Below are 57,671 nucleotides of genomic sequence, written 5' to 3'. Positions count from 1 at the left end.
TGGTAGCCGTACCACGGCGGTTATGCCGCCGGACGTCGATTCCCGTAGCTGGACCCGAATGCCATGTCGGGTGGCCAGCCGACCTACCGCGAACAGACCCATCGTCCGGGATACGGACACGTCGACGACCGGTGGATTGGCCAAGCGGTCGTTGATGCGTTCGAGATCCTTGGCCGGCATGCCGATGCCGCGGTCCTCGATTTCGATCATTGCTCCCGCGCCGGGGCCGAGCGAGTGGCTGGTGACCAGCACCTCTGTTGCCGGTGGCGAGAACGAGGTCGCGTTTTCCAGCAGCTCGGCGATGAGGTGCACGACGTCGCTCACCGCGTGTCCGGCGATCGAGACTGGAGCCGCAGCCGACTGCTTCACCCTCGTGTACTGCTCGACCTCGGAGATGGCGGCGAGGACGACCTCGTTGAGCGGGACGGGGTGGGTCCATCGGCGGGCGGTGTCGGTGCCGGCGAGGACCAGCAGGCTTTCGTTGTTCCGGCGCATACGGGTGGCGAGGTGGTCGAGCTTGAACAGGTTGGACAACTGGTCGGGGTCCTGCTCCCGGTTCTCCAGATCGTCGATCAGCCGCAGCTGCCGTTCGACCAGGCCCTGGCTTCGTCGGGACAGGTTGACGAACATCGCGTTGACGTTGTTCCGCAGAACCGCCTGTTCGGAGGCGAGACGAATGGCTTCCCGGTGTACCTCGTCGAACGCACGGGCGACTTCACCGATTTCCTCCTCGGTGTCGATACCGACCGGCTGGATGTCGGGGTCGATGTCCTGTTCGGTGGAGTCGCGCAGGCGGCGGACGGCCTCGGGTAGGCGGTGTCCCGCGATGTCGAGGGCAGCCGCACGCAATCCGAGCAGCGGACGCACCAGGGAGCGGGCCACGACCATTGCCGCGAGGAGTGCGGTGGCCAAGATGAGAACGATGAGCAGGCCGGACACCAGCGCCTTGCGCTGAATAGTCGAACGAAGTGTTTGGCCTCGGTTGTCGGTGTCGTTGAGGAGCGAGGTGGTGACTTTGCGGTTGAGGTCCATCGTCTGCTGGGTTGACCGCAGCCATTTTTGGGCGTCCATATCGGGGGTTTGCCCGATTCGTCCCGTAAGGACGGTCTGCGCGTCATCGCTGGCCTGGGACACGTCCTGACCGGCGACGGTTGTGCGGTACAGCTCGCTTTGCGGGCGGGTGGCCGTGCCCTCGAAGCGAGAAATCTGGCTCTCTCGCTCGGTGCCGAACCCGACGAACGTGCGATAGTCGCTGCTGTCGAACTGCTGTTTCTGTAGAACGCCGTAGATCAGCGCCTGTTGGGCAGCCAGGAGCTCTCCGGAGCGCACAATCGCGTCGGTGGCTACCACGTCCGCGAGCAGCGCCCCGTCGTCCTGACCCTGTGGAATGAGTGCGACCAGGTTGACAAGACTGTTGATCATGGCCGTATAGGCCACCTCGACGGAGTTTGGCGAGACGATGGTCAGCGCTGTCGCGCGCACATTCTCTCGTCGGGAAAGCCGGTTGGCTGCTGATGCGATTGCCGCCCGGGTCTGGTCGCTGAAGGCGTTCTGGCGTCCCCTGGTGGCGTCATCGTAGTCTCTGGCCGCCTGGTCGACCCGTGTCTGTGCCGCTTTGACCGCATCGAGGGAACGCTGTTGTCCCGAGCTCGCGACATATCCGACCGTGTAGGTACGTTCCCGCTCCAACTCGAACACGAGGGTGGTGGCGCCGCGAGCGATCTGGATCATGTCCCGGACCCGGTTGATCTCCCGCGTGCTGCTAAGGACGGTATTGGCACCCAGGGAGGCGTTGACCAGGATGGCGATCATTGGGACGGCGAGAATCGCGATCAGTTTGGTCCGGACCCGCCAGTTCGACGGAGTGGCAAGGTTCGCCGCTATCCGCCGTAGGCCGCCGGGTCCCGGCAGCGCAATGGCGGCCGCGTCGACGCGATGCCCGCCACCGTCGGCGGGTTCCTCCGGCGTCACCTGGGATGCCGTGGGCGCGTCGACGCCCTTGCTGGCTATCGGTTGTCTGCGCACGTACCTTCGCAACCTCTCCGCCAGCCTCCCGGAACACGTCGTACCAGGATGGCTCGGTATCGGGTCCGGATGTCCCTCGACTGGCACCTTAGCGGTACGGACAGGCGGCCCGAAAGACGCCTACCCTAGGTTAGCCGCCCAAAGAAGATCCGATCATGGTTCTTTCGGCGCCGCCGGAGACCGGGGAACTGTTGTCCAGTTCCGACTCGATGCGGCCGACGCCCTTCTCGCCGAACCTATGGGTGGCCGGGCGGACACGGCTTGATGGCACTGATGAATGCCGGGATCGTGACGATCGCTCAGGCTACTCGGACGATGGTTCCCCGTCGTCGCGGTACCACAGTCGTGTCACAGTCCGTGGCACGCCTGTGACACCTGCGGCTGCCCTGGGCGGTGTCCCGTGCCGCCGGCCGTGGGAAAAGAGCCATGATCGCCCGGCTTTCGGTCTGCCGGCTTCGTAGGCTGGCGCCGTGAACACCGCAGCCCCGCAGCCCGCCGGACGTTCGACCGGTACCGATTCGGGATCCCATTCCGTCCACGACCGGGTTCTGGTCGTGGACTTCGGTGCCCAGTATGCTCAGCTCATCGCCAGGCGGGTCCGCGAGTGCCACGTGTATTCGGAGATCGTGCGGTGGGACCTTCCGGTCGAAGAGATCGTTGCCCGGCGTCCCGCCGCGGTCATTCTGTCGGGCGGGCCGAAGTCGGTGTACTCTCCGGGTGCCCTGGAGGTTGATCCGGCCCTGTTTCGTGCCGGCATCCCCGTGCTGGGCATCTGCTACGGCCATCAGGTGATGGCGCATGCGTTGGCTGGGACCGTCGCGCGCACGGGTACGGCGGAGTACGGCGCGACCCGGCTCGCGGTCGCGGCACCGGGCGTCCTGTTCGCGGATCTGCCGGCCGCCCAGCAGGTGTGGATGTCCCACGGTGACTCGGTGACGGCTGCGCCGCCGGGTTTCGTGGTGACCGCGGCCACCCGGTCGACCCCGGTCGCGGCTTTCGAGAACACCGAGCGGCGGCTGTTCGGCGTCCAGTTTCACCCGGAGGTCGTGCATACCGACTGGGGCCTGGACATCCTGCGGCACTTCCTGTTCGCCGGTGCCGGGTGCCGACCGAACTGGACCATGCTCAACATCGCGGACGAGGCGGTGGCGGCGGTGCGCGCCCAGGTCGGTGCTGCCCGGGTGATCTGCGGACTGTCCGGCGGGGTGGATTCGGCGGTGGCGGCGGCCGTCGTGCACCGGGCGGTAGGCGATCAGTTGACCTGCGTGTTCGTCGATCACGGGTTGTTGCGGGCGGGCGAGGCTGAACAGGTGGAGACCGACTTCGTCGCCTCGACCGGGGTCGAGCTGGTCCATGTGAAGGCAGCCGACCGGTTTGCCGCCGCGCTTGCCGGTGTCACCGACCCCGAACGCAAGCGCAAGATCATTGGTCGGGAGTTCATCCGGGTCTTCGAGGGCGCGGCCCGCGAGCTTGAGGCGCGGGCCGAGATCGAGGGAGCTCAGATCGAGTTTCTCGTACAGGGGACCTTGTACCCGGATGTCATCGAGTCCGGCTCACCGACCGCAGCGAAGATCAAGTCGCACCACAATGTGGGTGGGCTTCCCGACGATCTGCGCTTCAACCTCGTGGAGCCGTTGCGCATGCTGTTCAAGGATGAGGTCCGTCGGCTCGGCGAGGAGCTCGGGCTGCCCGAAGAAATCGTCTGGCGACAGCCCTTCCCCGGGCCGGGCCTTGCTGTCCGGATCATCGGTGAGGTCACCCTGGAGCGCTTGGAGGCGCTGCGGGCCGCGGATGCGATCGTGCGCGCGGAGATCCATCGTGCCGGGCTGGACCGTGAGATCTGGCAGGTGTTCGCGGTGCTGCTGGCTGATGTCCGTTCGGTGGGGGTGCAGGGGGACGAGCGCACCTACGGGCACCCGGTGGTCCTGCGTGCGGTCACCAGCGAGGACGCGATGACCGCCGACTGGGCTCGGTTGCCCTACGAACTGCTCGAACGCATCTCCAACCGGGTGGTCAACGAGGTCGCCCAGGTGAACCGGGTGGTGTACGACATCACCTCGAAGCCTCCCGGCACCATCGAGTGGGAGTAGCGCTCCGAGCGCGGTGTGTCCGGGTTCAGCCGGTGCGGCCGGTTCAGCTCGTTCAGGCTGCGGGCGTCTGCAGGGACTCGGCTGCCAGAGTCCGCACGCGGGTGGCGGTCACCTGGTCGATGTTTCCACCGGAGAGGACCACCGCGGTCGGGCCCTGCGCGAGGCCCGGATGACGTAGCAGCGCCGCAACCCCGGCGGCGCCGGCGGGCTCGACCAGTTGGCCATCGGCACGGGCAAGCAGCACCATCGCCTCCCAGAACGCCTCCTCGTCCACCGTGACCATGTCATCCACCAGATTCGAGGCGAGAGCCAGGGTCAGCGTGCCCGGACTCTTCACAGCCATGCCGTCCGCGACTGTCGTCGCCGGTACCCGCAGCCGCTGCCCGCAGCGCCAGGAGCGGGCGAATGCCGGAGCGCCCGCCGCCTGGACACCGATCACCCGCACATCGGCCCGGCGCCGGCGCAGTGCCGTGGCGATGCCCGCGATCAGCCCGCCGCCGCCGACGCTGACCAGAACCGTACGCAGCCCGGGTAGCTGCTCGATCAGCTCGAGCCCGATCGTGCCCTGACCGGCGATTACCAACGGGTCGTCGAAGGGGTGTACGAGCAGGCCACCGAGGTCGTGCGCAGCCGCCTCCGCGGCAAGCAGAGCGGCGTCGACGCCACCGGAAACGAGCTCGACGTGAGCGCCGAATCGCCGGGTTCGCGCAATCTTGGTCGTATTCGCCTCCGCCGGAACGAAGATTGTCGCGGGGACATCGAAGCGGGCCGCCGCGTAGGCCACGCCCTGGGCGTGGTTCCCAGCGCTGGCCGCGACCACGCCACGGGCGCGCACGTCAGGGTCGGCAAGGGCGATCCGGGTGAAGGCGCCACGCACCTTGAACGAGGCGGTGCGCTGTTCGTTCTCGCACTTGAACCAGACCGGCATGCCGGTCAGCCGGGACAGGTGCGTACCGCGCACTACCCGGGTGCGTCGGGCGACCCCGGCCAGGACCGCCGCGGCCCGGTCGACATCGATGTCGGCGGGATCGACGCGGGCCCGGTCGACGGCCGACCAGCCGGCGTGCTGGTCGGCTACGGGCGGGCCGGGTCTTGACGGGGCGTCGGTATCGGCATCGTCGGTGGTGGTCGGGGCCTGGGTGACGGCTGGTCGGCTCATCGCTGCTCTCCCGATGGCTCGGCGGCCACCTTCCGCAGTGGCCGCGGCAACAAAAAAGCCCCCCGCCGGAACGGCAGGAGGGCAAGGCGCGCGGACCCGAAGTGCTGGATTCGTCAGACGGGCTCGCACGCCTCAAAAATGATCATAAGATGCTGCGCCACCTTCCTAGAATGCTCGCGCATGCCGATGGTCGTCAAACCGACCAGCCGTGATCGTCCTGATCCCGGCGGCCGGCCACCTGCTCGCGCGGTTGATCGATTCCGGTATCGTCCGGGCGTCGGATCGGACCGGACGCCGATCCGCACTACGCCCTGTCGTGAGGCCGGCCGGCGCCTCGTAGGGTGTCGAGTGTGCATCGTTGCCAGAACTGTCGGACGTCGAACGTATGATCGATTCACTATGAGTACCCTATTCGGTGGTCCGTACGCCGACTTCGACCATGCTGGTTCCGCTGCTGGTTCCGATGCTGGTTCGGATGCCGGCGCCGATGCCGGCTTTGACCCGGGTGGGCCGGGGGGTCGCCCGGCCGCGCACCTCGATCCCGATCTTCTGCTGGAGGGCCTGAACCCGCAGCAGCGGGCCGCGGTCGTCCATGCCGGTTCGCCGTTGCTCGTGGTGGCGGGCGCGGGGTCGGGCAAGACGCGGGTGCTCACGAACCGGATCGCCTACCTGCTGGCCGCACGCGGGGTCCGCGCCGGTGAGATTCTTGCGATCACGTTCACCAACAAGGCCGCGAACGAGATGAAGGAGCGGGTCACCGCCCTGGTCGGCGCTCGGACGCGGGCGATGTGGGTCAGTACCTTTCATTCGGCCTGCGTGCGCATTCTGCGGTCGGAAGCAACGCGTCTCGGGTTCACCAGCAGCTTCTCGATCTATGATGCGGCGGATGCGCAGCGGTTGATGGCGTTGGTCGCCCGCGACCTGGACCTCGATCCCAAGAGGTATCCGCCCCGCGCGCTCGCCGCCGGGATCAGCAATCTCAAGAACGAGCTGGTCGACTGGGAGACCGCCCGGGACAGGGCGGCCAATCATCTTGAGCGGGCCACTGCCGAGGCCTACGGCAGCTACCAGCGCCGGCTTGCCGAGGCGAACGCGTTCGACTTCGACGATCTGATCATGACCGTCGTGAACCTGCTGCAGGCTTTCCCGGACGTCGCCGAGCACTACCGGCGCCGGTTCCGGCACGTCCTCATAGACGAGTACCAGGACACCAACCATGCTCAGTACGTGCTCGTGCGGGAGCTGGTCGGGCGTGCGTCCCCCCGGACCGTGGACGGCGAGCTGGTCCGTCCGGACGCCGACGATCATGGTGTGGAGCCGGCCGAGTTGTGCGTGGTGGGTGACGCCGATCAGTCGATCTACGCTTTCCGGGGCGCGAACATCCGCAACATCGTCGAGTTCGAGCAGGACTACCCCGAGGCGACCGTGGTCCTGCTGGAGCAGAATTACCGCTCCACACAGACGATCCTGTCGGCGGCCAACGCGGTGATCGCCCGTAACGGGCAGCGGAAGCCCAAACGGCTGTGGTCGGACGCCGGCGACGGCGAGAAGATCGTCGGTTACGTCTCGGACAGTGAGCATGACGAGGCCGCGTTCGTAGCCGCCGAGGTTGATCGGCTCACCGACGCGGCAACAGCCAGGCCGGGTGACGTCGCCGTCTTCTACCGCACCAACGCCCAGAGCCGTGTCTTTGAAGAACTGTTCATGCGGGTCGGGCTGCCCTACCGGGTGGTCGGTGGGGTGCGTTTCTACGAACGGCGGGAGGTCCGGGATCTCCTCGCCTATCTGCGGGTGGTGGCCAATCCGGCGGACACGGTGAACCTGCGACGCATCATCAACGTACCCAAGCGGGGCATCGGTGACCGCGCCGAGACAACGCTGGCCACCTTTGCCGAACAGCAGCGGATTCCGTTCGCCGACGCCCTGAGCCGGGCGGCGGAGGTCCCAGGCCTGACCACCCGCTCCGCAACCGCGGTCGGTGGTTTCGTGGATCTTCTTTCCGAACTTCGGGCGGTCGTGGCTGCCGGTCCGGTCGCGGTGCTGGAGGCGGCCCTGGAACGAACCGGGTACCTCGCCGAACTGACTACTCAGGACACCATCGAGGCTGAGGGCCGGGTGGAGAACCTCCAGGAACTCCTCAGCGTGGCCCGGGAGTTCACCGAACGCTTCCCGCAGGGTTCGCTCGCCGACTTTCTTGCGCAGGTCTCCCTGGTGGCCGATGTCGACCAGATACCCGATCCGGCGGAAGGCGGAACCGGGGCCGTCACGTTGATGACCCTGCACAGCGCCAAGGGACTGGAGTTCCCGGTGGTGTTCCTGACCGGGTTGGAGGACGGGATGTTCCCGCACATCCGCACGCTGGGCAACCCGACCGAGCTGGAGGAGGAACGTCGCCTCGCCTATGTCGGCATCACCCGAGCCCGGGCGATGCTGTATCTGACGCGGGCGCACGTTCGCAGCGCCTGGGGCCAGCCGGCGTACAACCCGCCGTCGCGTTTTCTCGACGAGGTGCCGACGGAGCTGGTCAACTGGCAGGGCAGCACCCGGCCGCCGTCGACGGTGGCCGCGCCGCGGGCGTCGGTGTGGGGCTCGGCATCCGCCGGGTCGTCGACGGCGAAGGCCGGTGGCCTGCCCGGACGCCGTCCGGCGCCGGTTCCACGCCCGATGCCCGATCTTGCCACGGGTGACCGGGTCAACCACGACACGTTTGGCATGGGTCAGGTCGTCGCGATGGCGGGGTCCGGTGACAATCTCGAGGCAAGCATCGACTTCGGAGACGGAACGGGGACCAAGCGGCTGCTCCTGCGCTACGCCCCTGTTGAAAAGCTCTGAGGGTCGGCGGTGGCCATCATGGGCGTCGCTGGAATCTGTCGCTCAATAGGTCACGCCGTGTTCGGCGAGCCAGGCCAGCGGATCGATCTTGATGCCGTCCTGTCCATTGAGCCGGACCTCGAAGTGCAGGTGTGGGCCGGTGGAGTGGCCGGTTGAACCTTCCAGGCCGATCTGCTGGCCGGTGGTGACGACCTGGCCGACCCGAACGTCGATGCGTGACAGGTGGCCGTAGCAGGTTACGATCTTGTTCTCGTGCAGGATCTGTACGAAGTTGCCGTAGCCGGACTCCCATCCCGCATAGATGACCGTGCCACCATGGGCGGCGACAATCCGGGTGCCAAGGGCGGCGCCGAGATCAATTCCTGGGTGGCCGTTGGCGCCGCCGAACCGCTGGGTGAGGTAGGCCTCGATAGGGCGCACCCAACCCAGCGTCTCGTCCTGCTTGCGCGTGGTCTGCTCGGCGGCATTTCGCCGTTGCACGAGCAGGATGGACAACTGGGCCAGCGCCTCGTCGCGGTCGACTCGGTCCGTCTCCGCCCGGCGTTGCATGGCTGCGCCGTCGCTGTCAACCTGGCCTACGAGGGCCGGGTCGCTTAGGTCGTCGGTCCCGGTCGGGCCGGCGGCCGACCCCGCAGAAACCGTCCCGGCGATCCCGAGCTGGGCGACGGCTGGCGGTTCGGAGTGCGCGATGCCGGTTGTGTTGACCATGGCGATGCCCAGGGTGGACACGACGGCCGAGGCAACGCCGGTGCGGCGTAGCTGCGCCAGTGACGCCGCCCGCCGGCCGAGGCCCAACGGGATCCCACGCCTTGCAGGCGTGCCGTGGCCGCGGTGCCGTGCGGAGCCGTGGGCAGGGGGTTGCGACAACCCGGACTCACGCTCCTGTTGGTCGACAAGGCTCCTGCCGCGGCACCACGCGGCAGAAGGGGGGATCCCGCAAACCGATTACGACGCTACACCGGCCAAACCGGACTTTGCCGCCACCCCCGACCAGGCAGGCGTTGCAGTGGTAGGTGTAATGTGGGTCTTTTTCATCGCAGTCGTGGGCGTCGCAATTTGATCATGTCGGATGGGTTCCGGCCCCGATCCCTGATCCACGCCCTGGTTGCCGGGCGCTTTTACAGCGCTTCGGTCCGTGCCGCCGCCTCAGGAAGATTCCTTTTTTGGCCGTCCTGGCCGGCGGCGGGATGTTCCGCGGCATCGTCGAGATGGGCCAGCATGGTCGCAATCTGATGGACGACGTCGAGGTTGAACGGGAGCGAATGATGGCCGACGCCGGGAAGGCGAACATTGCGGACGCTGAGGTCCGGATGGTGAAGAAGGGCTGACTCGGTTGGGCGGATCACCGTGTCCAGATCGCCGGAAAACGCCAGGAAACGCGTTTGGCAACCCGGAGCTGGTTCGGCCAGTTCCCGGATCACATCCGAATCGGGGCGTAGCTGACGCAGCAGGGTGTACGGCACCATCGGGGGGACCACCCGAGCAAGACGGGTGCCTTCGTGCGGAGTTCCCAGCGTCACGAGCGTGTGGACGTGTATGTCGCCGCCCAGTTTCTGGACGTAGTAGCGTGCAACGAGGCCGCCGAGTGAGTGGGCGACGATGTGTATGCGCCCACACCCGGTCTGTTCGCACATTGTTTCGACTATCGTGGCAAGCCGGCTGGCCGCTGTCGGTATGTCCGAGGTGAACAGAGGCAGGTTCACCGTTGCGACGTGTCCGAAGCCGCGTCGGCGCAGCGATCGGTGCAGCCGGGTGAAGATGGACCTGTTGTCGATCAGGCCGTGTACCAGCAGGATCGGCGTGCTCGCAGCCTCGATGTCGCCGACGAGAAGGCCGCGTCGCAGCGGTGAGAGCCCTTCGAGGGTGTAGCGGTCGGCGGGTTCACGCAGTTTTTCCGAGAGGACCCCGACCGGATAGAAGGCGACATGGGTTGCCAGCCAGGTGGCTTCCACGACCATCCCGCGAACCGTGGCGGGCACGTCGAGCAGCCCACGCGTCACTTTCGAGCCGTGGCGAGCCGTGGTTGTGCCGAAGGATCTGGCGATCCTGGCTACCGCGATGTCGGTCCGGCCCAGTTGACGTTTTCCGATTACCCGTCTCCCGTCCGTGCGTGGATAGCCGTCGGAAGAACCGGCCAACCGGAACAGTGTGATCATTGGTGGTTGGCGGATCGCGAAAAGATCTGCTGACCACACTCCTCGTGACCCCTCGTGCCGCCGGACGCATTGTGGATCACTAGGACGTCCACTGTGACCGAGAGTACAAACGGACGTGATGGCTGTCGACTGTTTCTCCGCCAGACGTGACCGGATGACCGGGCCGGCCCCGATAACCGTGCCGGCCCCGATCACCGGGTTGACCTCGCAGGCCGTGCTGCTCGTAGGCCGTGCTCGCGGTGCGGGTCGGGCTCCTGGTGCGGGCCGTGGCGGTCAGACCGGCAACAGCGTGCTTGTCCGGGCGTGCGCCGCTAGGGTCTGTCTCCCGGATGTTGATGGGTGCATACGGCGATCCAGCCGGCGAGCCGGCCGGGCGTCGCTCTAAGCACCCTGTCACGGAAGTCGATGTCACGGATCGCAAGGAGGCGGCGTGAGCGGAAACGGTGAGCGGATCCGGGTAGTGGTTGCCAAGCCGGGTCTCGACGGCCATGATCGTGGTGCCAAGGTGATCGCGCGTGCGTTGCGGGATGCGGGTATGGAGGTCATCTACACCGGCTTGCATCAGACGCCCGAACAGATCGTGGAGACCGCCATTCAGGAGGACGCCGACTGCATTGGGCTCTCGGTGCTCTCAGGCGCACATATGACCCTGTTTGCGCGGCTGATGGAGCTGCTGCGGGAACGTGGCGCCACCGACATCGTGGTGACCGGTGGCGGAATCATCCCGGATGCGGACATTCCCGAGCTGAAGGCGCTCGGGGTCGCCGAGATATTCACGCCGGGGGCGACGACGGGTCAAATCGTCGACTGGATCCGTTCGCGAGTGGCAGCGGTTCACGCACTCTGACCGATCCGGATTGCAGCCGGGCTCTGGCCACCTTTCTGCGAGCCGGCCGTGTGTGCCGGCCGGATGAAACCCGGCCCCGGTCGGGATGGCGGGGCACGCGCCCGCCGTGCGCTCCCAGCTGTGATCTTCAGTGTGATCTGACTGGACGGAGGTGGCAGCGCCTTCGCCGTAGTATCGGGACCGGTGGCTTTGGGACCGGTGGCACCGGGCCCGTGTCCGGTCGGTGCATCCGCGGGTGGGGGCATCCGCGGGTGGGGGCATCCGCGGGTGGGGGCAGCGGCGGCGCCACGTCCGTTACCGGGATGGTCCGGGGCAAAATTTGCGATCGTCCCGATCGGGGACGCGCGTTCGGTGTGATCGCGGTGTCGGCTGCCACAAAGTGCGGCGCCCGACGGCCGGTGCGGGTGATGATGGTGCTGTCCCGGACATACGTGACTGTCCGTCGCGGCAGCCAGCGCGGCTGCCGCGACGGACACGTCAGTAGGCTTGGGACGGTTCTCGTCTCTGTGAACCTTCAACGTTCGATCCTGACCACCGATCTCGTATCCGACTGGACGGACTGTGGATCTCTTCGAATATCAGGCGAAGAAGTTGTTCGCCGATCACGGCGTCCCCGTGCCATCCGGCAAGGTCGCCACCACCCCCGACGAGGCACGCGCCATCGCCACCGATCTTGGTGGGCGGGTCGTCGTCAAAGCGCAGGTCAAGGCCGGCGGCCGGGGTAAGGCCGGCGGAGTGAAGGTCGCTGACGGGCCGGCAGACGCCACCACCAAGGCCGCCGCCATCCTCGGGATGGACATCAAGGGTCATACTGTCCACTCGGTACTGGTGGAGCAGGCGAGCGACATCGCCGAGGAGTACTACGCCTCCTTCCTGCTCGACCGGGCGAATCGGACCTTCCTCGCCATGTGCTCCCGCGAGGGTGGGATGGAGATCGAGGAAGTTGCCGCGACCAAGCCTGACGCGCTTGCCCGCATCCCGATCGATCCGCTGACCGGGGTAGATGCGACCGTCGCCCGCCAGATCGCGGTCGCGGCGAAGCTGCCGCAGGCAGCTCTCGACGGCGCCACCGAACTCCTGGTGAAGCTGTGGGACGTCTTCGTCCGGTCCGACGCCACGCTGGTGGAGGTCAACCCGCTGATCCTGACCGCCGACGGCCGCGTGTTGGCCCTGGACGGCAAGGTCAGTCTGGACGAGAACGCGTCCTTCCGGCACCCGGACCACGCCGACTTCGTCGATGTCGCGGCGGTGGACCCCCTTGAGCAGCGGGCCAAGGAGAAGAACCTCAACTACGTCAAGCTGTCCGGCCAGGTCGGGATCATCGGTAACGGTGCCGGCCTGGTCATGTCCACCCTGGACGTCGTGACCTACGCCGGTGAGGAGTTCGGTGGCCAGCGGCCCGCCAACTTCCTCGACATCGGCGGCGGCGCGTCCGCGCAGGTGATGGCGGACGGTTTGTCGATCATTCTCTCCGACCCCGCGGTCAAGAGCGTTTTCGTGAACATCTTCGGTGGGATCACCGCCTGCGACGCGGTCGCGAACGGTATCGTGCAGGCCCTCGAGATCGTCGGCGACGTCACCACGCCGCTGGTCGTGAGGCTGGACGGCAACAACGCGGACGAGGGCCGGCGCATCCTCACCGAGGCGAACCTCGACGTGGTCAGGCCGGTGGACACCATGGACGGTGCGGCGAAGCTCGCCGCCCAGCTCGCCGCGGCTGCGGCCTGAGCGGACGGGAAGAGGCTTCCGACAATGGCAATCTGGCTGGACGAGACGTCCAAGATCCTGGTTCAGGGCATCACCGGCTCCGAAGGACGCAAGCACACCGCCCGGATGCTGCGGGCGGGGTCGTTGATCGTCGGTGGTACCAACCCCAAGAAGGCGGGCACCGAGGTCGAGGGTGTCCCGGTTTTCGCGACCGTGGCCGAGACGATCGAGAAGACCGGTGCGGACGTCTCCGTGGTCTACGTCCCGCCGGCGGGGACCAAGGCCGCCGTGATCGAGGCGATCGACGCGGGCATCCCGCTCGTCGTGGTCATCACCGAAGGCGTTCCGGTGCATGACACCACCGACTTCTGGGCGTACGCGCAGTCCAAGGGCAACACGACCCGGATCATCGGTCCGAACTGTCCGGGCATCATCAGTCCGGGCAAGTCGAACGCCGGCATCATCCCGGCGGACATCACCCCGCCTGGTCGCATCGGTCTGGTCAGCAAGAGCGGTACGTTGACCTACCAGATGATGTACGAGCTGCGGGACTTCGGCTTCTCCACCGCCGTCGGTATCGGTGGTGACCCCGTCATCGGCACCACCCACATCGACGCACTCGACGCGTTCCAGGCCGACGACGACACCGACGCGATCGTGATGATCGGTGAGATCGGTGGTGACGCCGAGGAACGCGCCGCCGCGTATATCGAGGCCCATATCACCAAACCGGTCGTCGGGTACGTCGCGGGTTTCACCGCGCCGGAGGGCAAGACGATGGGGCACGCAGGGGCTATTGTGTCCGGATCGTCCGGTACGGCTCAGGCCAAGAAGGAAGCTCTGGAGAAGGCGGGCGTGCGGGTGGGCAAGACTCCTTCGGAGACTGCCCGTCTGATGGCTGACGTCATGCGTTCGTTCTGAAACCCCGTAACCGGGTGTGGTCTGTCGCGTCGGCGGCGGGCCCACCCGGTTACGTCGTTCGCGCTCTAAGAGTAGCGTTCTGGGGTGCAACGGCTAACGTGGTGGGGATAGGTCCATCAGGTCACCGTTGATCGCATGAAGTGGGGTCATTCCGTGCCACGTCTCGCCGGTCGTGACGTACCTAATAACGATCTTGGCGTTCTCATCGCCGGTGCCGTCCTGTTCGTCGCCTCGTTATTCGACTGGTTCTCGGTCGGCAGGTTCGGGGAGAACGCGTGGGGAGTGGGGTTCTTCGCCTACGGTGGCGTGGAGCTCGGGCTGCTCGTGACCGGTCTGGTAGTGGTGCGGACCTTCACCCGCGTTCAGCTGCCGGCCGTGGGTGCCGACTGGGTTCTGATCATCGCAGGGCTCGCGGGGCTCGGCACGATCATGATCATGCTCAAGATGCTGCTCGGTATTGAGAACCTCAACCGTGCCGCGGGGTTGTGGCTCGGGCTCATAGCGTCCATGGCGATCACGGTCTGCGCGGTTCTCAGCGTTCTCGCGAGCGGGTACACCCTGCCAGGGCAGGGCTCTCGCGGTCGCCCTCAGTTTCCCCCCGGCCCCGGCGCTCGGTACGACGCCTCGGGTCGTCCGATACCCGGTGGGTATGGCGAGCCTGGTGCCTATGGGCAACCGCCGCACAGTGGGTACGGGCAACAGAGCCCGTACGGCCAGCCTCCGCAGGGTGGTTATGCGCAGTCGCCGTACGGCCAGCCGCCGCAGGGCGAATCGCCATATGGTCAGCCGCCGCAGGGCGATTTCGGACAGCCGCCCTACGGACAGCGGGACCAGTAGCGCCGGTCGCCAAGCGCCGGTTGCAGAGACTGTTTCAGATTCGCGGACGTTGTTACGGCGTGTTGGGCGGCGGACTGCGTCGTTTGCGTGCGAGCGTCGAAAGATGGCCAGTTCGTTCCCGCGCGGCCAATCCCGGTCGCCGGGTGTCCGTCTGCGTGCCGCGTCCCGTCGTGTCACCTCTCCGCGGACGGCACTGCTCCGGACCGGCATGCTCCGGACCGGCGCCAGCCGGGTCCTTACGGCGGTCCGAGCGGCTCGTGGCGATCTTGTGACGGCGGCCACGCCGCCGATCGCTGGCCTCGCCCTGACCGAGATCGTGGTCGTCCTGTTCTGGGTATCGGACCAGCGGACGCGGGCAGGGAGCGGCGCGGCGTTGCGGGTGGCAGCCGACGTGTGGCTGATGGCCCATGGCACACGGCTTGCGACGCCCGACGGTGATCTTTTTCTGGTGCCGTTCGGCCTTGCTCTGCTGCCGATCGCGCTGACCGCGCTAGCTGGGCACAGACTTGTCCGAGGCCGGTCGCCATCCGGGGAGGTACCCCGGTGGCGCGATGTCCTGGCCGCCACCAGAGGCCGCGGTGCCCGGCTGGCGACACCGCGTCGGTCGTCGGTCGGCCGGCCCGTGGCCATGGTGGTCGCGTTTTACGCGATCTTTGCCCTCTTGACCGCCCTCGCCGCGGATGACTCCGCCGCGCATCCGTCGATACCGTCGGCGCTCCTGGGCGCCCTTGCGATGAGTCTGACCGGTGCGTGGGCAGGTGCCCTTGTCGCCACCTGTGACCAGTGGCGCCCAGGCGTGACAGCGAGGGTTCCCGCGGTAGTGCGCACGACGCTCAGCGCGGCCGGCGCCGCCGTCGGTGTGATCATCGCGGCGGGTGCGATGATCACCGTCGGCGTCCTCGCCGTGAACATCCTGAAGATTGCTGGCAGTGCGCAGCGTCTGGCTCCTGGCCAGGTCGGAGGTACCGGCGTGCTCCTCATCCACGTAGCCCTGCTGCCCAATGTCGTCGTGTGGGCGGCCGCCTACGCGTTGGGACCCGGCTTCGCCACGGGCGTGCACGGGTTCGTCCGGCCCTTCGGAGTTCACCTCAGCGCCGTTCCAGAACTGCCCATGTTCGCCGGCCTGCCGACGACCGGGGCGTCCATCCCGGTCTGGCTCGCGTTCGTGCTGGCACCCGTCACCGCCGGCTGCATTGCCGCCCGGATGGTGCGACGGGACGGCGGAGCGCGCCCGCTACCGGTATGCCTGGCGCGGGTCAGCCTGGCATCGGTGCTGTGTGGGATCGCCATGGCGGGGCTCGCGGCGGCCTCCGGCGGGTCGCTCGGTACGGGCGAGCTGGCTTCGTTCGGCCCGCCGGGAATCCAGGTCGGTCTCGCCGCAACGGCCGAGGTGGGCCTGGCGGCGGTGCTTGCGACCTGCACAGAGGCTGCTGTTCGTGGCCGGGTCTCTCACCGGCTGGAGCCGGACGAACCTCCGATCACGTCGTTGAAGCGTTGCCGGCAGACGGCCGGGTCCTGGTTCGGGTCCTTCCGACAGTCCTGATAACGGCGCAGGTCGTCGCCGTGTTGTTCGTAGAAGGTCCAGCTGCCGCCGACAAGCAGCAGTGCGATGAGGGCGGACAGCACGCCCAAGGCCAATCCGGCTGTTGCAATGCCGCCGCCTACACCGTGCATCCGCCGTGCGCGGGAACGACCGAGAACGCCGAGGATCACAGCGGCGATTCCGGCCAGACCGCCGATTCCGATCCAGCAGGTCGCGACGCCGAGCAGGCCGAAAGCCAGGGACAGCCGGCCAAGACTGTTGTGTGACCCACCCGAACGATCACCGTTGGTGTGCGGATCGTCGGCCGATCTCGAGGCGCCGCTGGTCATGGCGCCTGCCGCGGGTCTTCCGGCATCACCATGGCAGGTCCTCCCAGTCGCGACAACAGACATCATAAGGGGTTGCGGCGTGCACCCGACCAGGGTCTGTGGCATCAGGAAATGTCCGACCTCTTCGCTATTGTACGAACATCAGTTCGACTACGGGGAGGTCGCCATGGCTGTCAGTGTCGCCGGGCTGCGGGCCGAGTCGGGGCGCCTGCGGGCACTCGGCTGGTCCTATCGAGGCATCGCCCTGGAGTGGCAGCGTCGCTATCACCTCAATGCGCGGGTCGCCTTCCGGTTCGCACACGGCTGGACGCAGGAGGAGGCGGCCCGCCGGTGGAACGTGCGGTGGTCCGGAGAGGGCCCGCCGAAGACGGGAAAATCCTTTTCCTACTGGGAGGTCTGGCCTGGCCGCGGTGGGCGGGCACCGTCGACCCGGACGCTCACGCGGCTCGCCGAGCTGTACCTCTGCCGACCCGGTGACCTTCTTGACGGGGAGGACTTCGGCCGGCGCGACGCGGGTAGCGACGACCTCTCGGGTCAGCCGGGTTGTGCGGCCGTTTCCATGGGTGTCAGCGGTGATCGCCACGACTGCGGGAGTCGTCGTGGGGGCGGGCCGTGTGTTGAGCACGAAGCCGACGCGGGCGGCTGCGTTGACCGGGCCGAGCCGGGCCCGGATGCGCTGGCGCCGGTCATTCCCGCACCCCGCGCGGGCGGCTGCGCAGCCGCCGAAGCCGTCCGGTGACCAGGCACTTGGTGGATGCGCGCAGGCCGGCCGACGTCAGTACAGTCAGAACGGTCATGCGTCCACCGGCGAGCCGCCGCCTACCCGTCGTACCGGAGAGTTCCGTGCCCGCACGACTGGTTGTTCTCGCCTCCGGGGTGGGTACCACCCTGCAGGCCGTGCTGGACGCATGTAAAGATCCATCTTTTGGTGCCGAAGTCGTTGCTGTGGGCACCGACCGGTACGGCACCGGAGCGCAGGAGCGGGCGGCCGCAGCTGGTGTTGCCTGGTTCGTCGTTCGCCTGGAGGACGCCGTGGACAGGGAGGCCTTCAACGCGGCCACCGCGAAGAAGATCGCCGTGTACGCTCCCGATCTGTTGGTACTCGCCGGCTACATGAAGATCCTGGACAGGCAGGTCATTGCGCGGTTTCGGACGGTGAACACCCATCCGTCTCTCTTGCCCGCGTTTCCGGGGGCGCACGCCGTAGCCGACGCGCTTGCGCACGGGGTGAAGGTCAGCGGAGTGACGGTGCACTGGGTTGACGAGGGCGTCGATACCGGGCCGATTCTTGCGCAGGCGGCGGTGGCGTTGGCGGAGTCCGATACGGAAGAAACTCTGCGTGCACGCATCCAGGCGGTGGAACGCGTTCTGTACGTGGAGACGATCGGCCGGATCGTCCGGTCGGAGGAGGGGACATGACGTCCGCACAGAGTCAGCAGACCTCCGCTGTCGGCGAGCTGGTCGCCACCGGCCGCCGTCCCATCCACCGTGCGCTGGTCAGCGTCTACGACAAGGCCGGCCTGCCGGAACTCGTGGCCGCGTTCACCGACGCCGGTGTGGAGGTCATCTCCACCGGGTCCACTGCGCAGGTGCTCGCCCGCCACGGTCTGGCCGTGACGCCGGTGAGCACTCTCACCGGTTTCCCCGAGGTGCTCGGCGGCCGGGTGAAGACCCTGCATCCACGGGTGCACGCCGGCCTGCTCGCGGATCTACGCAATGTGGAGCACGCCAAGGCGCTCGCGGAACTCGACATCGAGCCTTTCGACCTCGTCGTGTCGAACCTCTATCCCTTCCGGGAGACGGTCGCCGGCGGCGCGTCCGAGGACGAGGCGGTCGAACAGATCGACATCGGCGGGCCGGCGATGATTCGGGCCGCGGCGAAGAACCATCCGTCCGTGGCCGTTGTCGTCTCGCCGGCGGATTACCCGGAGCTCATCGCCGCGATCCGGGCCGGTGGCTTCGAGCTCGATGCGCGGCGTCGCCTTGCCGCGCGCGCCTTCGCGCACACCGCCGCATATGACGTCGCGGTTGCGTCGTGGTTCGCCGGTGTCCTCGCGCCTGATGAGATCGCACGCGAGTCGGGCTGGCCGGAAACGGTCGCCGCGGTATGGCGACGGGAGGAGGTCCTGCGCTACGGCGAGAACCCCCACCAGCGGGCGGCGTTGTACGTGGCGGATGACGGCGCTCCCGGGCTCGCGGGTGCCCGCCAACTGCACGGCAAGCCGATGTCGTTCAATAATTATACTGATGCCGAGGCGGCCCGGCGCGCTGCGAGCGACTTCCACGAGCCATGCGTGGCCATTGTCAAGCACGCGAATCCCTGCGGCCTGGCGATCGGCGGTGATGTCGCCGAGGCTCATCGCAAGGCGCACGCATGTGATCCCGTGTCGGCCTTCGGCGGGGTCATCGCGACAAACCGACCGGTCAGCGTCGCCTTGGCTGAGCAGATCGCGGAGATATTCACCGAGGTCGTCGTGGCACCCGGCTATGCCGACGGCGCCGCGGAGATCCTGTCCGGTAAGCCCTCGATCCGCCTGCTGGAATGCCCGCTGTCGTCGGATCCGCACGGTGTTGAGATGCGTCAGATCTCCGGCGGGTTGCTGGTGCAGTCCCGTGACGTGCTGGACGCGGCTGGTGACGACCCTGCCGGTTGGACGCTGGAAGCGGGCGCGCCCGCCGACGAGGCAACCATAGATGATCTTGCATTTGCGTGGAAGGCTGTCCGTTCAGTCAAGTCGAACGCGATTCTGATAGCCCTGGGCGGTGCAACGATCGGCGTGGGAATGGGACAGGTGAATCGAGTGGATGCCGCGATGCTCGCGGTAGCCCGCGGCGGTGAGCGGGTGACGGGCGCCGTGGCTGCAAGCGATGCGTACTTCCCTTTCCCGGACGGGCTGCAGGTGCTCGTCGACGCCGGCATCCGCGCGGTTGTCGAACCGGGTGGATCCGTGCGTGACGAACAGGTGATAGCCACTGCGCGGGAAGCGGGGATTACGCTCTACTTCACCGGCGTCCGCCACTTCGCGCACTGACGGCATTGTGCATGCTGACAGCATTGTGCATCCTGGCGGCATTCCGCCCGTCACCGGAAACGGCGCCCGAAACTGACGAAGCCCGACCACACCGCGGTAATCGGTTCGGGGTGCCTGTGTTCGTCGTTGGTGCCGTTCGGCCCATCGGTGTCCGGCCGAACGGCACCAACGTTTCACGAGATGGAGGTGCCGGTGGACTCCACCGCCGCCACCGCTCCTCGTCGCGCGCTTGCTGTGGTGCCGTTTGATGACGCCGGGATGGAGCCTCCGGGTGCGTCGTCGTTGGGTACATAACGCTGCGCAACCCAGTCCAGCGCCTCCCGCCAGCTGGCGCCATACAGGACCGAGATCCTGTCTGCCGTCTGCCGCGCGAGAGCCTGGACGAACACCCGGTCATCGCTGTCGAGATGTCGGGCATCTCCGAAGGTCTCCCAAGCCCGGAACATCAGTTCCTGCAGTTTCTTGCTGTGTGGCGTTTCGTCTGCCACGACCCACTCCCTCCCACTCCGGGGACTCGCGGCGGAATTCTGCCCTAGTCGGGCACGACGCCTGCACTCGGGGGGTAGTTACGGTTGTGAATCCGGTGCGGCGATCGTGACGATGCGGCCGTCCCGTGCGATTTACGCGGTGCGGGCAGACCGCTTTCGGGCCTGACCGGCAACTCTTTCCAGGTGCATCGCACCAGGTCAGGCGGACAGCTTGGGTCTGTTGTGCGTTCTGTGGAAGATCGATTCGGGATGTGGTCCCGCGCGGCCGTGCATGGATGGCGAACCGGCATGCCGCATGCGGGCTTCGTGTGGTCGTGTGGTGAGATGACCTACCTGTTCGACATATGATCGTCGGACGCCTCCAGGGGGAGGGACGTGCCCGAGCTGCTCGGAAGCAACTATGCGCTCGACACCTTGATCGTCTGGGGCGGTATGGGTTCGGACCTGCGTGGGGAACTCACGCGCAGGGGGACGTTCACCCCGGCCGACGCCTTGACGATGACCGCGGATGTCCTGCGCGGTGTCGCAGCGGCGCTGCCATGAACCTGCGGCACCGTCGGTCCGCGCCGCGATGGTGGTCGTGGCCGAGACGGGAGCCGGTCTTCGCCAGCGTGCTCGGTGTCGTCGGTGTCGCCCTCGTGGTCGTCGCCTCGAGCCACTGGCGGCGGGGCCTGGTCGGGCTCGGTGCGGCACTGCTTGCCGGCGCACTGGCGCGGCTGTTGCTGCCGACCCGGCGGGTCGGGTTACTCGTGGCGCGAGGAAGGGTGTTCGATGTCACCACGCTCGCACTGCTCGGAATAACAATCATTGTCGTGACGCTCGCGGTGCCGGCCGGGGGCTCGTGAGCAACGGCCCGGCCAGGCCCGCCGGGCAGCCTGCTCTGGCAGCCTGCTCTGGCAGCCTGCTCGGGCATCCAGGAGAGCGTAGTGTCACATACGATCTGAAGCCGACCCGTACGGATACCACCGCGGTGGGGACGGCGGAATACGTCGGCGCCATCATCGAGAAGTTGGGGAGCTGACAGCCGATGGCTGGGAAGGTGACTGTGGTCGGGGCCGGTTTCTATGGCTCAACGACCGCGCAGCGCCTCGCCGAGTACGACATTTTCGACACGGTCGTGCTGACGGACATCATCGAGGGCAAACCGCAGGGAATCGCCCTCGACCTGAACCAGTCGCGCCCGGTCGAGGGTTTCGAGACTACGGTGATTGGAACGAACGACTACGACGACACCGAGGGTTCGGACGTCGTGGTCATCACCGCCGGCCTGCCCCGCAAGCCCGGTATGAGCAGGATGGACCTCATCGAGGTCAACGCGAAGATTGTCCGGCAGGTGTCGGAGAACATCGCGAAATCGTCGCCTGACGCCGTCGTCGTGGTGGTTTCCAACCCGCTGGACGAGATGACCGCGCTCGCCGCCAACGTTCTCGGGTTCCCCCGGAGCCGGGTCATCGGTCAGGCCGGGATGCTCGACACCGCACGCTTCACCAATTTCGTCGCGGTGGAGCTGGGCGTACCGGTGAAGTCCGTACAGACCCTCACCCTGGGCTCGCACGGTGACACCATGGTGCCGGTGCCGTCCCAGTGCACGGTGGACGGCAAGCCGCTCACGGAGTTGCTGCCCGCCGACACGATCGATGAGCTGGTCACCCGGACCCGCAACGGCGGTGCCGAGGTGGTCGCGCTCCTCAAGACCGGGTCGGCCTATTATGCGCCGTCCGCAGCCGCCGCCCGGATGGTGAAGGCCGTGGCGCAGGACTCCGGCGCGGTCATGCCGGTATGCGCCTGGGTGAATGGCGAGTTCGGCATTTCCGGCGTCTATCTGGGTGTGCCCGCCCAGATAGGTCGCGGGGGCGTGAAGAAGGTCGTGGAAATAGACCTGTCCGCAGCGGAGAAGGCTGCGCTCGTCACCGCCGCGGAGGCCGTCCGAGTCAAGCAGGCGGATGTGGCAAGCCTGTAATCCTGCTGGGCTGTCTTGTCAGGAACCCTGTTGGGAATACCGTTGGGGACCGCCGGGATTCCTGCCGGATCGGTACAACCGATCCGGCAGGTCCGGCGGCTGCGCTATCCGGGCAGAGCCAGCTTTCGCAGAGCAAGGCGCGCTACGGAGGCGGTCGGGATGGTTCCCCGCCCAAGACCGATCTCGACCAGGTTGTCGTACAGTTCGGTGCGGTGGCGGGCTGCACGGACGGCTGAGTCCATGAGGGTTCGACGCCGGCCGGCAAGCCCGGCCAACAGGGTGGTGTGCCGCAGATGCCGGCCGAGTTCCCGATCAAGCGCTTTGCGATAGGCCGCGCCGGCTCGGGCCGGTGCAGCGGTCACAGCGGCCTCACCAGCCAGTGACCCGGACAGCAGCGCGTAGTAGATCCCCTCGCCGGTCAGCGGATTGATCAGTGATGCGGCATCCCCGGCGAGCAGGACCGGACCATCGGGCTGACGGGGTCGCCACGTCGACAGGGGCAGATGGTGGGCGCGCAGCGTCCCCGGATGCGCTGGTTGGTCGGGCAGCATCCGGGCCAGAGTGCCGTACAGGACCGTGCGACCCGCAGCGTCGCCGTGCAGCGCAGCGAGCTTCGATCGCAACATCCCGTAGCCGATGTTGGCGCGGCCGTCACCGATCGGAAATGACCAGGCATACGCCGGCCAGCCCTCGTCGGTCATCTCGATGAGCTGTTCGGGCGGGCCGCCGGTATGTGGCGCGTCTGCATACCCCCGGACCGCGATGGCCAGTGCCTCCGGCGGGTTCGGCCCGATGCCCAGGGCACGCCGGGTGGTCGAATTCGCACCGTCGGCGCCGACCACGACCCGCGCTCGCAGGTCACCGTTGACGACCACCACCGGCTCGTCCACGCTGCCGCCGGCTACGACGGACCGCGCGCGTCGGCGTAGCAGCACGGCGCCCCGGGCGCGGGCGGCGGAGATCAGCCGCGCGTCAAAGACCGTGCGGGGTACCACGTGGTTCGCCCGTCGGCACGGGGTGGCCACCTCCGCGCCGCCGGGGGTCCGCAGCCGCATCCGGTCCACCGGCAGGTAGCCGGCCACGGCATCGGACACGCCGAGGGCGCGCAGGACGTCCAGGCCGTGCGGGGCGATGCCGTCGCCGCACGCCTTGTCCCGGGGGAAGTCCGCGGCGTCCACCAGCACGACCCGGGCATCTGGACGAAGCTGCAGTGCACGTAGCGCCGCGGCGCAGCCCGCTGGTCCGGCACCGAGGATGAGGAGGTCCACGACCTCGGACAACCCGACCGGAGCGCACGGATCGGCGGCACTGGCGCTACCGGCCGCACGGGCCGCTGCCGACGGGACGCCGGGTTCGGGTGTGGTCATGGCATCGGGAGGTGTCGGTGTTGCCACATCCGCCCAGTCTCTCAGCCAGCCCGAGGAGCACCCGGCCGGCCGGGTTCGTAAAGTTCGGCACGTGGATGCCCTCATGCAGGTGGATTCCTGGCCGGTCGAGAACGCGGCCGTTGCCGTGTTGGTGCGTGACGGCGGCGGTGCCGTCACGGTGCGTGGGTCGGTTGGTGCCGTGGACAGGTCCTTCCGGTTGGCGTCGGTGTCGAAGCTTCTCGCCGCCTATGCCACGCTGATCGCGGTGGAGGAGGGTGCCATCGGTTTGGACGATCCGGCCGGTCCCCCAGGTTCGACCGTGGCCCATCTCCTCGCCCACACGTCGGGCCTGGGCTTTTCCGGCACCCGGGCGGTGACCCGGCCCGGAGCACGGCGGGTGTATTCGAACACCGGCTTCGACGTGCTCGGCGAGACAGTGGAAAAGGCATCCGGAATTGCTTTCGGTGACTACCTCGCCGAGGCCGTGTTCGGGCCGCTGGGCATGATGGCCTCCGAGCTGGCGGGCTCGCCGGCCTACGCGGTGTCATCGACCCTGGCTGATCTGCTTCGTTTTGCCGGTGAACTGCTGGCGCCGCGGTTGCTCGCTGCGCAGACATTCACGGCGGCGACATCGGTGGCTTTTCCCGGTGCCGCCGGGGTACTGCCCGGGTTCGGTGTGCAGAATCCGAACGACTGGGGGCTCGGCTTCGAGATCCGCGGGCGGAAACACCCGCACTGGACGGGGAACGCAAATTCACCTGAAACTTTCGGCCATTTCGGCCGGAGTGGGACTTTTCTCTGGGTTGATCCGGCGCTGGATGGCGCGTGTGTGGGCCTGACCGACCGTGAATTCGGTTCCTGGGCCGCTGATGTCTGGCCGAAGCTGTCCGACGACGTGGTCGCGGTCATTGGTGCCGGCGACGGGGAGTCGACGGCTCGGTTGACATGATCGGCTCGATTGGCATGATCGGCGTGGCTGGTTGGCCCTCGGAGCCGGAGCCGGAGCCGGAGCCGGAGCCGCGAATCACGAACCCGGCCATTTCCTCGACCAGGCGCGCTCTGGTCGGGTGCTGTCGGCCGGCGGGAAACAGCATGTCGTCCAACACGGTGGCGCCGTAGACGAGCGCTACGGTGAACCGAACGGACAGCGCCACGTCGACCACGGGGGCGTCGAGCACGGCCACTTCGGCCTCGATCTCCCGTTCCAGCTTGTCGAAGACCTCCTGGAGAAAGGCGCCGGCGCGGGTGCGAAGTTCGGGTGAACCTCCGCTCGGCCCTCCGGGTAGCGCCAGCAACAGTTTGTGGTTATCGATGAGCAGAAGGTAGAGGCCGCCGACGAAGTCCCGGGTGGTCTGCTCGGCGCTCCTGGCGCCGTGCCCGTGCTCGATCCATTGCCGCACGTACTCGGCCACGAAGTCGTAGAACGGCCGGTAGACAGCCTCGACGAAGAGGTTGGCTTTTGTACCGAAATGTCGGAACACCAGCGCCTGGGTCACGCCGGCACGGGCGGCTATCTCCCGGGTGGTGACGTGTTCGTAGCCGTGCTCGTCGAAGAGCTCCCGAGCGGCGCCCAGGACCAGCGAGCGGACAGTCGCCGAGCTGCGTCGGGACCGGGAGTCCTGGGTCACTCAACCATGATGACCGACGACGGCCCATCCGCCGGGGCCGACGTCCACCGATCAAATTAGATAGCAACGATATCTTGACACTAGATGATCATTTGTTCACTGTGATGTGTGCGACATCCCCACGGCGGGAGCGGTACTTCGGCTGAGAGCGAGGCCAGGGCATGACCGATGTGCAGGTTGATCCTTCGCTGTGCCTCGGACACGGCCGCTGCAACGCCTACGGGTCGGACGTCTACGGGCGCGACGATTCCGGCTACTGCCATATTGGGAACGCTGCGTGCCTACGGCTCTTGAGCAGCAGGCACGCGATGGGACGGAGGCGTGTCCCGAGCGCGCGATCTCGCTATCCGAAAGACTGCTTCCACTTTTGACGAGGAGTACAGGTGAGGCTTGAAGACAAGGTCGTCGTCATCACCGGCGCCGGGTCCGGGTTAGGACGGGAGAGCGCTCTGCTGTTCTCTCGTGAAGGCGCCACGGTCGTCGTCACCGACATCATCGAACAACGGGCAAAGGACGTCGCGAGCCTGATCGGTGAGCGCGGCGGTCAGGCGTTGGCGTGCCGAACCGACGTCACGGTGGAAAGTGAGGTCGCCGCTGCAGTCGCCACCGCCGTCGAGCATTTCGGCCGCCTCGACGTCATGTTTGCCAATGCCGGGGTCACGGTGCCGGGCCAGGGCACTGTCGCGCTCGAGGACACCACCGAGGAGAGCTGGACGCACGTCCACGATACCAATCTCAAGGGAGTCTTCTTCTCCATCAAGTACGCGGCCAGGGCGATGAAGACACAGGGCGGTGGGACGATCGTGGTCACATCGTCGGCGTCGTCGCTGGCGGCGTACCCGAGGTTCACGATCTACACCGCGAGCAAGGGCGGGGTGAACGCGCTCGTCCGGGGCGCCGCGTTCGACCTCGGCGGCTACGGCATACGGGTCAACGCGATCTGCCCGACCCACGGTATGTCCGTGAATTTCGGGCTCCCGCCGGACGCTGAGGTGCTCGGCAGGTCCTACGAAGAGGTGGCCGGTCCCTGGAACCCGGACTACGCTCCGATGCCCCTGAAGCTGCGGCGTCCCCCGAACCTGCTCGACAACGCCTACGCCGCGCTCTTCCTGGCCTGCGACGAGTCCGCGTACATGTCCGGGGTCTGCTTCCCGACGACCGACGGCGGCACTCTGGGGCGCGTAGCGATCGAGTTCCCCAAGGATTGGGAACTGGCTCAGCAGGCTGCGTTCGCGGGCGCTTCGGAAGCTCCTCTCAATCCGCCGGTTGGTGGCGAAGCCGAGGTGGGCGGATAGGCGTTTTCTGGTCCTCTGGTGTGGGCAGGCACCGCCGGCGACGGCCTCGGGGGCCCTCGCCGGCGGTGCCGACGGACCCGTCTCCGTGACTTGGGGAGCCTCCCGCGGCCCGGATAGACCGCGGCCCGGTAGAGTATGGAATCTAGCGAAAACGGACGGATGGCCGGCGGCCGCGGGGTGGAATCGGCCGTGACAGGGACGTCCTTGATGGGTAGTTAGGTCCGGTGGACAACCCGATCAGTGCGCTCCGTTCCGGAGCGCGGAAGGCATCCGGTGCAGCCGGTGCCGTGCGCCGTCGGCGGCCCTTCATCGACCATCTGCTGCGCGCCTACCACCGGTACACCGAGGACGGCGGCGACCGACTTTCAGCTGCCGCGACGTACTTTGCCTTCCTCTCGTTCTTCCCGTTGGTCGCACTCGCCTTCTCGATCGCGGGTTTCGTGGTTGACGCCTATCCGGATGTTCGGCAGGAGCTGACCAAGCAGATCAACAGTTATCTACCGGGGCTTGCGGACAAGCTGGACATCGCCAGTATCGGCAACGCGAAGGTCGGTGTCGGCCTGATCGGCCTGGTCGGTCTGCTGCTGGCCGGGCTGGCATGGATCGACGCGCTGCGGGACGCGATCAGAATTATGTGGCATCAGGACGTGGAGGTCGGAAACGTCGTGATCCGCCGAGTGAAGGACATCGGCGTCCTTGCCGGGCTCGGTCTCATCAGCTTCGCGTCGATTGCGGTGACCAGCGTTGCCACGTCGGTCTCGGGGACGTTTCTGCACTGGATCGGGCTCGCTGGCAGCACTGCGGCGACAGCGCTGACCTCGATACTCGCTGTCGTCGTCGCGCTGGCCCTGGACGTGGCACTCTTCCGCTGCCTGTTTGTCTGGCTCCCGCGGATCACCGACCATCGCCGTGCGCTGGCGGGCGCGCTGTTCGGCGCGATCGGGGTGGAGGTGCTCAAGGTTCTCGCGACCGCGCTGGTCGGCATGACCACGAGAAACCCCGTCTACGGGACGTTCGCGGTGATTGTCGGATTGCTGATCTGGATCAATATCATGATGCGTTGGACGTTGCTGGTAGCGGCGTGGACGGTGACCGCGCCCTACTCGTCCGATGTACCACCGTCGGGTACCGCTGTGCCAGCCGGTGCCGACGTTCCAGCCGGTGCCGACGTTCCAGCCGGGGAGGCAGCTGATGACGGGCCACCGCCGGTCCCGACACGCAGCCCGGGTGTAGGGGTGCCGTCCTCGCCGCCACCTCGTCGATGAGGCACGAGCCGCACGCGGGATGTGGAGACGTTTCCCGAGCGCAGGAGGTGTGCTGTGGGAACGGGCGGTCGGGCTGCCATACCGGGCAGTGCGTCAATGTTCGGGAACGCGTCGCTGTTCGGGAAAAGGTGCCGACGCGAAAGTCGCCTACGTAGAGTGAAAAGTCCGAATATCAGTGTGATCGCGATAGCGATCCAGGTGGCTGGTCCTATCCCGTGGTCGCCGATATCTCGCCGTTGTGACTGCCTTCGAGCATAATCGTGCGTGCCGGTGTCATGCCGGCCTCCGGTTCCCGTACCAGCATCGGCGGTGGCCAGCGGTCGCAGACCGTCCACGGTTGATCCGTCCGGAGCCATCGCGAGGCCGCGCGTTTCGTCGCTCTTGACGACAAGGTGTCCGACCGGAGCGATTGTGTCGACGTTCGCGAATCCCCAGTCGAGCAGCGGCCGGGCCTCCTTGGCATATGCCGGGGCTGCCCGCAGCATCGTGAGGATGAGAGTGTGGCCGCCGCGCCGGACCGCGCCGATGTAGGTGGCGCCCGCCGCGGCGGTGTATCCGTTCTTGACGCCGATCGTTCCCGGATACGAGGTGAGCAGGTCATTGTGGTTCTGGATCTCGAACGACTTGCCGTCCCGGCCGCGGACGGTCGCCCGTGGGATGGTCAGGAACCTGCGGACGATGGGATTGGCGAGCGCGGCCCGGCCCAGCAATGCAAGATCGTATGCTGATGTCGTCTGCCCGGGTGCGTCCAGGCCACTTGGATCCCCTGCGGTTGTGTCGCGCGCGTTCAGCTCGGCCGCGGTCCGGTTCATCAGTACGACCGTGGCGTCAGCCCCGCCAGCGGCTTCGGCGAGTGCTACGGCGGCGTCGTTACCGCTGGCGACGATCATTGCTGTGGCGAGTTCCGCGACCGTGTAGGTCATGCCCGGGACGAGACCCACCCGCGTTCCGTCAACCGACGCGGCCGCAGTACTGATCGTCACCTCCTGAGCAGGCGACAGCCGCGGCAGCACGGCGAGCGCAGTTAGGATCTTGAGCGTGCTCGCCGGCAGGTGGGGACCGTGGGCGTCTCGGGCCGCGAGGACGGCGCCGCTGTCGGCGTCGGCGATGAGCCAACTTGCGGCGGTGGTGTCGGGGGGCGGGGAAGAGGCTCGCGAACCGACCACCACGCCGGCGCTCGCCAGCACCGGACCACCGAGGAGGTTCGGGCTGGCTGGCCGCAGTGCCGGTGCCGGTGCCGCTGCCGGTGCCGGTGCCGGTGCCGGTATGGGATCGGGAGCGGCGGCCGCCGTGGTCGAGAGCGCGGCGATCAGCCATGTCACCAGGGAGACGACCAGCAGCACGGAACGTGTCGCGCTCAAGCGTTCGCGAGTCCGAGGCATCTGATGGAGATTACTGTCAGTCACAGTTATGTGAAGCGAGAGGGCTGGCCGTGTCGTACCGAAGCGTGCTGGTGGTACCGAGTTGCACCGAGTTATCCCTCCAGCCGGGCCTGGCGCATGACAACTGAGGAACAACTGATTGATGTCCAATCGTGACGGCTTCTCAGTTAGGCCTCAGTTAGGCCTCAGATCGACTAGCCTGAGACTGTGCGGGATCTCCTCGTCGCTAGAGGTCAACTCGACTGGTCCGCGCAGCCGTGTGGCTACCATGGTATCGACGCGCTGTCTCACCTCGAACTCGGACGGTTGCGCGATTATCTCGTGGCCGTGGACAAGGGCGATCTTGCCGGGCAGGATGACCTGCGGGTGCTGACCGCTCTGCGATTGCTGACCCCCGCCGGAGAGCTGACCTATGCCGGCCTGTTGCTACTCGGCCGGCAGGATGCGCTGCGGCAACTGCTACCCGGACATGGTTATTCCTTTCAGTACCGGCCGTCGAGCGGCTCGGAAGCGACCAGCCGGGTTCGGGAGGAGCAGCCGGTCCTTGCGGGTATCGAGCGCATGCTCGGCCTGGTCGAAGCGCATGCCGCGTTCCGCCCGCTCAACATCTCCGGCGGCATCCAACTGCAACTCGTCGACTATCCGCAGAACGCCGTGCGTGAGCTGGTCGTCAACGCCTTCCTCCACCGGTCGTATGAGACCCACGGCACGGTGGATGTGGAGCATTCCCCGGAGGCGCTCATTGTGACAAGCCCCGGGGGATTTCTTCCCGGGATCACGCCGGATAATGTTCTCAGCTATCCTTCGACGCCTCGTAATCGGCTGCTTACCGAGGTCTTTTCAATGCTCCGGCTTGCCGAACGCACCGGTCAAGGAGTCGATCGCGCATTTCGTGAGCTGTTGCGGGTGGGCAAAGAGCCGCCGACGTTCACCGATCTCGGTACCTCGGTCCGTGCCGTGGTCCGTGGTGGCATAGGCGACGACGCCTTCGTCGGTTACGTCTCAACTCTGCCCGCCCAGGCGGGTCGGGACGTCGAAATCCTGCTGACCCTGTCCTACCTGCGGACCCGCCAGTCGGTGGACGCGGTTACCCTGGCTCGGGTGGTGCAGCGCCCGGCGCCGGAAAGCCAGGAGGTGCTGGCCCGCATGGTCGCCTTGGAACTGGTCGAAACGACCAGGCGAACGGCGGGCCGGCCGTTGCCCACCTACCGGCTACGCCCCGCCGCGCTCGCCGGGCTCGGGCGCGCTGTTCGTTACCACCGCCAGGGCCCCGCGCAGACGGACGAGAAGGTGCTCGAACATGTCCGTGAGTACGGGTACGTCACCAACCGCACGCTGCAGCGGATGTTCGACGTGACCATGTTCGGCGCTCGGGACATGCTCGCCGACCTGCGCCGCCGTGGTGTCCTGTGCAAGATCGGCGATGCCCACGGCGGCACCGGGGTCCGCTACGGCCCGGGCGACGCATTCCCACGCAGTTAGGGCCTGTCCGGTGGATCTTCGATCGCGCGGATCAAGGCCCAGGAGGCGCCCCGCGTCGCGCCTCGGTTGGAGTTGGTACTAGAACGTGTGTAGAGTTGGTACCAGCGGGTGGTTGAGAATTGCATCAGACGATCTTATGGTCGGTGTCACCGGCAGATCGCCAGCAGCATGCGGAGGTCGGCATGGTTGATCAACGGATCTACCGTCCGCGTCTCGCCGACCGCAGGTTGCGCGAACTCGTGCAGGACTTTCCGGCCGTGCTCGTGAACGGACCGCGGGCGGCGGGAAAGACGACCACCGCTCGCCAGATATGCCGGGACATGGTCAGCCTGGATCGGCCGGCACATGCCGTCGCCTTTCGCGCGGATCCCGACGCGGCGTTGCGAAAGCTGGACGAACCAGCGCTCATCGACGAGTGGCAGGAAGTACCGCAGGTACTCGGCGCGGTGAAACGTGCGGTCGACGCCAACAGCAGGCCTGGTCGTTTCGTACTCACCGGGAGCGTCCGGGGTGACCTTGAACAGCAGATGTGGCCGGGTACGGGGCGTCTCGTGCGCATCCCGATGTACGGATTCACTGAACGTGAGGTATTGGGCGCTGTTGACCACACCCGCCCGGCCTTTCTTGACCGCATCGCGACGGGGGATCCGGAGGAGATCGCTCTTCCTTCCTCCGTCCCCGACCTGGCCGGATATATTGACCTTGCCCTGCGGGGCGGCTTTCCTGACCTCGTTTTTCGAGACTATGCGGAAGACAGCCGCCGAACCTGGCTTGAGGGTTATCTTGAACAGCTGCTGACTCGGGACGTGGCTACTTTCGAGCAGGCACCGCGCGAGCCGGAGAAACTACGCCGATATTTCGAGGCGATTGCGCTCAATACGGCCGGAATGCCGTCTGGAAAAAGTCTTTACGAAGCGGCCGGGGTCAACGCCAGAACGGCGGCATCCTACGACAGTCTGTTGACGAGCCTCTTTGTCCTCGAGCGGGTTCCGGCGTGGAGCACCAACCGGCTTTCCCGACTTGTTAAAACACCGAAAATCTACATCGTCGAGAGCGGTCTCGTCGGGAGCTCTATCGGTCTTTCGACGCGGACGGTCCTGTCTGATGGAGACCTTCTCGGTCGCATGATCGATAATTTCGTCCTCGCGCAGCTACGTCCGGAGGCTGCTCTTTCCGTGCGGCGCCACCGCTTCTATCACCTGCGAACCCAGGGTGGACGCCAGGAAGTGGACCTCCTCGTGGAGTTGGATGCCGGCAAGGTTCTCGGGATCGAGATCAAAGCCAGTTCGGCTCCCAGCCGTCACGACGCCGCGCACCTGTGCTGGTTGCGCGACGAACTCGGCGACCGGTTCGTGGCCGGCGCGGTCCTGCACACGGGTCCCGCGGTCTACCCCCTTGACTCGAAGATCCTTGCGGTGCCCATCTGCGCGATCTGGGGTTGACCGCAGGGAGCCTGGCAGGCCAAAGGGTGCGCGATCGTGGTTATTCTCGCGCGCCCGGAGGCCGCAAGCGCAGGGAGCCTGCGACCCGACCGTCGGCGACGTGCGGTGGGGGTACCCGCGGGTGCGGGCGCAGGGGTACGACAACATACGTGTCTGTGAACTCACGGTTTCTTGCGGACCTGCACATCCACTCCAAGTACTCCAGAGCATGCAGCCGGGACTGCGACCTGGAGCATCTGGCCTGGTGGGCGGCGCGTAAGGGCATCGCAGTGGTCGGCACCGGTGACTTCACCCACCCCGCCTGGTCACAGGAGATCGCCACCAAGCTCGTGCCGGCCGAGCCGGGCCTGTTCCGGCTTCGCCCCGACCTTGAGGCTGACGTCATGCGGACGCTGCCCGCGTTGTGCCGGACGGCAACCCGATTCATGCTGTCCACGGAGATTTCCACGATCTACAAGCGGGGGGACAAGACCCGCAAGGTTCACCATCTCCTCTACGCTCCGGACACCGACGCCGCCGGGCGGATCACCGCGAGTCTTGGGAAGATCGGTAATCTCGCCGCGGACGGGCGTCCCATCCTGGGGTTGGACTCCCGTGATCTGCTGGAGATCACCCTCGGTGCGGGGGAGGGCTGTTACCTGGTGCCGGCCCACGTGTGGACTCCCTGGTTCGCCGTCCTCGGGTCGAAATCCGGTTTCGACGCGATCGAGGACTGCTATCTCGACCTCGCGGACAACATCTTTGCGTTGGAAACGGGCCTGTCGGCGGATCCACCGATGTTCTGGCGTTTGTCCGGACTCGACCGGTTCCGTCTGGTCAGCAATTCCGACGCGCATTCCCCGCCCATGCTCGGCCGGGAGGCGACCGCGTTCACCTGCGACGTCGACTACTTTGCGATGCGTGCGGCGCTGCGCGACGGGGACGGCTTCGCCGGCACCATCGAGTTCTTTCCCGAAGAGGGCAAGTACCACCTTGACGGTCACCGCAAATGCGGGGTCCGATACGAGCCGAGCCAGACCCGGGAGGCCGACGGTCGCTGCCCCGAGTGCGGGCGCCCACTGACGGTCGGTGTGCTGCACCGGGTGGAGGCGCTCGCCGACCGAGACGAGGGACACCGCCCGTCGACCGCGGGAGAGGTGCGGTCACTGGTCGCCCTGCCCGAGGTCGTCGGCGAGATCCTTGGGGTCGGGCCGAAGAGCAAGGCGGTGGCCGCGCAGGTCACAACGCTCACCGCCCGGCTCGGCCCGGAGCTGGCAATCCTCGGCGAGGTCCCGCTCGACGCGATCGGTGCGGTCGGTTCGTCCGCACTGGTCGAGGCGATCCGACGGTTGCGGCGGGAGGAGGTGATCCGTGACGCCGGCTATGACGGCGAGTACGGGGTCATCCGGCTGTTCGACCCGTTGGAGCTCACCTCGAATGTGGGCACGCTGTTCGACCTGGCTCCCGCAGCGGGCGCCACCGGGGCGGGCAGGTCCGCGCCGGGCCAAGCCGCCGTGCGTTCAGCCGCCGGGGGTTCAGCCGCCGGGGGTTCATCAGCCGGGGGTTCATCAGCCGCCGGCACCCGGATCGGACGGGGAGGCGCCCGCCGTGGGCGCAGCGCGCTGGCGCCCTCGGTTGTACCGGCTGCAGACACGGCGGCAGACACGGCTGCGGCTGCGGCGGTTTGCGGCCCGCCCGACACGGGCGCGGTGACGACCAGTCCGACCAGTCCGACCAGCCCGACCAGCCCGACCAGCCCGATTGGCACGTCGATTCTGGCCGGACTCGACGCCGAACAGCGCGTGGCGGCGGCGGTCACCCAGGGGCCACTGCTGATCATTGCCGGACCCGGTACCGGCAAGACCCGGACGTTGGTCCATTCGGTCGCGCACCGGGTCCGGGAGCAGGGGGTGCCGGCCGAACAATGCCTGGCCGTGACCTTCACCCGGCGGGCCGCGACCGAGCTGCGGGAGCGGCTCGACGCCCTCGTCGGCGCGGCGGCGCCCCGCATCCTCGCTACGACCTTCCACGGTCTGGGCCTGCGGATCGTCCGGGAGTGCCAGGACCTGTTCGGCCTCGGCGCGCACGTCCGGGTGGCGGACGAAGCGACCCGCGCAGACATCCTGCGGGACGCGCTGGCCGGGACGGTCACCGGTGCGCGCAACCTGGAACGGGTCCGGCGCGAGCTGGCCGACTTCCGACGGGCACACGCGCTCGCCGGTGCGACGGCCGGGCATGAACTGGCCGGTCATGAGCTGGCCGGTCTGGCCCAGCGGTACGACGAGGCCCTGCGCGCACGTGGTCTGGTGGACCTCGACGACCTCCTCGCGCTGCCGGTGATCGCCATGCGGGAACATCCGGACCTGGCCGAGTCCTTCCGGGCGCGGTGGCGCCACGTCTGGGTCGACGAGTACCAGGATGTCGACGAGCTGCAGTACGTCCTGCTGACGATGTTGACAGGACGCCGTGCCGGTGCGAGCACGGCTGAGGGGTCGGTTGACGGGGCTGTTGAGGGGGCTGCTGACGGGCCGGTTGATGGAGCGGTTGACGCGAACCTGTGTGCGATCGGCGACCCGGACCAGGCCATTTACTCCTTCCGTGGCGCCGATGTGGGCTTCTTCCTGCGTTTTCGGGACGACTTCCCCGACGCCCAGGTGGTATCGCTCACCCGCAACTACCGTTCCACGGCGGCCATCGTAGGCGCCGCCGTCCGCCTGATCGAACCGGCGACGCTCGTCCCCGGCCGAACGCTCACAGCGGTCGGGCAGCACCCGCAGAGCCCCCGACCGCTGCTGCACCGGGCCGCGAGCGAGGCCGAGGAGGCCGCGGTCGTGGTGAGCACCATCGAACAGGCGCTGGGAGGCACGTCCTTCCACGCCCTCGACCTCGGTGTGGACGCGACCGGCGAGGCCAGGTTGTCCTTCGCCGACATCGCGGTGCTCTACCGCACGGCTCGCCAGGCCCGGCCGGTGATGGACGCGCTGGACCGGCATGGTTTTCCCTTCCAGCAACGTTCTCATAACCGGTTTGCCGACGCCCCGGGTGTCGGGCGCCTGCTGGCGCTCCTCGATGAGCACACCGGTGACGTCTCGCAGCGGCGATCCGTCCTCGCACGGTTGCGGACCGCAGCTCAGTCGATGATCGATGATGAGGTTGAGATCCGCTATGCGCTCGACATCCTGACCCCTCTTGCCACCGAGTGCGGGGAGGATCTGGAGCGGTTCCGGTCCGAGATCGCACTCGGCGCGGAGGTTGACACTCTTGATCCGCGCGCGGACCGGATATCGCTGCTGACGTTGCACGCGTCCAAAGGCCTGGAATTCGGCCTTGTGATCATTATCGGATGCGAGGATGGTCTACTGCCCTTGCGCTGGGCAGGTGCCTCATTGCCAACGGTCACCGATGCGCGGGATCCCGATGCACAGGATCCCGGTGCCGGGGACGACGACGGGGACAGTGAGGAGCGCCGACTGCTGTTCGTCGGCATGACCCGGGCGCGGGGGCAGCTCGTGCTCACGCATCCGGCCCACCGTCGCCGGGGCGGGGCGGTCGTGCCGACACGGCCGTCACCGTTTCTCGACGTCCTCGGTGAGCCACTGCTCCAGCGTCGTTCGGGTCCGGTGGGTACCCGCCCGCGCCGGGTGAGCCAGGGCCACCAGCTACGGCTGGTTTAGCGCGACCGGCAATAGGGACGCGGCGTCGCGGGCCAAAGGCGATTCGGTCACATTCCACGATTCCGTCACATTCCGCGATCTTTGCGGTAGCCGTCAGTACTATTAGTCCGATTTACCGAGAGTCCTTATCAGGGAAAAGCCTGATAACCGGCCGAATAAGACTACTGATGGCAGTGGGCGGTGTGGTGGCACCACCGCCCGCATTGACGTATGCCCATGACGGGCGGATCGGGGCACTGTGCGGGTCCGCGAACAGGATTGCCGTGAACGTGATGCTCGCGGACGGGTCGGAATGGTCGCCGCTGTGGTGGCGTTCGTCGTGTTGGTGACAGCCCAGACAACGAGCCCACCGGCCAGCGCCGAGCCGGCAACGGCCCAGCCCGGCTCGGTCGCCGGTTGGGCTCCCAAGACACCCCCGCTGACCACTGCGTGGACGAACAAGGTGTCGGCGGGCAATCCGTTGCCCGAGTATCCGCGGCCAGCGCTCACCCGTGCCCGCTGGCAGAACCTCAACGGAGTGTGGCAGTTCGCCGCCGATGCCGGCCCCGATGCGGCGGGCGAAGCACCGCCGGTGGGTCGGGATCTGGCCGAGCGGATCCTGGTGCCGTATCCGGTGGAGTCCGCGCTGTCGGGAATCAAACGGCCCGTCGGTCGGATGTGGTACCGCCGTACCTTCACCGTTCCAGATGTCTGGCAGGTTGGTCGGGGAGTGCGTCTTCTGCTCCATTTTCAGGCCGTGGACTACGAGGCGACCGTGTATGTGAACGGTCGGCTGACCGCGACCCACAAGGGTGGATTCGACGCTTTCGGTATCGACGTCACGGACGCGCTGACCGGATCCGGGCCGCAGGAGGTGGTGGTCGGTGTGCATGACCAGACCGACGCGGCCAACCAGGCTGTCGGCAAGCAGCGCCCTGATCCCGGCGGAATCTTCTACACGTCGTCGTCCGGCATCTGGCAGACGGTGTGGATGGAGCCGGTGGCCCCCGCGCACGTCGACCGGCTCGACGCCACCCCGGATCTGCCCGGGAACGACCTGCGGTTGACCGTTGTGGCCACCGGGGCCACCGGCTACACGGCCGAGGCGATCGCATACGCCGGCGAGCAGGAGATCGGCCGAGTCACCGGCGCGCCCGGCAGCGAACTGCGGCTGCCCGTCCCCAGTCCGCACCTGTGGACCCCCGATGATCCGTACCTTTACACCCTCAAGGTACGTCTGAGCGAGCCGGGTAACAGTGCCGGAGGTGCCAGTTCCGGAACACATGGTGCCGGAAGTGATGGCGATGGCGGTAATGTCGCAGGTAACGATCCAGTCGGCACCGGGGCCGCTGGCGGTGATGCCGTTGGAAACAATGTCGTCGACGAGGTCGGCTCGTACTTCGGAATGCGTTCGATATCCCTGGGCGGCGGTCGCGACGGCAGGACCCGGATGCTGCTGAACGGTCGGTTCGTGATGCAGGTCGGCACTCTCGACCAGGGATTCTGGCCGGATGGCCTTTATACTGCTCCCACCGACGAGGCGCTGCGCTCCGACCTCGAGGCGCACAAGCAGCTCGGCTTCAACATGGTCCGCAAGCATGCCAAGGTTGAATCCGACCGTTGGTACTACTGGGCCGACAAACTCGGTCTGCTGGTCTGGCAGGACATGCCCGCGATGTTCGGCGGACACGCCCCGCCCGATGGCGCCAGATATCAGTTCGAGTCCGAACTGCGTGCGCTGGTCGACGCCCACCGCGGGCATCCGTCGATCGTCATGTGGGTGCCGTTCAACGAGGGCTGGGGTGAGTACGAACCGAAACGCGTCGCCGACCTGGTCAGGTCCTGGGACTCCAGCCGGCTGGTCGACGCGGACAGCGGCGTGAACTGCTGCGCGTCCATCCCGGACAGTGGCGAAGGTGACGTATACGACAACCACACCTACGTCGGCCCGGGCGGGCCTGTCCAGCAGGGAAACAGGGCGAGCGTGGACGGCGAGTTCGGTGGGCTCGGGCTGAAGGTCGACGGCCATCTGTACGACCCGGCAAAGGCCTTTGCCAATGAACTCGAGCCCGACGCGGCCGCTGTGACCCGACGCTACGTGGAGCTGTCCGACAGACTCCTGGCGATGGAGAAGCGGTGTGGCCTGTCCGGCTCTGTGTATACGCAGATCAGTGATGTGGAGAACGAAATCAACGGGCTTTACACCTATGACCGCGCGGTGCTCAAAGCCGATGCGGCATCGGTACGCAAGGCCAACCGGTCACTGATCGACGCGTCGGTTTCGGTGGAGGACGAGCTGATCAGCTATCCGCCGGGCACGGCCGGGCTCGACGGTGTGAGCTTCTACCGGTTCGACGAGGGCAACGGCACGGTTACCAGGGACGCGCTGGGTGGCCATGAGGCGACCCTGGTAGGCGGTCCGGCGTGGACGGGTGGGCATGCCGGGTCGGCGCCGGCATTCAACGGTTCGAACCAGTTCGTCGACACCGGTACCTCGATCGTCGATACGACCGGCAACTACAGTGTGTCCGCCTGGGTGAAGATTGACCGGCTCGGCTCGTTCGCTACGGCGGTCAGCCAGGATGGTGACCCGAACAGCGCGTTCTATCTGCAGTATTCCGCGCTCGACAACCGGTTCGCCTTCAGCGACGCGGGAGTCCGAGCTCTTGGCCCCACGCCCGTGGTCGGCCAGTGGTACCACCTCACGGGCGTGCGGGACGCGGCGGGCGGAACCATGACGCTCTACGTCGACGGAGCGAAGGCGGGGGTCGCCTCGGTCTGCCTGGGGGAGAAAGCCGCCGGTCACACGGTCATCGGCAGGGCAACCTACAACGGCCGGCCGGTCGACTTCTGGCCGGGAACCGTCGATGAGGTGCACATCTTCGACCGTGCCCTTTCCGCGGCCGAGGTCGGAGCGCTGTACAGCGCAGGCAGCGCAGCGCCGTCTCAAGCAGTCCAGCGCTGATCGTCAACGCTTACGGAAGACCATCGCCAGGTTCCAGGTGAGAACTTCCCGTACGCCGGGAATTCGAAGGATCGGCTTTGCCCAGGTCGGCAGGTATCGCGGCATGGCCTCGATGACCTGGACGTCGGACCGGCCGTTCGCCCAGGCCAGGGCGTCCGCGACCGATACCGGGAACAGGCTGGTGCCGTAGCGGTTCTTGGGTGCGACACCGGTGCGGCGCTCGTACCGCAGCGCCGCCCGGTGGCCACCCAGGTAGTGCCATGGTGAGGTCTCGTGTCCGCCCCACGGCGACAGCCAGTTGGTGAAGCTCAGGAAGATCACGCCGCCGGGACGGGTCACCCGCACCATTTCCGCACACATCCGCCATGGGTCGGGGACGTGTTCAAGGACGTTCGAGGAATAGCAGATGTCCACCGAGGCGGTGGCGAACGGCATGTCCAGCGCGCTGCCCAGGACCCGCCCCGGCTCGACGATGCCCCCCGCGCTCAGCTCCGAAATATCCGGTTCGACCCAGAAGTACCGGGCACCCGCCCGCTGGAAGGCGGCGCGGAAATAGCCGGGGCCGCCGCCGACGTCCAGCACCACGGAGCCGGCCAGCGACGTGAACCGGCTGAGCTGGTGCACCGAGTCCGCGGCGAGCAGCGAGTAGAAGCCCGCGGGGTCGACCTGCTCGCGGCGGCAGGCCTGGAACAGTTTGATCGATCGGCCGATCGAGGTGCCGGCCACAGGCGCAGGTGGGGCAGCTGGCAGCTGCGGTACGGGCGGTACCCGTACCGGGCGCGAGCCTTGCGACGGTGTCCCGTCGAGTGCGGTGGGAGTATCGGGGGAGGAGGAAGATCCCCGTGAGGGGGACACCGTCTCGGCCATGCCGGGCACAATAACATCCGATGGCGTGGCCAGAACGTAACTTTACGTCCCGGGCTCGACCCGTACACCCGAGACCTGACGGCGCCACGCACAGGTGACACACAACGATGCCCGACGACACGCCCCGGAGTCATGATGATCGAGCTGGTCGCCGGTGCCAACCGGTCGTTGCCTGGTGGTGTCCTGTCGGTACGGGTGCCCGGCCCCTTCGACCTTTCGGTCCTCATCACGGGTGCCGATGGGAAAGTCACAACCGACCAGGACTTCGTCTTCTACAACCAGCCGTCCGCGCCCGGTGCACGGTGCAACGGTGACACCGTGGACATCGACCCGGGCCGGCTGCGGCCGGGGGCGAACCGGGTGGTCGTTGTCGTCAGCCCCGCCGACACCGCGCTGGCGCTCGGGCAGCTGCCACCACCGGTGCTGGACATCCGTGGCCGCGACGGGGCTCCGCTCGTGCGCTTCACCCCGCCTGCGCCACGCACCGAGACCGTGCTCCTACTTGCCGAGATCTACCGGCGTGGCAGCGAGTGGAAGGTCCGCGCGCTTGGGCAGGGCTATGCCGACGGCCTGGCCGGGCTCGCTCGCGACTTCGGTGTGGACGTGGCTGACGACGGCGCAGCGCCGATGCCGGTGCCGGGTCAGCGCCTCGGGGGACCGGCGGGACCGGCGGGACCGGCCGAGGCTGTGTCCGCCATGGTGGTCCCGGCCATGGTCACAGAGGTGGTCGCGTTGGTGAACGCCGAACGGGCCAGGGTCGGCGCCGGGCCGTTGACCCTCGAACCACGCCTGACCCTGGCCGCGCAACGGCACAGCGAGGACATGGCGGCGAACAGCTACATGGACCACGTCAGCCTGGACGGGCGGACGATGTCCGACCGCGGTACCGCCGCCGGCTACCGTTACCGCGCGTTGGGTGAGAACGTCGCCGCGGGCCAGCAGAGCCCGGCCGAGGTGATGGACGGCTGGATGCACAGCCCCGGCCACCGCACGAACATCCTCAACGGGGAGTTCACCCAGATCGGTGTCGGCTTTGCCCGTGGTGGCAGCTACGGCATCTACTGGACGCAGGTCTTCGGCACCCCCGCCGACTGGTGACTCCCTGCAATGACGATGGTTCCACAGCGGCGATGTGGTACTGCCTCGCGCAACACAGGGAACCCGAGTCGTGCCCTCGGGGAGGCTCGTACAGCATCCAAGCAAACCTCAGCGGAGGCCAGCCTTGTCGTATCGGCTCGTCTGCCTGCGCGTATCACCCCGAGTAGCGATGATGGAAGGCCATGATGGTGGCCGGCGTGCTCTCGGGCGCGGGGTATCGGCGTACGCCGAAGCCGATAGTCCTGCCGTCGGTGTGCGGCGTCTGCCGCTGGTCAGTGACTGACTCGTAGTTCGGCGGCGCTGACCGGTAGGCCGCCTCGTTCGAGGCGATCGAGGACGTCGTCGACGCTGCCCGGAGGGTTGCGCCACGAATCCGCGATCTGTTGGACGGCGGCATACACCACGGAGCGGTCGAGGCTGATCTGATCTCGGACGAACTCGTCCGGTGACTTCACCGCGATTCCCCAGGGCTGTATATCGGCGGCTGGGAAGTCGCGTATGTTCGCTGTGACGATCACTTGTGCGCCGGCCCGGATCGTCGCGGCCAGGACGTGCCGGTCGTCCGGATCGGGGAGCTTGAGTGAGTCGATCAGCGTTTCGTAGTCGCTGATCTTCCAGTCGCGGACGGCCATGCTCATGAGCGTGCGGGTGCGGTCGAGTCTGGCCGGGTCGAGGCCGGGGCGGTTGCGTCGGAGCGCGGTGAACATCTCGTCCAGGATTTGTTCGGTCCATCGCGCATGGACCAGCCCGGCCTGCGCCACGCGGATCAGTAGATCGCGTAGCGTGCTCGGGTACAGCACGCTCGCGTCGTAGACGACGACGAACGGCGTCGGAGTCAACTCAGGCCCATGTCCTGGGCCAGGGTGGTCAGTTCGTCGGCGGCGGCGCGGCGCCGGGCGTCGTCGCGGTGCTTGTACTCCAGCAGCGATCCGGCCGGGACCCGGCGGTGTGTTCCGACCTTGCGGTAGGCGATCTCGCCGGCGTCGAGCAGCCCGATCAGGTAGGGCCGAGACACGTTCAGCAGGTCGGCGGCCTGCTGGGTGGTCAGCTCGGCGTGCGCGGGCACGACCGAGACGCCATGGCCGCCCGCCATGTGGGCCAGAACGCGGGACAGCAGTTCCACCGCGGCCCTGGGCAGGACCAGCTGACCGTCGTCATCAAGCCGGACGGTGGCCAGGCCGTCCGGGTGTGTCCGGAGGTATGCCTGGACTCGCTCCAGTGCCTCGGCGGCAGCGGCGGCCGACTCGGCGTCGGGGACGACCGGACCGAAGACGGCGTTCATCCCATCCTCCTCTCCAAACGCAGTAAGTGAAACAATCGTAGCAGTCGAAGTGCGGCGGGGTCGTCGCATCGGGTCAGGTCGTGGTGAGATGGCCGAGCCATGCTCCGAAGGTGAGCGAGAACGGCGGCCGGGCGTCCACTTTGGCCGCGAGCGCCCGCCGGCGGGTCAGATCGCCGCCGCAGGTCTCGATGATGATCTCTGCGATCTGGTCGGCGCGTCCGGTGCAGTTCAGGACGTGCCGGGCGGGCAGGGCCTGCAGGATCCCGGGTGTGGTGTGGGCCGTAGTGAACGAGCAGGTCAGCAGGTCAGCAGGTCGGACTGGCGGTTCGAGCCCTAGTTGGCTCCCGAGCATCCGACTACGCAGGGTCGCGGACGGTGGGTGATGCCTCGCGGTCACCATCGTCCCCCCGGAGTGAGTACGAGCGACCTTGCCGCGCGGCCCGTTACCGGCGGATCGCCGCCCGCCGCGGCAAGAAACGGGCACTGGTCGCTGTCGGCCACTCCGTTCTCACCTCCGTCTGGCACATGCTCACCACCGACCTGCCCTAACAGGACCTCGGCCCCGGCCACTTCGTCAACCGCCTCGACGACCGGGGCAAAGCCCGCACCGCCCGCCGACTCGTCGACCAGCTCGGCCAACTCGGCTACCACGTCACCCTCCAGCCCACCTCCGTCCCGACACCTCGGTGACGAAACGGGAGCGACTCACTGGGTTTTCGGGTCAGGCGCCGGCGATCAGAATCGCTGCCAGGGCCAACGGCGTCCGGGCTGCGAGGACCAGGAGTTCGCCGTGTATCCGCCTATAGCCCGACCCGCTGTTCTCCGGGGCCAGCCGCAGCACCAGAATACGGATCGAGGCCACAGTACGGGCCGTCCGCGCCGCTCGGGGCACGACGCGGTGGGGCGACGCCGGGAGATCAGGGCGCGGTGCCAGCGCAGAACGGTCCCTGGGCGCCCCAGCGCAGCCGAATTCCGGCGCCACCAGCGCCAAGTCCAGGTCCACCGTAGGCCCACAACGCCGTCACACGGCTACCGGCATCCCGCAAGTGAGCCAGGCGATCAACCCAGTTTTGACTACTCCACGTGAGTATTTGGCTAGCGCCGGCTGGCAGGATGCGCAGGGCGACACTGCGGCAAGAGTCCGCCGGTCACCCCGAAACTGCGGACACCCGCATGGCACAGGCGTGATCACTCTTGTCGTTGAGGAACACCTGCGTGCGTCCCTTCGGGTCCAAGATCACCGGGCCGTCGCCGTCGCCTTGCCGGACGGTATGGGTATCCAGCTCCTCGCCGTTTGTGACGTCGTGCAGTGTGGGGGAACAGTCCCCGGTGCCGTTGAAGTCCACGACCTGCACGGCCACCCGGGCCGGGGCGGCGAAGGCGGCGGTGTCGCCCTCGTTCGCCGGCTGGGTGAAGGGCAGCGCGACCGTACCTGTGCCCGCGATGGCGGTGACCAGGCAACGGGGGTCGTTCATTTCCCACTGGAAATTGCCACTGGCCGAAATCTGGAAGGTCCACGTCCCGTACAGGTCCGTCACGTTTCCGATTTCCTTGCCGTTGGCGTCGACATCGCGCAGTGTTACCGCACAGCCGTGACCGGCGTTCTCGACCGTGTTGCGGATGACGATCCGCCACGGTGCGTCCGCCCGGTATGAGGATGTCCGCGCGGTCGGTGCCGGGTTCGGCGTCGTGGTCTGCGCGGTCGACGGTGTCGCGGACGCTGGTGCCGTGCTGCTCACATCCTGACCGCCGCCGTCCCCTCCGCCAGCGAGGGATCCGGCCACGATCGCCGTTGCCGTGAGGACCAGCGCCCCCGCCGTCGCATACGGCCACCAGCGCCGCCTTGCCACCGGCATCGGGGTCGGCGCCGGGGTCGGCGATCGGGGCCAGGCCGGCGGCGGGGTCGATCCGCCGGCAACCATAAGGTCAAGCGGCATCACCCGGGTGACGTCGGTCGTCGGCCCGGTGTGGGGAGCCGTCAACGCCACGGCACCGCCGACGAGGTCGGCGAGCTCCTCTCGCAACGCATCGGCGGTCGGTCGCGATGCCGGCTCGCGGGCCAGCGCGCGGCGGACAAGGGCTTGCAGCGGGGCCGCGACCTGGTGATAGTCGACGTCGGGCTCGGCGAACCGGACGCGGTCCAGGACCACCTCGGCCCGGCCGCCGCCGAACGGCGGCCGTCCGGAGGCGGCGAAGCAGACCAGTGCGCCCCAGCCGAACACGTCCGTGGAGGCGGTGGCCTCGCCGCCAGCCGCCTGCTCGGGGGAGAACCAGGCGGGGGTACCGATGAACTGGCCGGTCGCGGTCAACGGACGAGCGTCGGCCGCCGCCGCGATCCCGAAGTCGATGACCCGGGGGCCATCGGCCGTCCACAACACGTTGGACGGCTTGAGGTCGCGGTGCACCAGCCCGACGGCATGAATGGCCGCGAGCGCCTCGGCGAGCCCCGCGGCCAGGGTCTGCTGGGCAGCATCGGGCAGCGGACCGTGGGTACGCACCCATCGTTCCAGGTCCGTGCCGTCGACGAACTCGGTGGCCAGCCACGGCCGGTCGGTATCCAGCTCGAAATCGACCAGTCGGGCCGTGCGGGCGCTCTCGACCCGGAAGCATGCCTGGATCTCGCGCTGGAACCGCACCCGGTAGTCGGGGTCGTCGACCAGCTCGGCGCGGATCATTTTGAGCGCGACCCGGCCCCGCGGTCCTTCGGCCAGGTAGACGACTCCCATTCCGCCACTGCCCAGCCGGCCGACGAGCCGGTGGCGTCCCAGCATCGGGGGATCCGTGGACCGCAACGGCCGCAACGGAACGCGGTGCCCGCCCGGCATCACGATCACTTCTGGTTCCCCCGTCGCCACGCCGGCGCCGTCGCCATCACCAGACATCGGTCACCTGGCATCCGGTCCGGCCTCGGCGGAACGAGGGGCACCGTGACGACACGGGTTGTGTCGCCGTCACCCGGAGAGCCTGGACAGCTAGAAGCGCCTGGAGTGAAGGGCCGGCGGCCGGCGGCCGGGCCCGAGGAAGCTCGGACGGGTTCATGGGATGCACACGTCTCCGATGGGGCTCGCCGTGGTGCGAGTCGCGACAAAGGAAGATAGCAGGGCGAGCGCCGCGTTAGCGTCGTCCGCCTCGACGTCCCACCAGGGGACTATCCGGCCGCCCGTGCTGTGCAGGAGGACGTCCTCGACCGGGCGCGGCGAGTCCTGGTCGAGGACCATCTGCACACGATCCATTACAAACGAGTACTAGATGCTCTTGATAGGACATAGCCGCAGGCCACGCCTTTACCAGTCGCGGCTGGCGCGGCACACACCTGTGCAATAAGGCCCTTGTGCGATGAGTCGAGCAACAGCACCCACGCCGGAGCCGTCTGCCCGGGACCGCCGAAGTAGGTCGCGGTTCGACGAATCGGCTGGCCGTCGATGTGCTTGCTGGGGCTACCCCCGTAGGGCACGAACCTACGCCTGCTCGTAGTCACCAAAACCGCTGGTAGCGACCTGTGCGGTCCGTTGCGGGCCGGGAGCGGCCAGAATCGGCCGCGATATCGCTCACCAGGTTTGACCAGGACAAATAACCAGATAAAGATCTTTTATGCGTGCCCTCGGGGTGGCTCGTTCAGCATCCACGCAAACCGCCGCGAAGGCCAGCCTTGTCGTATCGGCCCGTCTACCTGTGCGTATCACCCCGAGCAACGGCACTGGCGGTGCCCGTGACAAGCCGGCTAGACGGATGTGATCCCCCTGGTCAGAGCTCTGGCGTCCTTCATCAGAAGGAATGGGTGAAGCGGGTGGGTCGGGGAGGGCTCGAACCCGAAGTGCAGGTAGAACTGCCGGGCCTGGTCGTGCAGGGCATGGACGAGCAGCGCCCGCACACCGACGATCTCCGCCGCGGTGACGGTGCGGGTGATCGCGTCCCGGAGCAGATGGGCGCCCAAGCCCCGGCCTTGTTCCTTGGCGTCGACGGCGAGGCGTCCGAGCAGGATGACCGGGACCGGGTCGGGCATGCCCTGCCCGACGCGCCGACTGGTATCCAGCCGTTGGACGGCACCGGTGGCCAGGGCGTAGTAGCCGACGACGCGTTCGTCCCGGGTAGTGACGAAGCAGCGGGATGCCCCCGCGGTCTGGTTGCCCAGCGCGCGTCGGCGCAGCCAGTCGTCGAGCGAGGGTTCGCCGCTGTCCAAGGCCGACAGGTCGTCGGAGGCGATGATTGGCCGGGGGGCCGAGTAGCCGCTCACTCAAAGAGCGATTCTTCGGCGAACAGGCGCTCCAGCCGCGGCTTGCGGGTCACCGGACGATCGAGGACGGCGAGGAACTCCGCCCACGCCTCGTTCCCCAGGGTGAACATGCGCTGGTCGGCCAGGACGTCCCTGGCCTTGGCCACGGCCGCGTTCACGGTGAACTCGGTGACGCTGGAGCCCTCGACCGCGGCGGCGGCGCGGATCAACGCGTCCTGCTCTTCGGGCAGGCGGACGGCGATACGGGAACTCTTGACCATCGTCATGCCCCGAGTGTGCGCCTAGTAGGCGTACAGGTCAAGGAGGGGTGGCTTGACCTCACCGTGATTCCCCATGGCTGCATATCGGCGCGGACGGCTGGTGTTCTCCAGCGTGGTGACGCTGGCGCTGAATGTAGCTGAGCCGGTGATCGCGGGGGACTACGGGAAGGCCGCGTTCGACGCGGTCGGCCCGGCGCTTCTTATCGGCTGGTCGGAGGTGGGCCCGGGGCTGTTGCGCGCGATGCGCCACCCCACCACCTTCCACCCTGTAGCGCAGGACGCGACCATCTCTGAGTCCGCGTCCCGGCCGGAAACTGGTGGGGCAGTGTTGCCCACCGCCGTGTCTGCGCCGTCCGGAGGTGAGAGCCCTCGGGCCGAGGTGGTGGCGGTTCCTGCGCAGCGCGCTCCCGACCGGCCGAGCACCGTGGTGCTCGACGGCTCATTGTTGGAGCGGGCGCGGCGTGAGGATGCCCGCTACTGGGAGGAGCACCGTCGTCCGATCTCCTCGGACGAGCTGCGCAAGCGGCTGAAGGTCGGCTCGAAGCGGGCGCGGGCTCTGGCCACGCAGCTACGCACCGAGGCCCACCGGGTGTTGGAAGAACATGCCCCCACCGCCGACCTCCCTGAGGTCGGTACGGCTGGGCCCGCGTCGGATGCCGACGCATGCATGATCAGCCCCTTTGGGAGACCCCTCGACGTGATCACGAATCCTCCGCAGCAGACCTACCTCGGCCGCCGTACCTACGCCCGACCCGCCGCCCGCGTCGTGTCCAGCGGTGAGCACCAGCTCTGGCTGGTCCGCCACCTCACCCCCCGGGACCGGTGGATCACCCGGATGATCCACGAGCATCGGGTGCTGACGACCCACCAGATCGTCGAACTCGGCTGGATCACCCGCCGGTCGGCCAACCTACGCCTGCTGGAGCTCTACCGCTGGCGGGTCCTCGACAGGTTCCAGCCGCTCGCGGTCAGTGGCCTGTCGCCCATGCACTACGTCCTCGACGTCGCCGGCGCCGCCGTCCTCGCGCACGAGGACGGCCTGGACCCGAAGAAGATCGGCTACCAGCATGACCGGGCCATGGGCATCGCCCACTCGTTGCACCTCGCACCTCGCACCTCGCACCTCGCACCTCGGGTCGCGGTCAACGGCATGTTCACCCGGCTGGTCCACCACGCCCGCCAGCCCGAAGGCACGGGCCGGCTCACGGCCTGGTGGTCGGAGGAACGCTGCGCCCGGTCGTTCGGGGACATCATGCGGCCCGACGCGTACGGCCGGTGGGCGCAGGGCCGCGCCGAGGTCGAATGGTTCCTCGAACTGGACTTCGGCACCGAAGCGCTCCGCCGCCTTACCTTCAAGATCGACGCCTACGACCGGCTCGCCAAGACGACCAACATCCACACGCCGGTTCTGATCTGGACCACCACCCTGCGCCGCGAAGCCCGCCTCCGTGAGGTCCTCGCGGAGGCGCTGCGGAACCTTGATGACCCGGCGCGGGTACCGGTCGCGACGACGGCCGCGGATCTCGCCGAACCCGACCAGCATTCGGACGCCACCCTGACCCGCTGGTTTCCCCTCACCCGGGCCGTCACCGGTCGCCTCAGCCTGGGCCAGCTGGCCAGCCTCTGGCCTCCCACCGCCAAGCCCCTGACCGACAGCTCCGCAGCCGACAGCGACGTCGGGCGTCCGACACGGCTCCACCCGCCCCAGCCCATGTCTCCCGCCGGCGGCGACTTCCAGCAGCACGCGGCCTGACTCTGGGCGACTTCCGCCAGTGGTCCTGCCACCCGGGCACAGGGCCTGGGTGGCAGGACCACCCGAGCCGGGCCCCGAACTTGCCAGGCCTTCGATAGGCACTGCCGAGGGCGCGCCGGGGAGTGTCACAAGATCAGCGACAGATCCGATCGAGAGGGGTCGTTGACCCAGCGGGCCGCGGTTGCCTGGGCTGACTCGCGGGGCTGGTTTCGTCGTCGCGGTCCGGGGTGGGCGGATCCTTCGGGTGTAGTCGGCCAGGACGGCTCGGGGGTCATTGGCTGGCTGACTGTGGCGGCTGTTGGCGTAGTTGTTGGTTGATTTTTTGGGCTTCGGTGAGTTGGTCTTCGAGGATGACGATGCGGCAGGCGGCTTCGATCGGGGTGCCTTGGTCGACGAGTTCGCGGACGCGGGCGGCGATGCGGAGCTGGTAGCGGGAGTAGCGGCGGTGGCCGCCGTCCGAGCGCAGTGGGGTGATGAGGCGGGCTTCGCCGAGGGCCCGTAGGAAGGCGGGGGTGGTGTCGAGCATGGCGGCTGCGCGGCCCATGGTGTAGGCGGGGTAGTCGTCGTCGTCGAGGCTGTCGGCCGGTGTGCGGGTGGTTCCAGGAGTCATTGCACCTCTCGGGAGACGTGGAGGGGCCCTGGCGCCAGATGGCACCAGGGCCCCGAGGGTTTTCAACACCATCTACCGGCCAGGTGAGCCGGATTCCTCAGTTCGCGCCGCGCCCTGAGAGGGCGGGTGCTGCGGAGATCGCATATGCGTGACCGGGGACCACCTTCCAATCCGGGGCCTGCGGAGACCGGACGAGCTAGACCATCGTCCGGGCGATCCTGATGGCGCCTACTCCTCTCCTCAGTGACAGGCGGGGGTACTGCTGAACTCCTGCGGTGGTGCTCGGCGGCCTACCCTGACCGCCGTCCCGCTCGCGACAGTTCCTGTCTGCCGCGACCATGGACTCTCTTGGCTACGGGAGTGAATCTACCCGGCGGAGGGCCCGATGTCTACTACAGCGGCCACAGATTTTTTAGCTCCGAACAGACAGGTGTGCCGCCGCGGCCAGGCACGTCCGGGAGTCGGTATCGCGCCCAGGCGGACAGCGGTAAGAACCCTGCCGGGAGGTCGGTGGGCCAACGTCCGTAGGAGAACGCACGCCAGGCCCCGTTCGCCGCCGCGGGACCCGGGCCGACACCGACGAGGGACGGTATGGCGTGGATCTACTGGCTCGGATCAGGTCTGGGAAGCAGCGCGGGTGACGACTGCGGACGCCGCCCTTCCCACGACCCTGCTGCGCCGTGAGTACGCGAGCGGGGATCTTGGCGCGGGCGCGGCCGGCGGCGAGTAGCTGGGGATCGCGTTCGCCAGCGACGAGGGCTTCGAGGATCTTCCGGCCGGTGACGCCGACGAGGTGGGTGAGGACCGCGGCGAGTTTCATGCCGGTGTCCACCTGGCTGAACGCCGGGATACCACCAACTGACGTGGCCGAGTGGGCCGGTCACTCCGTGGACATCCTGCTGAGGATCTACGTGAAGTGCCTCGACAGGGGAGGGGCCGCGATGCGGGCACGCGTCGAAGAAGCTCTTGGACTGGGCCGGTCTGCCGCCGGATAGTTGGGCGCCCATTTGGCAGAGAGGGCCGTAGCGTCCCGGTGCCGGCCGTACAGCACCGGAACTCCGGAGGGAGGGAAGCGGAATGGGTTTGTCCTGGTCGCAGACCGTTTCAGCTGGTCCCACGAACGTGCCCCCGGCAGGATTCGAACCTGCGCACCCGCCTCCGGAGGGCGGTGCTCTATCCCCTGAGCTACGGGGGCTTCAGGGCAAGCAGTCATACCGTACCAGGACCGTGGCGGTGGTCAGGCAGCCGGCTCGCCGTAAGCTCCCGATGTGTACCGCGACCCCCCACGCGTTCTCGTCGTCGACGACGACGCGGTGATCCGTCAGCTCGTGGTGGTCAACCTGGAGTTGGAGGGCTTCGAGGTGCACACTGCGATCGACGGGTTGGACTGCCTCGAGCGGGTGCGGGACGTCGCCCCGCATGTGATCACATTGGACGTCATGATGCCCCACCTCGACGGCTGGGACGTGGTCGCCCGCCTTCGCGACGACCCGGAGACCGCGGATATCCGGGTGATCCTGTTGTCGGCCCGCGCGCAGGCCGCCGATCTCAGGCGCGGGGACCGTCTCGGCGTCGACTACTACCTCACCAAGCCGTTCGACCCGGACGAGTTGATCGGGGTAGTGCGTCGCCTGGCCGGTCATGGCCAGACCGTCTGAGATGTCAGCCGTTGTGCCACCGGCCGTCCGTTGTCGACACTGCGGTGATCGGTGGCGACGGTTCGCTCGCCCCACACCGATAGCATCGCGTCATGACCCCCGACGACCTCGCGGAAACCGTGCGGGGCATCGTCGGGCAGCTGATCGCGGACGGTGAGCTTGACGTGGTGATTCCCGCGACGGTGACGGTCGAGCGGCCCAGATCTTTCGATCATGGTGACTATGCCACGCCGATCGCGCTGCGCCTTGCCCGCTCGGCGCGGCGACCACCGCGCGAGGTCGCCGAGGCGGTCGCGGGTCGGCTGCGCCAGGAGCGGGCAGTGGCCGGTGTGGACGTGGCCGGGTCAGGCTTCCTCAACATCCGATTGGCTGGCGGGGCAGTCGGGGAGATCGCCCGCATCATCGTGCGGACGGGTGGTGACTATGGCCGTGGATCGGCTGCGGATGGCAGGGCGGCCCCTGCAACGGCGATCCCTGCAACGGCGACTCTTGCGTCGGCGCGCCGGGCGGCCGTGGCGGACGCATCGGCCATGCTGCTCGATGCGGTTCGCCATCCGCAGCCGCCGGACCGTTGCGACGAGGCGATGGTCGGGGCGCCGGTGTCGCTCGCTCGCGGCGGTGAGCCGGTGGAGGCGCCGGTGCAGGTCGGGGCCTTTCTCACGATCGGTGAGCTGGTGGACGCCGTCGGCGCGGACGCCGCCCGCTACTGGCTCGTTCGTGCCCCCCTCAACCGCGCCCTCACCCTCGACCTGGACCTCCTTGCCAGGCAGACGAACGACAACCCGGCATTCCACGTCCGCTACGCCCATGCCCGGATCTGCGCCCTGCTGCGCAACGCCGGGGAGCTGGGACTCTCCTTGGATGTCGAGGACGCCGAGGTATCGGTGCTGACCCATCCGCGCGAGGGTGACCTGCTGCTGGCGCTCGGTGAACTGCCGAGGGTCGTGCAGACTGCGGCCGGACGCAGAGCGCCGTACCGGGTGGCGCGTTACCTCGAGGAAGTCGCCGGTACCTATCACCGTTTCCACGACGCCTGCCGGGTACTGCCACAGGGGGACGAGCAGGCGGGGGCCCGCAACGGAGCACGGCTGCTCCTCGCCGACGCGACCAGGATTGTCCTCGCGAACGGCCTGCGGCTGCTGGGCGTGTCAGCTCCGACGAGGATGTGACTGTTGTGCGTGACGAGGTTTCTCCCGCCCAGGGCCGGCATCAGCTGGAGGACGCGCTGTGGCCGGCGTCCGCCACCGTGGACGCCGACGGTGTGCTGCGGGTCGGCGGGCTGCGGGTGGACGCGCTCGCGGCCGAGTTCGCCACGCCCGCCTACATCCTGGACACCGATGACTTCCGGGCGCGTTGCCGGGCATGGCGGTCGGCTTTCACCGACGGCGATGTCTACTACGCGGGTAAGGCGTTGCTGTCGCGTTCGATTGCCCGATGGGTCGCCGCCGAAGGCCTCTCGCTGGATGTCTGCACGGGCGGTGAGCTCGGCGTTGCGGAGGCGGTGGGTTTTCCACCCGAACGGCTGCTCTTCCACGGCAACAACAAGTCCATCGCCGAGCTGCGGCGGGCGGTCGCCTACGGCGTCGGGCGGATCGTCGTCGACTCGTTCGTGGAGATCTCCCGCCTGGCGGCGGTGGCCGCGCAGGCCGGCGTGCGTCAGCGAGTGTTCGTCCGGGTCACTCCGGGAGTGGAGGCCCACACCCACCACTATGTGGCCACCGGGCAGGAGGACCAGAAGTTCGGCTTCTCGCTCGCCAGCGGCGCGGCGGCCGAGGCGATCAGACGGGTGCTGGCCGCGTCCGACCACCTTGAGCTCGTCGGGACGCACGCGCACATCGGTTCGCAGATATTCGACACCGCCGGATTCGGGCTGGCCGCCCATCGTATGGTGGGGCTGCTGGCCGTCGTTCGCGATGCCCACGGTGTCGAACTGCCCGAGCTCGATCTCGGCGGCGGCCTGGGGATTGCCTACACCGGCGAGGACGCGCCACTCGATGTCGCGGACGTCGCCGACCGGCTCCGCACGATCGTCGGCAAGGAGTGTGCAGCGGCCGGGCTCGCCGTCCCGCGGCTGGCGGTCGAACCGGGCCGGGCCATCAGCGGTCCGAGCGCGATCACACTGTATGAGGTCGGGACGGTCAAGGAACTGCCCGGGTTGCGCACCTATGTCAGCGTCGACGGTGGTATGAGCGACAACATCCGCACCGCACTGTATGATGCGCGTTACGCTGTCCGTCTGGTTTCCCGGCACAGCGCGGCCGTGCCGCACGTGGTCACGCTGGTCGGCAAGCACTGCGAGTCCGGTGACGTGATCGCCCACGACGTTGCGCTGCCGGGCGACATCCGGCCCGGAGACCTTGTCGCGGTACCGGCGAGCGGGGCATACCACCGCTCCATGGCCAGCAACTACAACCATGTTCCGCGGCCACCGGTTGTCGCGGTCCGCGCCGGACGGGCTCATGTGATCGTCCGCAGGGAAACGGAAGCGGACCTGCTGCGCCTTGACATCGACGAGGCGGACATCGACGAGGCCGACACCCCCGAGGCCGACACCCCCGAGGCCGACACCCCCGAGGCCGACGTCCCCGAGGCGGACGTTCCTGCCGCTGGACGCGACGAGGACATCATGGTCAGGAACGCGGGATGAGGAACTCGGGATGAGGATTGCGCTGCTGGGGTGCGGTGTGGTCGGGAGCGACGTCGTCCGGCTCCTGCACACCCACGCCGAGGATCTCGCCGCCCGGGTGGGCGCACCCCTGGAACTTGCCGGCATCGGGGTCCGTCGCCTGTCGGTGGTCCGTGACCTGCCGGTCGATCCGGCGCTCTTCACCACGGACGCGGACGGTCTCGCGACCCGGGACGACGTCGACATCGTCGTGGAGGTGGTGGGCGGCATCGAGCCGGCCCGCACCTGGCTGCACGCGGCACTGGACGCGGGGAAATCGGTGGTGACCGCGAACAAGGCGCTCCTTGCCACCCACGGTGCCGCGCTGTATGGCGCGGCAGCCGACCGCGGTGTGGACCTCTACTACGAGGCTGCGGTCGCCGGTGCGATCCCGCTGCTGCGCCCGCTGCGGGAGAGTCTCGCCGGTGACCGGGTCCGACGCGTGCTCGGCATCGTCAACGGCACGACCAATTTCATCCTCACCCGGATGGACGAGACCGGCGCCGGGTTCGCCGAAGCCCTCGAGGAGGCGACCACGCTCGGCTATGCGGAGGCCGACCCGAGCGCGGACATCGACGGATTCGACGCCGCCGCCAAGGCCGCGATCATTGCGCAGCTTGCGTTCCACACCCGGGTCACCCTTTCCGACGTCCACCGGGAGGGCATCGGCGGCGTCACCGCCGCGGACATCGCCAGTGCCCGCGCCATGGGATGCACGGTCAAGGCGCTGGCTATCGCCGAACGGTCACCCGATGTACCCGGCGTGAGTGTGCGGGTGCATCCTGCGATGATTCCCCGTTCCCATCCGCTCGCCGGGGTCCGGGAGGCGTTCAACGCCGTGTTCATTGAGGCGGAGGCGGCCGGCCAGCTGATGTTCTACGGTCGCGGTGCGGGTGGTTCTCCGACCGCGTCCGCGGTGCTGGGTGACCTGGTGGCGGTGGCGCGCAACCGGCTGGCCGGACGGCGGGGTCCGGGCGAGTCCGCCTATGCCGACCTGCCCGTCCTGCCGATGGGCGCCACCGTGACGCGTTATTACATCAACCTGGACGTGACGGACAAGACCGGGGTGCTCGCCTCGGTCGCCGCCGCGTTCGCCCGTCAGGACGTTTCCATCCAGAGTGTCCGCCAGGACGGCCACGGTGACGACGCCAGTCTTGTTCTGATCACGCATACCGCCAGCGACGCGGCACTGTCCGCAACAGTCGAGGAACTGCGGGAGCTGGACGTCGTGCGGGCGGTCGCGGGCGTGATGCGGGTAGAGGGAGGTGAGCTGTGACGACATCGCCAGCAGCAACATCGTCAGCGCGGACGACAGACGCGGCCGCGACGAGCGGACGGGCCCCGGGTTCGGTCAACCGCACCCGGCGGGTGTGGCGCGGCGTGATCGAGGAGTACCGGGACCGTCTGCCGGTCTCCTCGAACACGCCGGTCGTGACCCTCCGGGAAGGCGGCACCCCTCTGCTCCCCGCGGTGCACCTCTCGGCGGTGACCGAATGCGATGTTCATCTCAAGATCGAGGGCTCGAACCCGACCGGCTCGTTCAAGGACCGTGGGATGACCATGGCGATCAGTCGCGCGGTCGAGGCGGGTTCGCAGGCGGTGATCTGCGCGTCCACCGGCAACACCAGCGCGAGCGCCGCCGCGTACGCGGCCCGGGCCGGGTTGACCTGCGCCGTGCTCGTACCGAGCGGAAAGATCGCGTTGGGGAAGCTGGCTCAGGCGCTGGTACACGGGGCGCGGCTGCTGCAGCTTGACGGCTCCTTCGACGACTGTCTGCGGGTGGCCAGGGAGCTTGCCGAAACCTGCCCGGTGACCCTGGTCAACTCGGTCAACCCGTTCCGCCTGGAGGGGCAGAAGACCGCTGCCTTCGAGATCGTCGAGGACCTGGGTGCTGCACCCGACGCGCACTGTCTGCCGGTCGGGAACGCGGGGAACATCACCGCCTACTGGCGTGGCTACGTGGAGGAGGACGCACTCCACGGTTCCGGCCGGCCTCGCATGCACGGGTTCCAGGCAGCGGGTGCCGCACCCATTGTGCGCGGCAGCGTGGTCACAGCGCCACAGACGATCGCCACCGCGATCCGGATCGGCAACCCCGCGTCGTGGGCTTTCGCGTTGGCTGCCCGGGACGCCTCCGGCGGCACGATCGACGCGGTCAACGACCGTCAGATCCTCTCGGCCTACCGACTGCTCGCGCGCAACGAAGGTGTGTTCGTCGAACCGTCCAGCGCGGCGAGTGTGGCGGGACTTCTCCAGGCGCGTGCCGCAGGCCTCATCCAGGCCGGTGAGAAGGTCGTCTGCACGGTGACGGGCAACGGCCTCAAGGACCCCGAGTGGGCGATCAGCGGGGCGGCCAAGCCGGTGACCATACCGGCTACGGCTGCCGCCGCGGCCGCGGCCCTTGATCTGCAGCGGTCGTGAACCGCGCCGCCCGGGGGTCGGGGGCGGCCGGGGTCAGCGTGCGGGTGCCGGCGACCAGCGCGAACCTCGGCCCGGGTTTTGACGCCTGTGGTCTCGCGCTCGGCCTGTATGACGATCTGACGGTGGTCACCACCGACTCGGGCCTGTTGATTGACGTGACCGGTGAGGATGACGGCGCCAGGGACGAGACCCATCTGATCGCGCGTGCGGTGCGGGCCGGGCTCGATGCGCTCGGCCTCGCGCCGCCCGGGCTTGGCCTGACCTGTGTCAACCGCATCCCGCACGGCCGTGGGCTCGGTTCGTCGGCCGCGGCAATCGTGGCGGGTCTGCTGGCCGCGAGCGCGCTGGGCGAAGGTCGCCTGACTGCCATGGACGTCTTCGCTCTCGCCTGCCAGATCGAGGGCCATCCGGACAACGTCGCCCCCGCGCTCTTCGGTGGCTTCACTGTGGCGTGGTATGATGACGCCGGTCACCCACAGGTGGTTCGAACCAATCCACCGGATGATCTGCGGCCAGTAGCCTTTATTCCCGTCCGCCGCCAGGCGACATCCGCAGCACGGGCTGCGTTGCCAGTGACTGTGCTGCATGCTGATGCGGCGGCGAATGCGGGACGCGCGGCGCTGTTGGCCATGGCGATGTCAGGGACCCTGCATCCGGAGACGGTGTACCCGGAGACGGTGGGGACCGAGCCCGGCAATAGGCAGGAGCGGACAGGTCAGCCCGATTACAACTACTTTCCCGGTGCTCGGCTCGGCAACGACCGGTCGGGTCCGGCGCCCTGGGTGGATGCCCTGCTGGCGGCCACCGACGACCGGCTGCACCAGCCCTACCGTCTACCGTCCATGCCTGAAACCCGTGACCTGCTCAGCCAACTGCGAGCGGCGGGCCTGGCGGCCGTTCTGTCGGGTTCCGGACCAACCGTGCTGGCCCTCGCGGTCGGTGCGGAGCAGGCTGATGTTGCCCGCGCATGTGGCGGGGGCGGTTTCACAGTGCTCGACCTGCCGGTGGACAGGGACGGGGCCCGGGTCAGGCTCATCGCGGGCTGACACCGGCAGCTGCGGTCTACCTCGGGTCTCCCATGTGAGCCGGTTTCCCGTCCGAACCTCTCATGCTCGCCGCCGGACGGATGCGTCGCAGGACGACATCCAGCCGAAATGGTCGCGCCTTGGGCTGGAAACGGAGGACCGGGAAGCAAAGCCGCTCGAAGGTTGTTGCCCAGGTGACTCCGTCTGGATAGTCTGATGACTGCACTCGCTGCCGCCGCGGCGCGTGCTCGCCCGCCGGTGCTACCGGTTCATCGTAGCCGGATCCTGGTGCCGGAACTTGGTGCCTCAGCCTCGTCATCGAAGCCTCGGCCAGCACCGACAAGTCCTCAGCGGGATTGACGAGTTCGCATGCGGCGCTCGGCCGTTGGCGCCGTCCACGGGCGCTCTGCTTGCCCACCTGGCGCTGAATATCGTTTCCATGTGGGATGCCCAGGCGAAGAAGGTCAACAAGCATCACCCGGCTCCCTTGAGCCGGTCCCTTCAGGGAAGGAACATCTTGAGCGACACCACCGACGTGCTGCCTGACAGCGCACGTGAGTCCGCGGAGTCCCAGACACCGACGTCGTCCGTGGACGCTGGTTCTCCGCGACGCCGGCGGTCAGGCACCGGCCTTTCAGCCATGCTCCTGCCGGAGCTGCAGGCCATGGCAACTTCGTTGGGTATTCAAGGCGTGGGACGCCTGCGAAAGGGGCAGCTCATCGCGGCCATCCAGAACGTTCAGACTCCCGCCGGCGTCGCTGGGGGCGCGGATGCCGCGGCCCCGCAACCCGCCATGGCTGCCGCCGATGCGCAACCGGCCCGGAGTACCCGAGGCTCGTCCACGTCCATGCGCACCAACACGAACAGCGCTGACGCGGCCGAGCCCACGGTCGCGTCGTCCGCGGCTGAGGCGACCGCGGCAGTCGAGGGCGCGACGCGTGTCCGGACCCGCCGTGGGGCTTCCCGGGCATCGGGCAGCCCGTCCACCGCCGTCGGCGAGCAGGGGACGCTGACCGAGGCGTTGCCCGACCCCGGTGACACCCGTGGTGGCGCGGCTGCGTCTGGTCCCGCGGACGGATCCGCGAGCGTGCGAGCCGTCGGCACGCAGGACACCACGGCGGCCGGGGCCGCGCCGGCCGGCCTTGCTGCGGTACCCGCACCCGCCGCGGCCAGCGCACCCGCCGCAGCAAGTGCACCTGCCGTAGTCAGCGCGCCCAGCACGCCGGTGTCCACCACCCCTGTGGAGCTGTCCGTGGCGGCACCGACCACTGTGCCCCGCGTGTCGGACAACGGCAGCGTGCGTGGTCGAGATGACCGGCGTGATCGTCAGCAGGTCGAAGGAGACCGCGCGTCGGTTGACCGTCCCGTTGCCGCCGAGCGGCAAGGGCGCCAACAGGGCGACCGGCAGGGTCGA

The 57,671-nt window shown here is 67.9% G+C and carries 46 protein-coding genes, 1 tRNA gene and 3 pseudogenes (1 of these 50 running past the window's edge); 30 read left to right on the top strand and 20 right to left on the bottom strand.

The window, feature by feature from the left end; all coding sequences use genetic code 11:
• Positions 1–2,025, bottom strand: partial view of a nitrate- and nitrite sensing domain-containing protein gene (locus U9983_RS02480; protein WP_322752460.1) — the 5' portion only. Its footprint begins 1,872 nt before the window's first position; 2,025 of the gene's 3,897 nt are visible here — the first part of the coding sequence; the start codon lies at positions 2,023–2,025; its stop codon lies beyond the left edge, outside the window.
• A gap of 548 nt (positions 2,026–2,573) precedes the next feature.
• On the opposite strand from U9983_RS02480, the gene guaA reads away from it, so the two are divergent.
• The gene (gene guaA, locus U9983_RS02475; RefSeq protein ID WP_416211252.1) at positions 2,574–4,115 is read left to right on the top strand and encodes a glutamine-hydrolyzing GMP synthase; all 1,542 of its coding nucleotides are present in this window, start codon (positions 2,574–2,576) and stop codon (positions 4,113–4,115) included.
• 52 nt (positions 4,116–4,167) lie between these two features.
• Here guaA and U9983_RS02470 read toward each other — a convergent pair whose 3' ends face one another.
• On the bottom strand, positions 4,168–5,274 hold the full coding sequence (locus U9983_RS02470) for a threonine/serine dehydratase (protein WP_322752458.1): 1,107 nt from the start codon (positions 5,272–5,274) through the stop codon (positions 4,168–4,170).
• Positions 5,275–5,673: 399 nt separating this feature from the next.
• Here U9983_RS02470 and pcrA point away from each other — a divergent pair, with 399 nt between their 5' ends.
• Positions 5,674–8,106: a DNA helicase PcrA gene (gene pcrA / locus U9983_RS02465; RefSeq protein ID WP_322752457.1), complete on the top strand. Its 2,433-nt coding sequence runs from the start codon at positions 5,674–5,676 to the stop codon at positions 8,104–8,106.
• 42 nt (positions 8,107–8,148) lie between these two features.
• On the opposite strand, the gene U9983_RS02460 is transcribed toward pcrA, so the two are convergent.
• Both U9983_RS02460 and U9983_RS02455 read right to left on the bottom strand, forming a co-directional pair.
• The gene (locus U9983_RS02460) at positions 8,149–8,901 is read right to left on the bottom strand and encodes a M23 family metallopeptidase (RefSeq protein ID WP_322752456.1); all 753 of its coding nucleotides are present in this window, start codon (positions 8,899–8,901) and stop codon (positions 8,149–8,151) included.
• A gap of 323 nt (positions 8,902–9,224) precedes the next feature.
• Positions 9,225–10,106 (bottom strand): esterase/lipase family protein, encoded by an 882-nt coding sequence (locus U9983_RS02455; RefSeq protein ID WP_322752455.1) that lies wholly within the window; start codon positions 10,104–10,106, stop codon positions 9,225–9,227.
• Positions 10,107–10,692: 586 nt separating this feature from the next.
• Between U9983_RS02455 and U9983_RS02450 the strand changes: the two genes are divergently transcribed.
• From U9983_RS02450 to U9983_RS02430, 5 genes are all read left to right on the top strand, one after another.
• Positions 10,693–11,109, top strand: a complete 417-nt coding sequence (locus tag U9983_RS02450; protein ID WP_322747211.1) for a cobalamin B12-binding domain-containing protein — start codon at positions 10,693–10,695, stop codon at positions 11,107–11,109.
• A 561-nt stretch (positions 11,110–11,670) separates the two neighbouring features.
• Positions 11,671–12,837, top strand: coding sequence for an ADP-forming succinate--CoA ligase subunit beta (gene sucC / locus U9983_RS02445; protein ID WP_322747212.1), 1,167 nt, complete (start codon positions 11,671–11,673; stop codon positions 12,835–12,837).
• A gap of 24 nt (positions 12,838–12,861) precedes the next feature.
• Entirely contained in the window at positions 12,862–13,737 is an 876-nt protein-coding gene (gene sucD / locus U9983_RS02440) for a succinate--CoA ligase subunit alpha (RefSeq protein WP_322747213.1), read from the top strand.
• A gap of 135 nt (positions 13,738–13,872) precedes the next feature.
• Complete coding sequence (locus U9983_RS02435) at positions 13,873–14,574, top strand: hypothetical protein (RefSeq protein ID WP_322752454.1); 702 nt, start codon at positions 13,873–13,875, stop codon at positions 14,572–14,574.
• Between the two features lie 103 nt (positions 14,575–14,677).
• Positions 14,678–16,117, top strand: coding sequence for a DUF6350 family protein (locus tag U9983_RS02430; protein WP_322752453.1), 1,440 nt, complete (start codon positions 14,678–14,680; stop codon positions 16,115–16,117).
• On the opposite strand, the gene U9983_RS02425 is transcribed toward U9983_RS02430, so the two are convergent.
• Positions 16,024–16,446, bottom strand: coding sequence for a DUF4190 domain-containing protein (locus U9983_RS02425; protein ID WP_322752452.1), 423 nt, complete (start codon positions 16,444–16,446; stop codon positions 16,024–16,026). The two genes, U9983_RS02430 and U9983_RS02425, sit on opposite strands and share 94 nt — an antisense overlap.
• A gap of 166 nt (positions 16,447–16,612) precedes the next feature.
• Between U9983_RS02425 and U9983_RS02420 the strand changes: the two genes are divergently transcribed.
• The 3 genes from U9983_RS02420 (at position 16,613) to purH (ending at position 19,478) form a co-directional block, all read left to right on the top strand.
• Positions 16,613–17,185, top strand: coding sequence for a helix-turn-helix transcriptional regulator (locus U9983_RS02420; protein WP_322752451.1), 573 nt, complete (start codon positions 16,613–16,615; stop codon positions 17,183–17,185).
• 104 nt (positions 17,186–17,289) lie between these two features.
• Positions 17,290–17,865 carry a phosphoribosylglycinamide formyltransferase gene (gene purN, locus U9983_RS02415; protein WP_322747218.1) on the top strand — a complete coding sequence of 192 codons (576 nt, stop codon included), beginning with the start codon at positions 17,290–17,292 and terminating at the stop codon, positions 17,863–17,865.
• Entirely contained in the window at positions 17,862–19,478 is a 1,617-nt protein-coding gene (purH, locus tag U9983_RS02410) for a bifunctional phosphoribosylaminoimidazolecarboxamide formyltransferase/IMP cyclohydrolase (protein ID WP_322752450.1), read from the top strand. Before purN ends, purH begins: the two co-directional genes overlap by 4 nt.
• A 173-nt stretch (positions 19,479–19,651) precedes the next feature.
• Here purH and U9983_RS02405 read toward each other — a convergent pair whose 3' ends face one another.
• Positions 19,652–19,966, bottom strand: a complete 315-nt coding sequence (locus U9983_RS02405; protein ID WP_322747220.1) for a hypothetical protein — start codon at positions 19,964–19,966, stop codon at positions 19,652–19,654.
• Between the two features lie 375 nt (positions 19,967–20,341).
• Here U9983_RS02405 and U9983_RS02400 point away from each other — a divergent pair, with 375 nt between their 5' ends.
• From U9983_RS02400 to mdh, 3 genes are all read left to right on the top strand, one after another.
• Positions 20,342–20,509: a hypothetical protein gene (locus U9983_RS02400; protein WP_322747221.1), complete on the top strand. Its 168-nt coding sequence runs from the start codon at positions 20,342–20,344 to the stop codon at positions 20,507–20,509.
• Positions 20,506–20,811 (top strand): DUF3017 domain-containing protein, encoded by a 306-nt coding sequence (locus U9983_RS02395; RefSeq protein WP_322747222.1) that lies wholly within the window; start codon positions 20,506–20,508, stop codon positions 20,809–20,811. The genes U9983_RS02400 and U9983_RS02395 overlap by 4 nt, the downstream gene beginning before the upstream one ends.
• Before the next feature lie 182 nt (positions 20,812–20,993).
• A complete protein-coding gene (gene mdh, locus U9983_RS02390) occupies positions 20,994–21,926 on the top strand; it encodes a malate dehydrogenase (protein WP_322747223.1) in 933 nt (310 codons plus the stop codon).
• A gap of 104 nt (positions 21,927–22,030) precedes the next feature.
• On the opposite strand, the gene U9983_RS02385 is transcribed toward mdh, so the two are convergent.
• The gene (locus tag U9983_RS02385; RefSeq protein ID WP_322752449.1) at positions 22,031–23,293 is read right to left on the bottom strand and encodes a geranylgeranyl reductase family protein; all 1,263 of its coding nucleotides are present in this window, start codon (positions 23,291–23,293) and stop codon (positions 22,031–22,033) included.
• A gap of 91 nt (positions 23,294–23,384) precedes the next feature.
• Between U9983_RS02385 and U9983_RS02380 the strand changes: the two genes are divergently transcribed.
• Positions 23,385–24,242: a serine hydrolase domain-containing protein gene (locus U9983_RS02380; RefSeq protein ID WP_322752448.1), complete on the top strand. Its 858-nt coding sequence runs from the start codon at positions 23,385–23,387 to the stop codon at positions 24,240–24,242.
• Here the strand turns inward: U9983_RS02380 and U9983_RS02375 are convergent.
• Positions 24,199–24,921: a helix-turn-helix domain-containing protein gene (locus U9983_RS02375; protein WP_322752447.1), complete on the bottom strand. Its 723-nt coding sequence runs from the start codon at positions 24,919–24,921 to the stop codon at positions 24,199–24,201. The two genes, U9983_RS02380 and U9983_RS02375, sit on opposite strands and share 44 nt — an antisense overlap.
• Before the next feature lie 383 nt (positions 24,922–25,304).
• On the opposite strand from U9983_RS02375, the gene U9983_RS02370 reads away from it, so the two are divergent.
• Positions 25,305–26,216: an SDR family oxidoreductase gene (locus tag U9983_RS02370; RefSeq protein WP_322752446.1), complete on the top strand. Its 912-nt coding sequence runs from the start codon at positions 25,305–25,307 to the stop codon at positions 26,214–26,216.
• A gap of 224 nt (positions 26,217–26,440) precedes the next feature.
• Positions 26,441–27,481, top strand: a complete 1,041-nt coding sequence (locus tag U9983_RS02365) for a YihY/virulence factor BrkB family protein (protein ID WP_322752445.1) — start codon at positions 26,441–26,443, stop codon at positions 27,479–27,481.
• A gap of 485 nt (positions 27,482–27,966) precedes the next feature.
• On the opposite strand, the pseudogene U9983_RS02360 reads toward U9983_RS02365, so the two are convergent.
• Positions 27,967–28,863: pseudogene (locus U9983_RS02360) on the bottom strand (D-alanyl-D-alanine carboxypeptidase family protein); the annotation flags it as partial.
• Between the two features lie 207 nt (positions 28,864–29,070).
• Between U9983_RS02360 and U9983_RS02355 the strand changes: the two are divergent.
• From U9983_RS02355 to U9983_RS02340, 4 genes are all read left to right on the top strand, one after another.
• Complete coding sequence (locus tag U9983_RS02355) at positions 29,071–30,345, top strand: ATP-binding protein (RefSeq protein ID WP_322752444.1); 1,275 nt, start codon at positions 29,071–29,073, stop codon at positions 30,343–30,345.
• A 182-nt stretch (positions 30,346–30,527) separates the two neighbouring features.
• Complete coding sequence (locus U9983_RS02350; protein WP_322752443.1) at positions 30,528–31,787, top strand: ATP-binding protein; 1,260 nt, start codon at positions 30,528–30,530, stop codon at positions 31,785–31,787.
• A gap of 155 nt (positions 31,788–31,942) precedes the next feature.
• Positions 31,943–35,440 carry a UvrD-helicase domain-containing protein gene (locus tag U9983_RS02345; protein WP_322752442.1) on the top strand — a complete coding sequence of 1,166 codons (3,498 nt, stop codon included), beginning with the start codon at positions 31,943–31,945 and terminating at the stop codon, positions 35,438–35,440.
• Positions 35,441–35,732: 292 nt separating this feature from the next.
• A complete protein-coding gene (locus U9983_RS02340) occupies positions 35,733–38,384 on the top strand; it encodes a LamG-like jellyroll fold domain-containing protein (protein WP_322752441.1) in 2,652 nt (883 codons plus the stop codon).
• A 3-nt stretch (positions 38,385–38,387) separates the two neighbouring features.
• Here the strand turns inward: U9983_RS02340 and U9983_RS02335 are convergent, their stop codons facing one another.
• Positions 38,388–39,251 carry a class I SAM-dependent methyltransferase gene (locus U9983_RS02335; protein WP_322752440.1) on the bottom strand — a complete coding sequence of 288 codons (864 nt, stop codon included), beginning with the start codon at positions 39,249–39,251 and terminating at the stop codon, positions 38,388–38,390.
• Between the two features lie 132 nt (positions 39,252–39,383).
• Here U9983_RS02335 and U9983_RS02330 point away from each other — a divergent pair, with 132 nt between their 5' ends.
• Positions 39,384–40,349 carry a CAP domain-containing protein gene (locus U9983_RS02330; protein WP_322752439.1) on the top strand — a complete coding sequence of 322 codons (966 nt, stop codon included), beginning with the start codon at positions 39,384–39,386 and terminating at the stop codon, positions 40,347–40,349.
• A 272-nt stretch (positions 40,350–40,621) separates the two neighbouring features.
• Here U9983_RS02330 and U9983_RS02325 read toward each other — a convergent pair whose 3' ends face one another.
• From U9983_RS02325 to U9983_RS02315, 3 genes are all read right to left on the bottom strand, one after another.
• A complete protein-coding gene (locus tag U9983_RS02325) occupies positions 40,622–41,188 on the bottom strand; it encodes a PIN domain-containing protein (protein WP_322752438.1) in 567 nt (188 codons plus the stop codon).
• The gene (locus U9983_RS02320) at positions 41,185–41,631 is read right to left on the bottom strand and encodes a helix-turn-helix domain-containing protein (protein WP_322752437.1); all 447 of its coding nucleotides are present in this window, start codon (positions 41,629–41,631) and stop codon (positions 41,185–41,187) included. Before U9983_RS02320 ends, U9983_RS02325 begins: the two co-directional genes overlap by 4 nt.
• 73 nt (positions 41,632–41,704) lie before the next feature.
• Positions 41,705–42,031, bottom strand: coding sequence for a hypothetical protein (locus U9983_RS02315; RefSeq protein WP_322752436.1), 327 nt, complete (start codon positions 42,029–42,031; stop codon positions 41,705–41,707).
• 38 nt (positions 42,032–42,069) lie between these two features.
• On the opposite strand from U9983_RS02315, the pseudogene U9983_RS27640 reads away from it, so the two are divergent.
• Positions 42,070–42,321, top strand: a pseudogene (locus U9983_RS27640) (IS110 family transposase); the annotation flags it as partial.
• 73 nt (positions 42,322–42,394) lie between these two features.
• Here the strand turns inward: U9983_RS27640 and U9983_RS02305 are convergent.
• From U9983_RS02305 to U9983_RS02285, 5 genes and pseudogenes are all read right to left on the bottom strand, one after another.
• Positions 42,395–42,591 (bottom strand): annotated as a pseudogene (locus U9983_RS02305) (transcriptional regulator); the annotation flags it as partial.
• 188 nt (positions 42,592–42,779) lie between these two features.
• On the bottom strand, positions 42,780–44,513 hold the full coding sequence (locus U9983_RS02300) for a serine/threonine-protein kinase (RefSeq protein WP_322752433.1): 1,734 nt from the start codon (positions 44,511–44,513) through the stop codon (positions 42,780–42,782).
• Between the two features lie 153 nt (positions 44,514–44,666).
• The gene (locus tag U9983_RS02295; RefSeq protein ID WP_322752432.1) at positions 44,667–44,849 is read right to left on the bottom strand and encodes a hypothetical protein; all 183 of its coding nucleotides are present in this window, start codon (positions 44,847–44,849) and stop codon (positions 44,667–44,669) included.
• Positions 44,850–45,352: 503 nt separating this feature from the next.
• The gene (locus U9983_RS02290; RefSeq protein ID WP_322752431.1) at positions 45,353–45,865 is read right to left on the bottom strand and encodes a GNAT family N-acetyltransferase; all 513 of its coding nucleotides are present in this window, start codon (positions 45,863–45,865) and stop codon (positions 45,353–45,355) included.
• Positions 45,862–46,125 (bottom strand): DUF1778 domain-containing protein, encoded by a 264-nt coding sequence (locus U9983_RS02285; protein WP_416211251.1) that lies wholly within the window; start codon positions 46,123–46,125, stop codon positions 45,862–45,864. Before U9983_RS02285 ends, U9983_RS02290 begins: the two co-directional genes overlap by 4 nt.
• A 697-nt stretch (positions 46,126–46,822) precedes the next feature.
• Here U9983_RS02285 and U9983_RS02280 point away from each other — a divergent pair.
• Positions 46,823–47,878: a replication-relaxation family protein gene (locus U9983_RS02280; RefSeq protein ID WP_322752468.1), complete on the top strand. Its 1,056-nt coding sequence runs from the start codon at positions 46,823–46,825 to the stop codon at positions 47,876–47,878.
• A gap of 271 nt (positions 47,879–48,149) precedes the next feature.
• Here the strand turns inward: U9983_RS02280 and U9983_RS02275 are convergent, their stop codons facing one another.
• Both U9983_RS02275 and U9983_RS02270 read right to left on the bottom strand, forming a co-directional pair.
• On the bottom strand, positions 48,150–48,488 hold the full coding sequence (locus U9983_RS02275) for a MerR family transcriptional regulator (RefSeq protein ID WP_322752429.1): 339 nt from the start codon (positions 48,486–48,488) through the stop codon (positions 48,150–48,152).
• A gap of 1,123 nt (positions 48,489–49,611) precedes the next feature.
• A tRNA-Arg gene (locus tag U9983_RS02270) sits at positions 49,612–49,683 on the bottom strand.
• Between the two features lie 73 nt (positions 49,684–49,756).
• Between U9983_RS02270 and U9983_RS02265 the strand changes: the two genes are divergently transcribed.
• From U9983_RS02265 to U9983_RS02235, 7 genes are all read left to right on the top strand, one after another.
• A complete protein-coding gene (locus tag U9983_RS02265) occupies positions 49,757–50,146 on the top strand; it encodes a response regulator transcription factor (protein WP_322748072.1) in 390 nt (129 codons plus the stop codon).
• A 92-nt stretch (positions 50,147–50,238) separates the two neighbouring features.
• Positions 50,239–51,315: a DALR anticodon-binding domain-containing protein gene (locus U9983_RS02260; protein ID WP_322752428.1), complete on the top strand. Its 1,077-nt coding sequence runs from the start codon at positions 50,239–50,241 to the stop codon at positions 51,313–51,315.
• A 44-nt stretch (positions 51,316–51,359) separates the two neighbouring features.
• On the top strand, positions 51,360–52,793 hold the full coding sequence (gene lysA / locus U9983_RS02255) for a diaminopimelate decarboxylase (RefSeq protein WP_416211250.1): 1,434 nt from the start codon (positions 51,360–51,362) through the stop codon (positions 52,791–52,793).
• A 10-nt stretch (positions 52,794–52,803) separates the two neighbouring features.
• Positions 52,804–54,087: a homoserine dehydrogenase gene (locus U9983_RS02250; RefSeq protein ID WP_322748069.1), complete on the top strand. Its 1,284-nt coding sequence runs from the start codon at positions 52,804–52,806 to the stop codon at positions 54,085–54,087.
• Entirely contained in the window at positions 54,084–55,232 is a 1,149-nt protein-coding gene (thrC, locus tag U9983_RS02245) for a threonine synthase (protein ID WP_322752426.1), read from the top strand. The genes U9983_RS02250 and thrC overlap by 4 nt, the downstream gene beginning before the upstream one ends.
• Positions 55,229–56,278, top strand: a complete 1,050-nt coding sequence (locus U9983_RS02240) for a homoserine kinase (protein ID WP_322752425.1) — start codon at positions 55,229–55,231, stop codon at positions 56,276–56,278. The genes thrC and U9983_RS02240 overlap by 4 nt, the downstream gene beginning before the upstream one ends.
• A gap of 496 nt (positions 56,279–56,774) precedes the next feature.
• A partial coding sequence (locus U9983_RS02235) for a Rho termination factor N-terminal domain-containing protein (RefSeq protein ID WP_322752424.1) occupies positions 56,775–57,671 on the top strand: 897 nt, incomplete at its 3' end.

This window comes from Protofrankia sp. Cas3 (genome assembly GCF_963555955.1).
Classification (GTDB): domain Bacteria; phylum Actinomycetota; class Actinomycetes; order Frankiales; family Frankiaceae; genus Protofrankia.
This window is presented reverse-complemented; position numbering and strand designations above follow the sequence as displayed.

Bases quoted from the DNA above. Each gene is read 5' to 3' on its own strand.
- U9983_RS02470 (WP_322752458.1), bottom strand. From the start codon at position 5,274: ATGAGCCGACCAGCCGTCACCCAGGCCCCGACCACCACCGACGATGCC.
- pcrA (WP_322752457.1), top strand. From the start codon at position 5,674: ATGAGTACCCTATTCGGTGGTCCGTACGCCGACTTCGACCATGCTGGT.
- sucD (WP_322747213.1), top strand. From the start codon at position 12,862: ATGGCAATCTGGCTGGACGAGACGTCCAAGATCCTGGTTCAGGGCATC.
- U9983_RS02435 (WP_322752454.1), top strand. From the start codon at position 13,873: ATGAAGTGGGGTCATTCCGTGCCACGTCTCGCCGGTCGTGACGTACCT.
- U9983_RS02430 (WP_322752453.1), top strand. From the start codon at position 14,678: ATGGCCAGTTCGTTCCCGCGCGGCCAATCCCGGTCGCCGGGTGTCCGT.
- U9983_RS02425 (WP_322752452.1), bottom strand. From the start codon at position 16,446: ATGACCAGCGGCGCCTCGAGATCGGCCGACGATCCGCACACCAACGGT.
- U9983_RS02420 (WP_322752451.1), top strand. From the start codon at position 16,613: ATGGCTGTCAGTGTCGCCGGGCTGCGGGCCGAGTCGGGGCGCCTGCGG.
- purH (WP_322752450.1), top strand. From the start codon at position 17,862: ATGACGTCCGCACAGAGTCAGCAGACCTCCGCTGTCGGCGAGCTGGTC.
- U9983_RS02395 (WP_322747222.1), top strand. From the start codon at position 20,506: ATGAACCTGCGGCACCGTCGGTCCGCGCCGCGATGGTGGTCGTGGCCG.
- mdh (WP_322747223.1), top strand. From the start codon at position 20,994: ATGGCTGGGAAGGTGACTGTGGTCGGGGCCGGTTTCTATGGCTCAACG.
- U9983_RS02385 (WP_322752449.1), bottom strand. From the start codon at position 23,293: ATGACCACACCCGAACCCGGCGTCCCGTCGGCAGCGGCCCGTGCGGCC.
- U9983_RS02350 (WP_322752443.1), top strand. From the start codon at position 30,528: ATGGTTGATCAACGGATCTACCGTCCGCGTCTCGCCGACCGCAGGTTG.
- U9983_RS02340 (WP_322752441.1), top strand. From the start codon at position 35,733: ATGGTCGCCGCTGTGGTGGCGTTCGTCGTGTTGGTGACAGCCCAGACA.
- U9983_RS02335 (WP_322752440.1), bottom strand. From the start codon at position 39,251: ATGGCCGAGACGGTGTCCCCCTCACGGGGATCTTCCTCCTCCCCCGAT.
- U9983_RS02330 (WP_322752439.1), top strand. From the start codon at position 39,384: ATGATGATCGAGCTGGTCGCCGGTGCCAACCGGTCGTTGCCTGGTGGT.
- U9983_RS02320 (WP_322752437.1), bottom strand. From the start codon at position 41,631: ATGAACGCCGTCTTCGGTCCGGTCGTCCCCGACGCCGAGTCGGCCGCC.
- U9983_RS02315 (WP_322752436.1), bottom strand. From the start codon at position 42,031: ATGGTGACCGCGAGGCATCACCCACCGTCCGCGACCCTGCGTAGTCGG.
- U9983_RS02300 (WP_322752433.1), bottom strand. From the start codon at position 44,513: ATGTCTGGTGATGGCGACGGCGCCGGCGTGGCGACGGGGGAACCAGAA.
- U9983_RS02295 (WP_322752432.1), bottom strand. From the start codon at position 44,849: ATGGTCCTCGACCAGGACTCGCCGCGCCCGGTCGAGGACGTCCTCCTG.
- U9983_RS02285 (WP_416211251.1), bottom strand. From the start codon at position 46,125: ATGGTCAAGAGTTCCCGTATCGCCGTCCGCCTGCCCGAAGAGCAGGAC.
- U9983_RS02275 (WP_322752429.1), bottom strand. From the start codon at position 48,488: ATGACTCCTGGAACCACCCGCACACCGGCCGACAGCCTCGACGACGAC.
- U9983_RS02260 (WP_322752428.1), top strand. From the start codon at position 50,239: ATGACCCCCGACGACCTCGCGGAAACCGTGCGGGGCATCGTCGGGCAG.
- U9983_RS02250 (WP_322748069.1), top strand. From the start codon at position 52,804: ATGAGGATTGCGCTGCTGGGGTGCGGTGTGGTCGGGAGCGACGTCGTC.